The following is a 57253-nucleotide window of genomic DNA, read 5'->3' as shown; positions in this document are numbered from 1 at the left end:
GCGCCTGCGCCTCATACCGGTGCCGACCGGCCGGAAACCGGCCGACCGCGTCCGCACCCTTTCCCGATCATCCAGCGAGGCCTGACCGGCGCGCCCGAGTGCGTGCGGCTGCCTCGCATCGGAGGCAGATCATGACCAAGTCCGCCGACAAGCCCCAACTGCCCCGGCGCCTCGCCGCCGCTTCCATCCCGGCCGATGCCGACCCCTTCGACGCCTTTCTGGCCGAGCCGAACGCCTCGGAGATGATGGCAACCGCCGCCAATTCCCGCGTCACCACCCTGCTGGCGATGGCGATGCTCCAAGACGCCATGCGTCCCGCCGACCTCAAGCGCATCTCCAAGGCCGCCGGCCTCGCCGTCGTCATCGGCGTTCCCGGCCCGGACTGGGTCGACCCCGTCGCCCGCGCATTGAACAGGGTGGGGGTTTGGGGCGATTTCCTGAAGCGCAGCGGCGAGTCGCGTACTCAGGATCGACCCGATGTTGGTTGCGCCGCCGTCGCCGAGGCCCTCGGTGCCGGCCAGAACGTCGGCGGGATCAGCAACGCGCCCGAGCGTTACCTACCGTCGAACCTGATGGCCCTGGCCGACATCAGGGTTGACCTGGGGTCGCCGAGCCCGCGGGCGCTCCGGTCCACCATCCGGCTCGCGACCGGCTCGCGGCCCGGCCCGATCAAGCCCGGCATCGCGGCCGGGCTGCCGTTCGCCACGGTCGCGGGCTGCATTCGCCGGGGCAGTTCCGGCCGGGCCTGCGTGAGGCGCATCGAGAACGCATCGCGCGCCCTCTCCAGTCCGCCCCAAGGCCTCGACGACGTCCCGTTCCTGAAGGATTGCCACGGTTACGGCGACGAGGTCATGCGCTGGAGCCAGGGCCTCGTGTCGGCGATGGCCGAGGTACGCGCCGGTACGCGCCACATGAGCTCGGTGGAGGAGCGCCACATCGTGCTGGCAGGGGAGGCCGGTGTAGGGAAGACGTCCTTTGCCCGGAGTCTGGCTAAGTCCCTCGGCGTGCCGTTGCATGCGACCAGCGTCTCGGCATGGTTCGCATCGACCGGCGGGTACCTGAACGAGATCGTCAAGCAGGTCGACATGGTGTTCTGCCACGCCGTCGCCTCTGGTCCCGCCGTCCTGCTGCTCGACGAGATCGACGCCCTCCCGAACAGGGCGACCGTCGACAGCCGGCACCGGGACTACTGGGTGCCCATCGTCTCGCACATCCTGACGGCCCTCGACTCCGCGGTATCCGGGGCGAGCTCGTCCCTCATCGTCATCGGGACCACCAACTTTCCGGAGAGGTTGGACGAGGCGCTGGTCCGGCCCGGCCGATTGAACCGGGTGATCCGCATCGAACGTCCTGATATTCCGGCCATCGCCGGCATCTTGCGCCATCACCTCGGGGACGACCTGAGGAACGTCGACCTCGGGCCTGTCGCCGCCATCGGCGCCGGTGCGACCGGCGCGGAGGTCGCGGGCTGGGCGAAGCGGGCCCGCGTCTCGGCCAGGGCCGCGCGACGGCCCATGGCCCTTGCCGACCTCGTCGCGCAGGTGGCCCCCGCCGAGACCCGCGACTACGAGGAGGTCCTGGCCGTGGCGCGGCACGAGGCCGGGCATTGCGTGGTCGGGCACATGGTCGGAAGCATCGAGGTCCAGGCCGTCTCGACCGTGCCGACCGGACCGTATGCCGGGGTCACGCGAAGCCGGGTCCGCGTCCGCTCCAGCGTCACCCGTCGCGATCTGGACGACTACGTGACGACCCTTCTCGCCGGACGGGCCGCCGACGCCCTCTGGGGCAGCGTCCACAGCGGGGCGGCCGGGCAGCAAGGCTCGGACCTCGCCACCGCGACCCGGCTCGTCGCAGCGGCCCATGCCAGTTACGGTCTCGGCGGGAGCCTGGCGTGGCTCGGGTCCGAGGACGAGGCGATGCAGATGGTCCGGCTCGACCCCAATTTCAGGCATCGGGTCGAGGCCGACCTGACGGCGTTGCAGAAGCGCGCCGACGCCCTTGTCGCCGAGCATGCGGTCGTCATCGATGCGGTCGCCCGGAGGCTCGCGACGCAGCGGGTCATGGCCGGGGAGGAGGTCCGGCAGATCATCGCCGCCATGACCGTCCGCGGCGCGTCCGACCTCGTGGCGCCTCGCGACACGTGAACGCCGGCGCCGCACCGGCCGCGGGTGCATCGATCTCTCCGCTTTCCGTTCAGCTCCCGGAAGCCATCCCGCCAAGCTTGGCTTGCGGGGCGCCGGGCATCGTGGTCAGCTGCATCATCATGACGAGCATACGCATAGCCATAACCGCGCGCGACGCGGTGCGGGCGGACCGTCGCCCCGGCTAGCCGTCCCGGTCTCCCCAGACCGAGGGCCGGCATCGCCGGCCGACATGATCACCCGAGCCACGAACGCATCGTGCCCAGGCCGCGCGCCCGGGCGGCATCCGTGGAGCTCGGAATGACCTGCGTCCCCCGATAGCGAACCGTCCCATAGCCTGACCGGCATCCGGTCCGGCCCGCGACCTCGCTCGCCCCGATCCCGCTCCGTCTCCTTCACCGCTGCCGTTTGCAGCGTTCGGCGGAGCCGTGCCTTCCACCCCGCAAGGATATCCCGCCATGACGAAGAACCGTCTCGCGATAGCCGGTGCCGAACGCGCCGCCGGCATCGCCATCCCCGCGACCCTGGCAGCCCCGTTCGGTCCCGCCGGTCAGACGCACGGTCCGCGCGTCGCCGGCCCGCCCATCCGTGTCCCCCGCCCGACGTGCCGAGTGCCGACGGGCGCGACCGTGGGAGGCCGACCATGGCCACCGTCACCTGCGCGCCGCTCGTGGTGCGAACGAACGAGCGCCCAAACGACAGCAACAGCCGCCTCGCCCATCACGGGTGGTTCCAATACTGGCGGGCCAGGGACCCCATCGCCTATCGCGGCATGCTGGCCTTCGACTTCCTCGTCCTGGCGGCCGTGCATCCGGACGTGGTGGACATCAGGCAGCATGCCCGTCCGATCCAGTGGTGGAACGGACGCCAGTGGGAGGAGTACCGCCCCCGCTACGAGCTCACGCTGGCCGACCGCCCGACAAAGACCGAGCGCCGGGTCGACGTCGAGGTGCTGTCGAGCGTCGACCTGGCGCAGCAGCGCTTGAAGTACGGCCGCATCTCCCGGGAATGCCGCGAGGAGGGCCGTCGCTTCCTGGTCTTCACCGAGAAGAGCCTGCGGGCCGAGCCGAGGCAGACGAACGCCCGGCTCGTGCTCGCCCAGGCCGGCGAGGGGCTGGTGTCGGACCACGACCTCGAACTCGTCCGGGGCGCCGTCGACCAAGGGGTAAGCCTGACCCTTAACGACATGGTCGCATCGGGCGTGCTCCCATACCCCCGGGCCTACGCGGCGGCCCTCAACCTGGTCGCGCGCGGGGAGCTCTCGTTCCGGCCCTCGCGCCTGTTCGACGGCGACACCTGCCTCGCGGGGAGGGCGTGACCATGGACCTGCTCGCACCGGTCGCCGCGGAAGTCCCGCGCTACCACGACGACGTCTACCTGCGCACGGGCGACGCCATCGAGCTCCACGGCAAGCTCCTCGTCGTCGAGAGCCGCTGCCGCAAGCCGCTGGGCTACGTCTTCAGCGAGGTCGACGTCCCCCAGGTCGAGCACCCCATCGCGTCCGCAGACATCAAGGCGTGGCACGAGGCCGGCAAGCTCACCTTCGTCTCCAAGACCGAGTTCGGCCTGCCCATCGGCGTCAGGCAGAACCTGAGACGGTCCCTTCGGGCCTTCACGAGGGTCGAGCGCCGCGAGATCGTCCGGCGCCTCCGCTACTGCCGCGCGCTCGACGACCTGGGCCGGGACTTTTCGCGCTCGGACGTTTCGTTGCAGCCGGTCTGCGACCGCATCGCGGCCGAACGCGACGACACCGGGCCGCACGACTGGAGCTCCGTCTACCGGTGGTGGCGGAATTGGACCCGGGCCGGCAGGGACCCGCGCGCGCTGTGCTCGAACGCCGCCAAGCGCGGCAACCGCGACCGCAGGTTCGAGCCGTACCAGATCAAGGCGATGCGGGAGGCCATCGAGAGCGACTACCTCCGTCGGCACCGGCCCAACGCCACGACCGCCCACAAGGCGTGCGTCTCGAACATCATCAAGGCCCTCGGCGGGCCCGACAAGGCCAGCGCCGTGGTGGCCGAGATGGCGACGAACAAGGACCCGGCGAAGCGCTCGCCGTTTCCCTCGCTTAAGGCGTTCCGCGCCGAGTGCAAGCGGGTCTCGCGCGTGATCCGGACCGATAGGCGCCGGGGCCCGGACGCGGCGCGGCAGGAGATCTCCCCGGTGGGGGCGGGTCCGCAGGTGAATTTCGCCTTCGAACGGGTCGAGGCGGACTTCAAGTACCTGCGCCTGTTCGTGGTCGACGAGGAGCACGACATGCCGTTGGGCACGCCCTTCCTCATGGCGGCCGTCGACTGTTACTCGGGCTGCGTCGCCGGCTGGGACATCGGCTTCGACCCGCCGTCCTACGTGTCGGCGGCGCGCTGCCTGAAGCACGTCATCGGTTACAAGGATACGGCGGCGCTCGGCACCGACGAGGACGGCCAGCCCCGCGTGCGCAACGCCTACCCCGTGAACGGGGTGCCGTTCCACTTCTTCGTCGACAACGACCAGGTCTTCCACTCGGCCTCGTTCGTGCACACGGGCTCGGCGCTCGGATGCCACGTCGATTACGTCCCGCCGTCGCAGTCCTGGAAGAAGGGCCGGATCGAGCGGTTCTGGGGCACGGTCCAGGAATGCTTCCTGGACATGTTCCCCGGCAAGGTCCTGCGCTACGGCGACGACCCGGGCCGGGACTACAAGCCCGACGACGACGCCGTCATCTCGCTCGCCCAACTGCGCCTGTTCGTCACGAAGGCCATCGTCGACGTCTACAACCAGGAAGTGGACCCGCAATCCGGCGAGCGCCGGATCGACCGCTGGTGCGCCTCCGCCGAGCTTCGCCCCCCGCGGCGTGTGAGGGCCCATGACGACCTCATCGAGTTGGTCGGTGCCTACGAGCAGCGCAAGGCCGAGCGCAGGGGCCTGCGTCTGTTCGGGCTGCGCTACAACAGCCCCGAGCTCGCACGGTACCGGGCAGGATTCGAGAAGGATCCCCGCGTCGAGGTCCGGTACGACCCGCAGGAGCTCGGCCACGTCACCCTCGTCGACCACGACAAGGGGTTCACGCTCCGCGTGCCGTGCACCCGGCCGGACTATGCAGAGGGCCTCACACTCCACCAGCACAGGGTGATCAGGCGGCGCGCCACGGACGCGAGCCCCAAGGGGCGCATCCGGATGGGCGCGCTGCTGATGGCCAAGGCGGAGCTTTTCGAGCTCGGCAAGGCGATGATCAAGGCCCGCAGGGGCCGCCGCAAGCTGACCAAGGTCGCCCAGTTCCTCGGGTTGGGGCGGGAGGTCATCGACCTGATGGCCCGCCGCCGGGTGGACAAGCAGGAAAGCGACGCTCCGCTCGAACTGACGGAACCCGACGTTCACGACGCCGTCCACGACGCGGAGGACAACCGCCGCGCGGTCGCCGACGAAAGCCTCGTCGAGACCTACCGGAGCGAGTTGCAGGCCAAGCCCGGGCCGAAGCCGCGGACGCCGCGCAACAAGGCGCGTCCCAAGACACCCTCCGAACCGCAAAAGCCCATCGCTCCCACGGAGCAGGCCCCGGTCCCGTCGCAGCCGCCGTCGCAGCAACCGCCGCGTAGCACCACACGCAAGAAGGTGTCCTATGATTGATGCCAAGACCCTGGCCGGCAAGGACGGCCTCTACCCCGACGACATCGCTGAGATCCTCGCGAACGCCGACCCCGAGAAGAGGGCCGTGCTGATGCGCATCGGGCGGGCGGTCGTCGACCACTACCGCTACGACCAAGCCATGAAGTGGCTGGACGACCTCTACCGCGAGCACGGCACGGCGAGGGAGGGCCGGGCCGGCCTGTTCTACGGCCAGCCCGGCGTCGGGAAGAGCACGATCCTGAAGCGGTTCGCGTCGATGCGCGCCGGCCCGTTCGAGACCGCGAAGGGGACCGTGCGGCCCGTCGTACTGGTGGAAGTCCCGTCGAACCCCAACGAGATCAACCTGTTCGACGCGCTCCTCACCGCGCTGGGATGTGAGCACCTGTGCGTCGGCAAGGCAGAGGAGAGAAAGCGGGCGGTCGTCGAGCAGGTCAAGGCCCAGCATGTCCACATGATCATCCTCGACGAGTTTACCCATGTCATCGAGGATAAGACCGAGAAGTTTCAGAAGAAGGCAGTCAGACATCTCAAGTCGATGCTAAGCGAAGGGGCGTGTCAGTTCGTATTCGCTGGGACAGAGGAATTGACAAGCATCCATGAGGTGTATGGGCAGATTAGGCGCCGCGATGCCGGTGATTTCTACTTGACGCCATTTAACTGGGCGGACGAAGCCGACCGTGACGAATGGTGCGCGATCCTCGCGTCCATCGCCGGAGAAGCCCTGGAAGGGGAGAAGGAAGAGGACGTGGAGGAGGGCATCCTGGCCATTCCTCCGTCGCCGCCGATTTCCGGCCTGAAGCAAGCCCACAAGCTGCACAAGGCCACCGGAGGGAACATCAGCAGCCTGATGAAGCTCCTGTTCCGCGCGACCGCCATCGCCTACGACGAGGGCGACGAGGCGCTTGTCGACGGGGTCTTCGCGGAAGCGTTCGAGTTCGCGAGGCGCGGCAGCAAGGACGATAACCCGTTCGGCCTCCCGCGCAGGAAGCCGAGGAAGCCACGTCTCTCGGAATTGCCCGAGGGCTTCGAGAACGAGCTGACCGGGGTACGCAAGGGCGAGCGGCGGGACCGCGACAGCTTCTCGAAGCGGTGACGGCCATGCGACAGGTTTCCCCGCTGCCGCGGAAGGTCGACCAACAGGAGGGCGAGCCGGCCTACGCGCTGCTGATCCGGGCGCTGGAGGCGAACGGCACCCGACGGCTCTACACGACCGTCAACCGTATCGCGGGGAATAGGTCGGAGTCGGTAGCCCAGATCGACCCGGTCGAGGTCGCCCGGATCTGCAAGGCCGATCCGGCACCGCTTGTTCACGCCACCCCCTTGGTGGGCACGTCGACCGCCACGGTGATGGGACACACGTTGTCCGCCGACCAAGTCGGCGTCAGGGCTCGTCGCTGGTGCCCGGCTTGCCTCGCCGAGAGCCGTTATTATCGGGTTTGGTGGGATCTTCAGCCGATCACGTCCTGCCCTACCCACGGGATCAAGCTGGTTTCATCATGCGGGTGTGGTGACGGGACCGTGCGATGGCGCAGCAACCGGACCATGCATTGCGCCGCGGGCCACGCGTTCTCGGCCGCCGCCCGCGAGGCGGCTACCGCCGACGTCCTCGCCTTCGACTCCTACGTCATCGGCAGGCTGCTGGGTAAGTGTGACCCGGGCTTGCCGTCCCTCGACGAGGTGCCCCTGGGCGACCTGCTGTCGCTTTGCGGACGATTGGGCAGGGCGTCCATCGACCCGGACGCCACCCTCTACGAGGTCAGGCGAGGGCACGATAACGGACGCGTGCATGCGGAGGGGTTCAGGATCCTGGGTGATATCCCTGCGAATGCAGGGCGGTTGTTCGAGGATGTCCGGACCAGGAACGTCGGCCAAGGCGGTCGGCACGGCTTGAGGTACTGCTATGGTAAGCTGTACGGTTACATCCTTCGACTGCCGGAGCACACGGTCGGCGACGCGTTGCGGCACGCGCTTCACGAGCACGCCGGGCATCACGCCCCAGTCAAGGTGGGGAAGCGGTCGGGCTCGGGCTTCCGCTCGGACACAGGTATCCCCTTGGTGGTGGCGGCGGATGCCGTCGGCATCACGTATCCGCTCTTCCGCGACCTGCTCGACCACTTGGCCATCCCACATCGCGCCCGCGAGCTAGGACAGGGGAACGGTCTACGAGGGGAGATGAGCCTCGCCGACTTCGAGGAGCTCCGGCGGAGGCTGGAAGGCTTCCAGAGGTTGGCATACGTCTCAAGCGAGCTCGGCTTGCCAGTCACGGATACGGTCGAGCTAGCTCTTGCCGGCCGGCTCGATCTCATCGCTCCGGGAAAGGGCGTGGCGAACTGGTTCTTCGGCGCCGGCGCCGCCGAGAAGTTCCTCGCCGCCCTGCGGACTGCGGCGGTCCAGGCGGGGAGCGAAGCCGGTCGCTACGTGTCGCTGCGCGTTGCGGCGAGGGATTGCGGGCTATCCATGGCCGGCGTCCTATCCCTCGTCCTGGACGGGGTCGTTCCCTCACGCATCCACGGGGCGACGCACGCCCGCAGGGGTGACCACGGTGTCCGCGCTTTCGAGGTCGATGCCGACACCCTGGCCAGTCTTGGCGCCCTCACCGGCGAGATGGACCTGACGCCGGCGAGCGCCGCACGGAGCCTCGGACTGAGCCAGTCGACCATGGAAGCCGTCGTCGAGGCCGGGCTCATTCTCACTCATGGCTCGCCCGACGGCGTTCGCGTATCGGCCGCCGAGATCGACCGCTTCCGCACCGATTTCGCGACGGCGCCCGAATTGAGGCGCGCCATGGGGGTGCGCTCGTTCATGCCGGTCGCCGCCGCGATGGCTGCCGCCGGCGTCGAGCCTGCCGCGACGGGGCCAAGACCGATGGAGATGGTCTACCACCGGCATCCGGCCATGGCTGCCTGCGTCGAGGCGGCCGCCAGATATGCTTCCCCTCCGGCACGTGGCGAGAGCCGTGTCTCCGCAGCTAGACAGCTGCGTGTATCGCCGACGATGCTGAGGCAATTGATCGATACAGGACTGCTCTCCATGCAGGACGGCTGTCGGTTCGGCAGCATCGCCGCAGATGAGGTCGCCCGCTTCAAGGCCACTTACGTATTGACCTCGGAACTGGCCGAAGCATCCGACGTCCACTCATCGCGGGCCATCGTCAGCTTGCTAACCGATTCCGGGGTACGCCCCGTGAACGGGCCACCCACCTTGCACTATCACTTGTACGACCGCCGCGAGGCCGAGGCGGCGATGCAGGCGCGCTTGGCGAAGTCGAGGGCCGGCGAGCCGCCGGTTCCTTCGAGTGGCCCCGCTCTGGGATCCGTCGAAGTGTGCGAAAGGCTCGGCACGAACAAGACAATGGTCAGCCAACTCGCGCGGGCAGGTATGCTGACGCCCGAAGGTCCTTTCAAGCGGGGCCTCGCGCTCACCGTTCCTCTTTCGGAAGTGGAACGCTTCGCCCGGACCTACGTCTTCGCCAACGAGCTCGGTCGCCTAGCGGGTCGCGACCAACTGCACGGGACGGGCAAGACTGTCACCGCAAAGCTGCTTCGGAACGGCCTTCGACCGATCTGCGCGAGGCCGGAGTTCCAGACGTTCGTTTTCGACCGTTCGGAGGCTGAAGCGCTGCTGCGCCGCCTCGATCTGGCTTAGGTCTCCCCCGCGGAGACACCTGGCGTTTCGGTTGAGAGGACTGCCCGTCGCGCACGGTAAAGGCAACGTCGGTTGTCCCGAGGCGTATGTCGGCGGTTCTTACAGGTCCGCATCCGATGCCACCTGAAGCCGAGAGGGCCCTATCGGCCGCGGCTCGACTCTGCCCGTATCGGGTAGCGGATAGCGCTACGGCGTTCCTGTAGCTTCGCCCTGTCTAACTCGCCCCACCCCGGAGCGCCTCCGACACATCGTCGTCCTTTACCGGCTGCCAAGGGACGGCTGTTCTCCGGGGCCGAATGCGCGGCACAATCGGCGTGAGTCAAGTTATGGGTAAAACTCTGCCGTCGGGCGCCATTTTATGGGGTCGGTCCGTTCGGGTTTTGGGGTGAAGCCAGTGAAAAAGATCAATCAGATCAGCGCTGAACGTGGCAAATTATGGGTCTTTGCACACCGCGACGCTGATGGGCTTCCCCGTGACGGAGGCCGAGGCGATGCCCGATCTCTCGGCCGGAAGCCTCTCCGTCGCCTTCGGCGACTTCCGCCGGGGCTACCTCGTCGTGGACCGCCTCGGCCTGCGCGTCCTGCGCGACCCTTACTCCGCCAAGCCCTACGTGCTGTTCTACACCACGAAGCGCGTCGGCGGCGGGGTGCAGGATTTCGAGGCGATCAAGCTCTTGAAGTTCGCCTGAAGGGAGGGGCGCCCGGTCCGGACCGGACGCCCCCTCGCGGTCAGTTCCCGTCGCGCATCTGCCCCGTCGGCTCCTGGACGTGGGCCTCCAGGAACCACAGCTGCTTGTCGACGGCGCGGGAGACCTCGGTGAACAGGTCGGCGGTGTCGGCGTCGCCCGCCTCGTCCACCTCGTCGATGTTCTCGCGCACGGCGTTCGCGTAGGCGGCGTAGCTGTCGATCAGCGAGGCGACGTGGTCGGCGATGGCGTAGATGCCGGTGGGGTAGGCGGGCAGCTTAGTGGCGTTCGCCACCACCTGCGCGGTTCCGAGCGCCGTCCCGCCGAGCTGCACCGCGCGTTCCGCCACCTTGTCGTTGAGATCGTCGATCTCCTTGCGGAATCCGTCGAGCATCAGGTGGACGCCGATGAACTGCGGGCCCTTCAGGTTCCAGTGCGCCTGCTTGATCGCGAGGGCGAGGTCGATGCCGTCGGAGAGTCGGGCGTTCAGGGCGTCGATCGACACCCTCTTGGCGTTGGAGTCGGTTCCGTTGCGGGTCTGGTGGGAACGCGTGGACGTGCTCTTGCCGGTGCTGGCCATTCTCAGGAATCTCCGTGAGGGGCGAGGCCCTCGGACGGAGGCGGAAGTCCCCGGGCGAGGCCGAAGTTCCTGCGGCGAAGGTTCCTGCGGCGAAGGCTCCCGCGGGCGAACGTCGTCCCGGCGGTCAGCGCCGCCGCTGGCGGGCCATCCACTCGGTGCCCTGGCGCCGGGCCGGCTGCTCGCTCACCGTGATCTGCGACAGTTCGCCGGCCCGCGAGGCGATCCAGCCCGCATGCTCGGCCACGGGCGTCACGGCGGTGAAGCCGCCGCAGGCCGTCCGCCGGGAGCCTTGCTGAAGGGCGCCGCTCGACCAGCTCACCACGCCGACGATCCGGTAGCCGCCGGGGCCGCCGGACAGGATCGGGCCGCCGGAATCGCCGAGGCAGGCGCCGGCGCCCGCCGTCTCGGCGAGGCGGCGGCGGTCCGTCACGACGGCGACCCGGTTGGCGACCTGCAGCGAGCCGATCGAGACGAGGTGCGCCTGCCGCAGCACGCGGGCGCTGCCGCGCTGGTTCTCGGCCACGACGCCGAACCCGGCGATATCCACCGCGTCGCCGGAGCTGATCGAGCCCGCGCCGCGCGGGTCGAGGGGCACGTAGTCCGCTCCGAGGGGCTGCTCCAGCTTCAGCAGGGCGAGATCCACGCCCGGTTGTTCCTCGGGCGTGGTGCCCGGCACGAAATCGGGATGCATGGTGGCGGCGATGACGTCCGTCCGCCGCTGGCGGAAGGACCGGTCGACGCCGATCACGCGGTAGCCCGCCGGGCGCATCACGCAGTGGGCGGCCGTCAGCACGAGGTCGGGGGCGATGAGCGTGCCGGAGCAGATCTCGCCGTCGGTGCTCTCCACCCGCACGACGAAGTTGCGGATGCCGTTCGGGTCGCGGGTGACCACGCCCTGGATCACGGCGCTGGCGGGGGTGGCGATCCCGGCGAGCAGGGCGATCCCGGCCGCGGCGCCCAGGACGGAGCGGCCGACGCGGGCCGTGCGGGGAAAGCGGGCGAGCATCGGTGACTCCGGGGGCTGACCAGGCAATGCGACGCGGACCGCGCTCCCCGTCACGCTAGTGTAACCAAACCGCGCGGCCAAGCTGTTGTTCCCCGTTTTCACGCCTCAGGGCGACCACCGCGCCGCCCCTCCCCACCGGCCGAGGGTGGCGTCGATCCAGCCGCGCTGCGGGCCGAGGCGGATGGCCTGCGTGAGGCCGCCGCATCGCCCCGCGATCCAGGCGGTGACGCCCAGCACTGCCCCGTCCGGCCCGGAGACGGGCCCGCCGGAATCGCCCTGACAGGCCCCGGCGGCCGCCTCGCCGCGCAGCCAGACCAGGATGCGGCTCGGGCCGTGCGGCTCCACCACCGGCAGCGCGACGCTGCGGAACGTGCCGGTCGAGCGCGGGTCGCCGGGCCGCGCGGCGCCGTAGCCCGCCAGGGTCAGCCGGTCGCCCGCCCCCGGAGCGGCGGCGCTTAGGGTCGCCGGCGGAAACCGCGCTGGCAGCGGCTCGGCCGTGCGGATCAGGGCAAGGTCGATGGAACGGCGGCGGCCCGCCACCGCCCCGGCATCGTAGCCGGGGCTCACCACCGTGGCGGCCACGTCGATGAGGACGGGCGCGCCGTCGGCCCCTCGGAAATGCACGCGCAGGGCCTGGGCGCCGGCCACGCAATGCCCGGCGGTGAGCACCGCCTCCGGCGAGAGCACGACGCCGGAACAGACCCCGCCGTTCGAGGCCAGCACCATCACCGCGCCGCCGGGCGCGGCCTCGCCGCCGCCGACGATGGCCGCCGCCGGGCCGGGCGCCGAGGCCATGGCGAGGGCGACGGCGAGAGCCGTGGGACGGGCCTGCCCGAGCCCGGATGTCAGCGAACGCATCGACCGATCCTGAAGGAGACCTGCGCGATGACCCCGATACGCGCCGACACCGCCATCGTCGAGCCGGTGAGCGTGGCGGAACTCCGCCTCTATCTCCGCCTCGATCCCGAGGACGGCGGCGTCGAGGACACCCTCCTCGCCAGCCTCCTCGCGGCCGCCCGCGCCAGCGTGGAAATCGAGGCGCGCCGGGTCCTCGTGCCCGGCCGCTGGCGCATCGCCCTCGATGATTTGCCGGCAAAACGCTGGCTGCCCCTGTCGCTGAGCCCCCTGGTGGCCGTGGTGAAGGCCGCCCGCGTCGCGGCGGACGGGACGGTGAGCGATCTCCCCGCCGGCCTCGTCGGTCTCGGACCGGATCCCGTCGAGAAGCCGGGCCTGTCGTTCGCGCCCGGCCTGCCGGACGTGCCCGGTTCGGGATTCCTCGTGGACGTCACGGCCGGCTTCGGCGGCGACGGGCCGCCGATCCCGCCCGCCCTCCGGCTCGCGATCCTGCGCCTCGCCGCCGCCCGCTACGAGCACCGGGGCGACGAACCCGACGGGGCGGGGGCGGACGCGGCCCGGGAGGCGGCGCCCTTCCGGCGCCTGCGCCTCTGAACCCATCGCTCCACCCCGATCCGAGGAGGCCGACCATGGCCCATCCCGAACGCCGCCCCTCGCTCGGCGCGCGGCGGCGCCGCTTCGTGCTCGAACGGCCCCTCGAACAGCCGGACGGTTTTGGCGGCGTGCTGCGCCGCTTCGTCCCCGGCCCGGTCCTCTGGGGTGAGATCGCCGCGCTGGGTTCCGCGGCGCGGGTGCAGGGGGGGCGGAGCGACGTCCGCGTCACGCACCGCATCACGCTGAGGCGCCGCGGCGACCTGAGCCCCGTCATGCGCCTCAGCGCCGGGCCGCGTCGCTTCGCGATCCGTGTCGTGGCCGACCCCGACGAGCGCGGACGCGACCTCGTCTGCGAGGTCGAGGAACTGATCCCGGAGGTGACCGCGTGAGCGATCCGAGCCCGCTCCTCGCCCTTCGCGCCGGGCTGATCGCCCGGTTCGCGGCCGACACCGCCCTGGTGTCGCTGCTCGGCGGCAGCGCCCGCCTCTACGACGAGCCGCCTCGGGGCGCCGCCCCGGTCTACGCCCTGTTCGGCGATGCCGAGGTGCGGGACGATTCCGTGGACGGCGCCGCCCGCCACCAGCACCGGCACGAGATCGCGGTGATCGCCAAGCCCGGCTCGGTGCGCACCGCGCTGGATGCGGCCGCGCGCATGGCGGCGCTGCTCGGTGCGGCGGACATGCCCCTCCAGAGCTGCCGCCTCGTCACCCTGCGGGTCAGCGCCCTGAAGGCCAGCCGCGATGCCCGCACGGGCGAGGCCCGCGCCACCCTGACGGTCGAGGCCGTTACCGAGACACTTTGAACGAAGGAGCAAAGGACCATGGGCGCGCAGGCGGGCAAGGATCTCCTTATCCGGGCGGGCGACGGGGCCGGGGGCTTCGTCGCCGTGGCGGGCCTCAGGGCGCGCCAGTTCACCCTCAACGCCGAGGCGGTGGACACCACCAACGCCGATTCCGCCGGCCGGTGGCGGGAGTTGCTGGCGGGCGCGGGGGTGCGGCGGGCCGCGATCTCCGGCTCCGGCGTGTTCCGCGATCAGGCGTCGGACCTGCGCCTCCGGCAGGCTTTCTTCGACGGGGCGATCCTGCCGTTCCAGGTGGTTGTCCCCGCCTTCGGGACGATGGAGGGGCCGTTCCAGATCGCGAGCCTCGAATACCGCGGCGACCATGCGGGCGAGGTGACCTTCGACATGAGCCTCGAATCCGCCGGGGCCCTCACCTTCACCGCTCTCTGAGGAGTCGCGCCATGGCGAACCGCAGGCGCGGCGAGGTGCCCCTCGCCCTCGGGGGCCGGACCTACACTCTCTGCCTCACCCTCGGGGCACTGGCCGAACTGGAGGACGCGCTCACGGCGGGCGACCTCGTGGGGTTGGCCGATCGCCTCACGACGGGGCGCCCCCGCACGGCCGACCTCGTGGCCATCCTAGGAGCCGCGCTCCGGGGCGGTGGGCACGCTCTCGACGACGACGAGGTCCGGCGCCTGCCGTTGGCGGGCGGGCTCGATGCCGTCGTGGACGCCCTCGGCGAGGTGCTGGCGGCCGCCTTCGGCGAGGCGCCCCCCGCAAACCCTCCGGCGGAGCGGGGGGCCGAGAGCCGGGTGTGAGCCCCGCCCACCCGCTCGCCTTCGCCCTCCCGTCGCCCTTCCCCTGGGAGGACTGCCTCGCCCTGGGCCTCGGCCAACTCGGCTGGCGGCCCCGGGACTTCTGGGCGGCGACGCCCCGGGAGTTCGCCGCCGCCCTCGGCCGCCGGGCCGCGCCCCCGGCGCTCAGCCGGAGCGACCTTCTCCGCCTCCTCGAGGCCCATCCCGACCCGGAGCCGTGAATGACCGACGAGACCGATCCCGACGCGAAGACGGCCGCCCGCGCCGCGCAACTCACCGACCTCGACCGGCTCGCGCAGAATTTCGGCCGCAGCCTGTCCTCGGCCCTCACGCGCAGCGCCGCCTCGGGCCGCAGCCTCGACGGCGTCCTCGGGACCATCGGCGCCAAGCTCGCCGCTGTCACCGCCCGCTTCGCCGCGAGCTCCCTGAGCACCGGCCTCACCAGCCTCCTGAACGGCCTGCTCGACGGCGGGTCGGACGGCGGCGGCGGCAGCTTCGCCAACGGTGGCGTGTTCCGCGGCGGGCGCGTCATGCCCTTCGCCGCCGGGGGCGTCGTCGCCGCGCCGAGCTACTTCCCGATGGCGGGCGGCACCGGGCTCATGGGCGAGGCCGGGCCGGAGGCGATCATGCCGCTGGCCCGCGGTCCCGACGGCAAGCTCGGCGTGGCCGCCGGGGGCGGCGGACGGCCGGTCTCGGTGACCGTCACCATCGCGACGCCCGACCCGTCCGCCTTCCGCCGCTCCGAGGCGCAGGTCTCCGCCATGCTCGCCCGCGCCGTCGCCCGGGGGCAGCGCGCCCTCTGACCGCCTTCCACCAGAAGCGGGATCCGACGATGGCCGACGCATTCCACGAGGTGCTCTTTCCCCTCGACGTGGCGCTCCGGGGCAGCGGCGGGCCGCAGCGCCTGACGGAGGTCGTCACCCTCGCCTCTGGCCGGGAGCACCGGAACGGACGCTGGGCGGATTCCCGCCGCCGGTACGATGCCGGCTTCGGCATCCGCAGCCTCGACGCGCTCCACGCGGTGATCGCCTTCTTCGAGGAGCGTCGGGGCCGCCTCTACGGCTTCCGCTACCGCGACCGGGTGGATTTCCGCTCCGGCCCGCCGGGCCGGGCGCCCGATCCCCTGGACCAGAGCCTCGGCACCGGGAACGGGACGCAAAGGGTCTTCCAGCTCGCCAAGACCTACGGGACCGGGGTGAACCCCTATCGCCGGACCATCGCCAAGCCGGTGGCCGGCAGCGTGCGGCTCGCCGTGGCGGGCGCGGAACTCGCGCCCACCGCCTTCGCCGCCGACCCGGCCACCGGTCTCGTGACCCTGTCCACGGCGCCCGCCTCGGGCGCGAGCGTCACCGCCGGCTTCAGCTTCGACGTGCCGGTCCGGTTCGACACCGACGACCTGACCATCGATCTCGCCGCCTTCACCGCCGGCGAGATCCCGAAAGTGCCCCTCGTGGAGATCGTGCCGTGAGAGACCTGCCCGCCGCCTTCGCCGCCCACCTCTCGGGCGGCGTCACCACCCTGTGCCGGTGCTGGACCCTGAGGCGGCGCGACGGCGTCACCCTCGGCTTCACCGATCACGACCGGGACCTCACCGTCGGCGGTGTCCTCCACGAGGCGCGCAGCGGCCTGGAGGCGGCCGAGGCGAGTGCGGAATCGGGCTTCGCCGTCTCGGGCGGCGACGTGGCGGGTGCGCTCAGCGCGCTGGGCCTGACCGAGGCCGACATCCTCGGCGGCCTCTACGACGGCGCCGCCATCGAGACGTGGCTGGTGGACTGGGCCGAGCCGGACACGCGGCTCCTCCTCGACCTCGGCACGATCGGCGAGGTGCGGCGCGAGGGCGATGCCTTCGTGGCCGAGGTGCGCGGCCTCGCCGCCCGCCTCGACGTCCCGATGGGCCGCAGCTACCGCGCCACCTGCGACGCCGAGTTCGGCGACCGCCGCTGCCGGGTCGCGCCCGGCCCCTGGCAGGCGGCCGGACGCGTATCCGGCCAGCCGGAGGACGCGACGCTGAGCGTGTCCCTGGCGCGGGCCGTCCCGGAGGGGCTGTTCAGCGCCGGGCGGCTCGTCTGGACCGGCGGCGCGAACGCGGGCGCCGCCGCCGATGTCCGGTTGCACATGGGCGACCTCCTGGAGTTGTGGGAGCGCCCCGCCCGGCCGGTCGCCGGGGGCGACACCTTCACGCTCACCGCCGGCTGCGACAAGCGCCTCGCCACCTGCCGGGACCGCTTCGCCAACGCGGCGAATTTCCAGGGCTTTCCGCACATGCCCGGCAACGACGCGGTGATGCGGGCGGTGCCGGGCTCCGCGCCGAACCTCGATGGCGGCAGCTATTTCCGATGAAGGGCGCGACGGAGACGTCCCCCGGGGCGCGGGCGGTCGCGGAGGCGCGGCTGTGGCTCGGCACGCCCTACCGGCATCAGGCGTCGCTCCGGGGCGTCGGCTGCGACTGCCTCGGGCTGCTGCGGGGTGTCTGGCGGGGTCTCTACGGCGCCGAGCCGGAGCCGCCGCCGCCCTACACGGCGACCTGGGCGGAATCGGCGCCCGTCGGTGCGGACCCCCTGGCCGAGGCCGCCGCGCGGCATCTCCGGCCCGTGCCCGGCCCGCTTCACGAATACCGGCCGGAGAGGGGGGATGTCCTCCTCTTCGCCTTCCGCCGGCATCTGCCCGCCCGGCACTGCGCCGTCGCCTCCGGCGAGGGCACGATGATCCACGCCCATGACGGGGCGGTGGTGGCCGAGGTGGCGCTGACCGGGTGGTGGCGGCGCCACCTCGCCGGGGCGTTCCGGTTCCCGCCGCCCTGATCTCGGCTCTCGCCCGGAGGCTCTTATGGCCACCCTCGTCCTGTCCACCGTCGGCAACGTCGTCGGCACCGCCATGGGAGGGCCGATCGGCGGGGCCATCGGTCAGGTCGTCGGGGCGGTGGCCGGCTCGTCCCTCGACCAGGCGATCAGCGGAACAGGCCAGAAGACCCGCTTCGTCCAGGGTCCCCGCCTCGCCGACGTCTCCGGCTTGTCCTCGACCGAGGGCGATCCTATCCCCCGGCTCTACGGCCGCGCCAGGATCGGCGGCAGCCTGATCTGGGCGACGCGTCCGCTGGAGGTGGCCAACACCAGCGTCCGCCGGGCGGCCGCGCCCTCGAAGGGCCTGGGCGGCGGCGGCCAGAAGACGGTTCAGACCACCTATTCCTACTTCGCCAACCTCGCCGTCGGCCTCTGCCAGGGGCCGATCGCCTTCGTCCGCCGGATCTGGGCCGACGGGCGCGAGATCGACCAGACGCAGATCACCCTGCGGGTCCATCCCGGCAGCGAGGACCAGGCGCCGGATCCGCTGATCGTCGCGAAGGAGGGGGCGGAGAGCGCCCCGGCCTATCGCGGGCTGGCCTACGTCGTCTTCGAGGGCCTGCCGCTGGCCGATTACGGCAACCGCATCCCGCAGATGACCTTCGAGGTGGTGCGCCCGGTCAACGGCCTGAGCGACCGGGTCCGCGCGGTGAACCTCATCCCCGGAGCGGGGGAGTTCATCCTCGATCCCCAAACGGTGATGGTCGATCTCGGATTCGGGCGGAGCGGCGCGGCCAACCGCAACCAGCTCCGCTCCCCGGGCGATGTCATCGCCTCCCTCGACGCGCTCCAGGCCCTGTGCCCCAACCTGCGCCGGGTGGCGGTGGTGGCGACGTGGTTCGGCGACGACCTCCGCGCGGGCCGGTGCCGCGTGGCGCCGAAGACCGAGCTCGCCGCGAAGCAGACCACCGGCGACGTCTGGCGCGTCGGCGCCTTCGTCAGGGAGACGTCCGCCGTCGTCTCGACCCTGGCGGACGGCCGGACGCCCGCCTTCGGCGGCACACCCTCCGACGGCGGCATCCGCCGCCTCGTCCTCGAACTGGTCCGGCGGGGGCTCGACGTCGTTATCTATCCCTTCGTGATGATGGACGTGCCGTCCGGCAACGGCTTGCCCGATCCGCACCGGCCGGGGTCGGAGCAGCCCGCCTACCCCTGGCGCGGCCGCATCACCTGCGATCCGGCGCCGGGGCAGCCCGGCACGCCCGACGGGACCGGCGAGGCCGACCGGCAGGTCGCCGCCTTCTTCGCCAACGGCTACCGCGACCTAGTCCTGCACTACGCCGACCTCGTGGCCGCCTGGATCCGGGGCGGGTTGCCCGTCCGGGGGCTCCTGATCGGCAGCGAGTTCGTGGGGCTGACGCGGGTCCGGGGGGCGTCGGGCTACCCGGCCGTCGCCGCGCTCCGGACGCTCGCCGCCGACGTGCGCGCCCGCGTCGGCACGGGGGTGAACCTCCTCTACGCCGCCGACTGGACGGAGTACGGCGCCCATGTCCGCGACGGCGGCGCCACGGTGCGCTTCCCCCTGGACGACCTCTTCACCGACCCCGCCATCGCCGCCGTCGGCATCGACTGGTACCCGCCGGTCAGCGACTGGCGGGACACCTCGGCCCATGCCGACCTCGCGCTCGCCGGCGACATCCACGACCGCGCCTACCTGAAGGCGCGGGGCGCCTCGGGCGAGGGCTACGACTGGTTCTATGCGGATGCCGCCGCCCGCGCCGCGCAGGTCCGCACGCCGATCACCGACGGCGCGGCGGGCAAGCCGTGGGTCTTCCGCCCGAAGGATCTCGTGAACTGGTGGTCGAACCCCCATGTGGAGCGCGACAACGGGGTCGAGACCTGCCCGACTGCCTGGGTGCCGAAGGGGAAGCCGGTCTGGCTGACCGAGGTCGGCGTGCCGGCGGTGGACAAGGGCACGAACGGCCCCAACGTCTTCCCCGACCCGAAATCCGCCGAGGACGCCTTGCCGCCGGACTCCCGCGGCCAGCGGGACGACCTTATCCAGATCCGGGGTCTGGAGGTCATCCTCGGCCGCTTCGACCCCGCCGCGCCCGGGTTCGAGGACGCCGACAACCCGGTCTCGCCGGTCTATGGCGGGCGGATGGTCGACCCTGCCTCGGCCTTCGTCTGGTGCTGGGACGCGCGGCCCTATCCCGCCTTCTCCGACATCACCGCGATCTGGGCCGACACCGCCAACTGGCGCCTCGGCCACTGGATCAACGGCCGGATCGAGGGGTGCGACCTCGACCGCCTGATCGCCCGCATCCTCGGCGATTTCGGCTTCGAGGCGCAGGTCTCCGTGGAGGCGGCGGCCTTCCTCGACGGCTACGTCGTCGACCGCCCGATGACGGCGCGGGCCGCCCTCGAGACCCTCGCACAGGTCTACGGCCTCGCCGTTTCGGCTACGGGGGGCACCCTGACGCTGCGGGCGCCCCGCCGCGACGCGCCCGCGCCCCTGCGCTGCGAGGATCTGGTCCGGCCGGGTGAGGACGGCCCCGTCCTGAAGCGGATCCGGGCGGAGGAGGGGTCGCTGCCGCGCGGCCTCACGATCGGGCTCACGGATTCCGAGAGCCTGGACTACCGGCGGGCCAGCGCCGCCGCGCTCCGGCCCGCGGGCGGACGCAAGGGCGAGGCGCGGATCGACACGGCCATCGTCACCCGCCGCGAACTGGGCGACGCCCTGGCAGAGGATGCCCTCGACCGGCTCATCGCCGCCCGCGACGGCGCGGTCTTCACCGTGAGCCCGAGGCGGCAGGACCTGGAGCCCGGCGACCTCGTGGCCGTGCCCTCGGACCCGCCCGGCACCAGCGTGCGGATGCGGATCGACCGCATCGACGACGCCCCGCGCGGGCGCCGGATCGAGGCGAGCGGCGTCCCGCCCCGGCTCGGGCCGCCCCGCGCCGTGTCGCGCACCCGCACCGACCCCGTGGCGGAGGCGCCCACCTTCCCCGGGCCGCCGCTGGCCCTGGCCCTCGACCTGCCGGTGGATCGGGGGAGCCCGAGCGTCCTGCAATACCTCGCGGTGGCGGCCGAGCCCTGGCCCCAAGCCGTGGCGGTCTGGCGGGCGGAGCCCGGCGGCGCCTTCGCCCTGCACGGCACCGTCGATTATCCGGCGAGCCTCGGGCGCACGCTGGCGGCCCTGCCGCCGGGGCCGCTCTGGCGCCTCGACCGGGGGGCCGGCCTGCCCTTCACCCTGGGCCGGAGCGAGAACCTCGGCTCCATCGGGGTGGAGGCGATGCTCGCGGGCGGCAACCTCTTCGCGGTGATCGCGCCGGAGCGGACGGTCGAGATCCTTTCGGCCTCGGGGGCGACCCTCACCGGCCGGGACAGCGTGATGCTGACCGGCCTGCTCCGGGGGCTCGCCGGCAGCGAGGCTGCCGCCGGCCGGGGCGCGCCCGCCGGCAGCCTGATCGTGCGCCTCGACGACGGCGGGGTCTCACCCCTGCTCGACCACCTCGACGAAGTGGGGCGAGCCTTCCGTTACCGGATCGGGGCGGCGGGGCTCGATCCGGGCAACCCGGCGCTCGCCGACCTCACGGCCACGGCGGGCCTGTCGGCCCTGGTGCCCCTGCGTCCGGTCCATCTCCGGGCGCGGCGGGCGGCGGGCGGCGTGCAACTCTCCTGGATCCGCCGGGCGCGGCGCTCGGCCGACGCCTGGGAGCCCGCCGACATCCCCCTCGACGAGCCGGGCGAGGTCTACGTCGTCACGGTCTACGCCCGGGGCCAGCCCGTCCGGTCGCTGACCGCCTCCGGCCCCTCGCTGACCTATCCGGCGTCGGCCGAGCAGGCCGACTTCGGCGAGGCGCAGCCGATCCTCGACGTGGCGGTGGCCCAGGTCGGCGCCGTCACCGGTCCGGGCCCCGCCACCCGCGCCCGCATCCCCGTCCGTTCCGCCTGACCCCGAAGGACGCCCCATGCCCGACGTCACGCCCCATCTCGGCCTGCCGCTGATCGCGGCCGGTCAAGCCCAGAAGCACGTCACCCACAACGAGGCGCTGGCGCAGCTCGACGCCCTCGTCCAGCTCGCCTGCCTCGACAAGGACCTCGCCGCGCCGCCCGCCAACCCCGCCGAGGGCGACCGCTACCTCGTCCTCGCCAACGCCCCGACTGGGGCCTGGACCGGGCTGGCGGGGCAGGTGGTCCGCTTCACGGACGGCGTCTGGGTCGGCACGGTGCCCACCGCCGGCTGGCGCGCCTACCTCGTGGACGAGAAGGCGCTCTACGCCTTCGACGGGCAGGTCTGGACCAGCGTGAGTGCGGGCGCCTCCGACCGGCTCGGCGTCAACGCGAGCGCCGACGCCACCAACCGCCTGACCGTGAAATCCAACGCGGCCCTCTTCACCTGGGACGACGCCACGCCCGGCACCGGCGACATGCGGATCACGCTCAACAAGAAGACGTCGCAGCGGGATGCGGGCTTCGTCCTCCAGACGGGCTATGCCAGCCGGGCCCTGTTCGGGCTCTTCGGCGGCGACGACGTCATGCTGAAGACGTCCGCCGACGGAGCGACCTTCGTCACCGCGCTGACCGCCGCCTCCGCCACCGGCGTCGTAACCTTCGATGCCGCCCCCCGGGCGCCGACCCCGAGTGCTGCGGACAACTCCACCCGCCTCGCCACCACGGCCTACGTGGACCGGGCGGTCTCGGCCGCGTCCCCCCAGCCCAGCGGGCGGACCGTGGTGGCGGATGCGAACGCCACCCTCTCGGCCTCCGACCGCACGGTCGCGATGACGGCGCTCACGGCCGCCCGCACCCTGACCCTGCCCTCGGCCTCGGCCTTTCCGCCGGGCACGGCCCTGACGATCGTGGACGAGAGCGGGGCCTGCTCGGCCGTCCGCACGATCTCCGTGGCCCGCGCCGGTACCGACACGATCAACGGCCTCGCGAGCGCGACCCTCGCGACGGCTTTCGGCTTCCTCTCGCTCCTGAGCAACGGGCGCGACCGGTGGACCGTCTCGAACCGCGCCGCGATCCAGAACCGCGCGACCTTCACGCACGTGACGGCGACCAACCTGAATCAGTCCGTCGCGGCCGCCTTCGACCGGATCAGGTTCTCGCGGATCGACAACGATGTCGGCGGCAACTGGGATTCCGCGAACAACTGGTACGTCGTCCCCCGGGCGGGAATCTACCAGGTCACGGGCTCCATCCGCGTGGGCGACGGCACTGCGGCGGGCTCGCAATACGGGATCAGCGTCCACACCGCCGAGGAGGACAACTCCGCCTTCCTTTGGAGCGCGGTCGGCCCGTCTCCCTCCACCCGGTCGAGCTATGCCTATGCCCGGATGATCGCGATGGCCGGCGGTGAGCGTCTCCGGATGTTCTCCTACGCCGACTCGAAGGTGACGATCATCGCGGCCGTTCTTCAGATCTGCCTGGTCGCGGAAGCGGCCTGATCTTCCTCCGCCCAGCCTTGGAGAGTGCCATGACACGACCGCCTCCGGCGGGCGTGCGCGACGCCGCGCGCGCCGACGCCTTCGCCCTGCGCTGCGCCCGCCTCGGCCCCGAACTGATGCGCGACCTCTCGCTGACCGATGTCCAGGCGGCGGGCCTGCTCGGCAACCTCGGCCACGAGACCGGCGGCTTCCGCTTCCTGCAGGAGATCACCCCCGTCGTTCCGGGCTCGCGGGGCGGCTGGGGGATCGCGCAATGGACCGGTCCCCGCCGCATCGCGATGGAGCGATGGTGCCGGGAGCGGGGGCTCGACCCCGCCTCCGACGCCGCCAACGAAGGCTTCCTGCGCGTCGAACTCACCACCACGGAGGCTCCGGCCCTCGAGGCCCTGCGGCGGGCCGCGACCCTCGAGGAGGCCACGGAGGCGGTCTGCCGCCGATTCGAGAGGCCCGGCCGCGTCGCCCTGCCCTCGCGCCTCGCCTTCGCGCGCCGCGCCCTCGCGGCGATCCGCTCCGCGCCCTCATCCGCGCCCGCCCTTCCGGCGGCCGGCCCCCCTTTCACCCGAGCATGGAGGCTCATCATGACACGCGTGTTCCTGGCTTTGGCGGCCCTCGCCGTGACGATCATCGCCGCGTCGGCCTCGCCGGTCTGGGCGGCCGACGCGGCGGCCGCCCAGACTCCGTGGGGTGCGTGGCTGACCACGGCCCTGCAGGCGGTCGAGGCGTCCCTGGTTCCCATGGCGGCGGCGGCGCTCACCGCCGCCATCGCGAAGGTGGCTCCCTGGGCGGCCACGCTGCTCAGCCGGCAGTGGATCGAGGGCGCTATCCGGGCCGGGATCGAGTACGGCCTGAACGCGGTGGCGGGCGCCGTCAGGGGCCGCACCCTCAGCGCCGATCTCGGCCCGGCGGTGGTGGCGGCGGCCACGCAGCACGTGGTGGCGACGAGCCCCGCCGCCATCGTGCGCAAGGCCGGCGGCGTCCAGGGCGTGGCGGCGCGGATCTTCCAGGCCCTGCCCCTCGAGGCGGCGGCCAGCGCCGAGACCGTCCTGAAGCCAGCGCTGCAACTCCTCGACGGCGATCGGCCCCGCCGGTCCTGACCGGGGGGCGGCAAACCGGAACACCGGGGACGGGAGACCTTTCGGATGGACGCCGACGGACACCCGCCCCCGGGCGATGCCGGAACCCCGGCGAGGGACGGCCACGACCCCGCCGAGGGGCCTGCGACCCTAGGCGGCCCGGCCCGCACCGTTCGCTTTCCGCCCTTCTGGCAGGCGTGGTTCGGCCGACAGACCGAGGCACGCCTCGCCATCCTCGACGAACTCGTCGAGGAGCGCGTCGAGCGGCGGGTGCTCCGGGGGATCGTCCACCGGGTGAAGCAGGGCGTGGTCCTTGCCTTCCTCGTCTCCGCCGCCGCGGCCCATTGGTTCGCGGATCAACTGGCCTGGATCGCGGAGCGACTCCCGGTCCTGAAGCTCGCCTGGCATCTCGTCACCGGAGGCCGACCATGACGTTCACGCGCATTGATCGGGTGCTCACCCGGCTCTGGCTTGGCCTCGCCGCCTGCCTTGCCCTCGCCGGCGGGATGCAACTCGGCGCCGCCGTGGGGCACCGGGGAGCGACGCGAGGGGGCGATGTCCGCTGCGCGCAGATGGCCTTCGCCGGCGCCGTCGCGCGACCGGGCGAGCCGGTCATCCACCGCGATCCGGCCGAGGCCGGGAACCTGAGGCGGGCTCGTCCTTTATGGCCTGCCACCTCCGATTTGCCATGAGACGCGCCTCCGCACCCCGTCCCGACGCCGATCCCCGCCGGCAGCCCGCGTCGCGGGCCGGGAACATTCAGGGCCTATTCAGTGCCCCGAACCCAATGCTCGGTCCAATGCGCCACGCCATCGCCCTCGTCGCCATCTGCCTGACCGCCGCGGCCTTCGTCGCCGGCGGCGAAGGCTCCATGGCCGAGGATGCCGCGGGGACGCAGACCGCCCAGGCCGCCCTGTCGCCGGTCCCGCGGGTCGAGAACTGCCTGTCGCCCGCCGACATGCGCGAGGAGGTGGGCGAGCGCCGGGTCATCGAGCCGATCGCCGCGATTCGCGCCGCCCGCACCGTGATCCCCCGGGCCGAGATCCAGCGCGCCAGCCTGTGCAGGAACGAGGACGGCCTTGTCTATATGCTGACGGCCTTGCGCCGGGACGGTCATTTCGTGCACGTCATCGTCGATGCGCGCACCGGCAAGGTCGCGGGCCAATATTGACGGGTCGTCGCCCGACCGGAATGGAGTGAGACGTGCGCCTGCTCGTCGTCGAGGATGACCGGGACATCAACCGGCAGGTCGTCGCCGCCCTGGAAGAGGCCGGCTACGTGGCCGACAAGGCCTATGACGGCGAGGAGGGCGGCTATCTCGGCGAGAGCGAGCCCTACGACGCGATCATCCTCGACATGGGCCTGCCCAAGGCGGACGGGGTCAGCGTGCTCCAGAAGTGGCGTCGCGCGGGCGTGAAGACGCCGGTCATCATCCTCACCGCCCGCGACCGCTGGTCCGACAAGGTCGACGGCTTCGATGCCGGGGCCGACGACTACGTCACCAAGCCCTTCCACATGGAGGAGCTGATGGCCCGCGTCCGCGCCCTCCTGCGCCGGGCGGCGGGCCACGCCAGCAGCCAGATCACCTGCGGACCCGTCACCCTCGACACCCGCTCCGGCAAGGTCTTCGTGGACGGCGCCCAGGTGAAGCTCACGAGCCACGAATACCGGCTGCTCTCCTACCTGATGCACCATACCGGCCGGGTGGTCTCCCGCGCGGAGCTGACCGAGCACCTGTACGATCAGGATTTCGACCGCGATTCCAACACCATCGAGGTGTTCGTCGGGCGCCTGCGCAAGAAGCTCGCCGTCGATCTGATCCAGACCGTGCGCGGCCTCGGCTATCTCGTCGATCCGAATCAGCCCGCGGCGCGGGTGTGACGACCTGGGCGAACCTCCTGCTCGTGCGGCAACCGTGAGCGAGCCCGTCGCCGACGCGCCGGTGCGTCGCCTCGTCCGGCTCCTGTCCCTGCGGCGGCGGTCGATCGCCGTGCGGCTTGCCGTGTCGGCCTTCCTCTCGAGCTCGGCGATCCTGCTGATCGCCGCCTGGATCCTCACCACGCTCTACCGCGAGAACACCGAGCGCGCCTTCGACAGCCGCCTGCTCGTGTTCACCAACAACCTTGCCACCGACCTCGTCACGCCCAACGATCCCGAGAGCCGGACCTTCTCGCTGGGCGACCCGCGCTTCGACCTGCCCCTGTCCGGCTGGTACTGGCAGGTGGGCAAGCCGGATGCGAAACCGCGCGACATCCGCACGTCCCGCTCCCTCGTGGGCGTGCCGCTGCCGCCCGCCAAGGACGCCGACGGCAAGGCCGGCGTCGGGCAGATCCGCCAGGGCTACGGCAAGGGGCAGGACGGCCGCCTGCTCCGCATCATGGAGCGCGACGTCGATCTCGGCGAGGAGGGCCGCTACACGGTGCGCGTGGCCGGGCCGGCGGACGAGATCGTCAACGACGTCGAGCGGTTCCGCAACAGCCTCTACATGACCTTCGCCCTTCTCGGTGGGTCGCTGGCGCTGACCACCCTGCTCCAGATCCGCTTCGGCCTCGCGCCGCTCAAGAAGATGCGGGCGGCTCTGGGCACGATCCGCCGGGGCGAGGCCGACCGGATCACCGGCACCTACCCCCGGGACATCGCCCCGCTGACCGGCGAGGTGAACCTCCTCATCGAGACCAACCGGGAGATCCTGGAGCGCGCCCGCACCCAGGTCGGCAATCTCGCCCACGCCCTGAAGACCCCCCTCTCGATCATCGTCAACGAGGTCGGCAGTTCCGACGCGCCGGAGGATCTCGCCCAGAAGATCCGCGAACAGGCGGCGGTGATGCGCGATCAGGTGAACTACCACCTCGACCGCGCGCGGGCGGCGGCGCTGGCGGGAACGCTGGGCACCTCGACGGAGGTCGAGCCGGCGCTCGCCGGCCTCGTGCGGACCTTCGGCAAGATCTATCGGGACAAGGATATCGCCTACGAGGTCCACGTCCCGCCGGGCCTGCGTTTCCGGGGCGAGCGCCAGGATTTCGAGGAGATGGTCGGCAACCTCGTCGACAACGCCTCGAAATGGGCGCACGGCCGGGTGGCGATCCGGGCCGAGATCATCGCACGCGACGGTTATCCCCACCTCGTGGTGGCGATCGAGGACGACGGCCCCGGCCTGCCGCCCGAGGCCCGGCAGGCGGTACTCGGACGCGGGCGGCGGCTCGATGAATCGAAGCCGGGCTCCGGCCTCGGCCTCTCCATCGTCGCCGACCTCGCCGCCCTGTACCGGGGCCGTTTCAGCCTGGACGAGGCCGCCCTCGGCGGCCTCAAGGCCGTGCTGGAGGTCCCCGGCGACGCGGCCACCGGCGGGCCGACCCTGTGACCGGAGGAGCCGCCGGTGGACGACGCGACCTCCCCCGCGCGGCCTCAGGGGCGGCGAGGGGCGCCGGAACATGGGTTGTCAGCCGGCCCTCGTTGGGTGACACCGTGACGCCCGTTCCCGGCGTCGCGTCTGGTCGGAGCCGCCTCCATATGACGACCGGACCGGTCCGGTCCGAACGCGGGATCCGATGACGGCGATCTGGTTCATTCTGGCGGGCATGACCGCCCTGGCCGTGCTCGGCCTGCTCTGGCCCATGTCGCGGCGGGCCTTCGACCCGTCGCGCGAGGGGCCGGATGTCGGCGTCGCCACCGAGACGGCCTTCTACGAGGACCAACTCGCCGAGATCGACCGCGATCTCGAACGCGGCCTCATCGCCCCCGAGGAGGCCGAAGCCGCCCGTGCGGAGGCCGCCCGGCGGCTTCTCCGGGCCAGCAAGGACGCCGACAAGACGGCCGTCGAGGATTTCCGCCTCGCGGAGCCGCGCCTGCGCCGCCGCAGGGCCGCCTCGGCCTTCGCCCTGTCCACCATCCCCCTGGTGGCCCTCATCGCCTACGGGCTCTACGGCTCGCCTGAGCTTCCCGCCCAGACGGACGCGGACCGCACGGCCGCCCGGGGCGGCAACGACGAACTCATGAAGGCCGTGGGGCAGATCGAGTCGCGCCTTGCCCGCAACCCGGACGATCTGCGCGGCTGGCAGGTGCTCGCACCGGTCTATATGCGCACCGGTCGCTTCGACGACGCGGCCCGCGCCTACGGACAGGTGGTCCGCCTCAACGGCGGCAGCGCCGAGGCCCTGTCCGACCAGGCCGAGGCCCTGACGGCGGCGGGCGACGGGACGGTCACGCCCCAGGCCAAGGCCCTGTTCGAGCAGGCGCTGGCCAAGGACCCCAAGGCGCCCAAGCCGCGCTTCTACGTTGCCCGCGCCGCCGAACAGGCCGGCGACACGGCGGAGGCGATCAGCCAGTTGACCCAGCTCGAATCCTCGAGCCCGCCCGATGCCCCCTGGCTCGGCGCCGTCCGGTCGGCCATGGCGCGCCTGAAGGGCGAGCCGCCGCCGCCCGCCCAGGCCCCGGCGTCCCGCGCCATCCCCGCCGAGCAGCAGGCCGCGATCCGCGGCATGGTGGACGGCCTCGACGCGCGATTGAAGTCCGGCAGCGGCACGCCCGACGAATGGGTCCGGCTGATCCGGTCCCGCACGGTGCTGGGCGAGCGCGACGAGGCGCAGGCGGCCCTCGCCCGGGCCCGCACCGCACTCGCGGGCGATCCCCAGGGATTGGCCCATGTGGAGGCCAGCGCCCGGGAGCTCGGCCTCGGCCAAACCTCCGGCCAAACTTCCGGCCAAGCCCCCGCTCAGGGTGGCGGGCCGCGGGCGGGCGCGTCCGTGCCGTCCGTTCCGCCGGCGGACGGCCAGAGCCCGGAGGGCCGCGCCGAGACGGAAGCCGCCATGGCCGCGATGCGGGCCATGCCTCCGGCGGAGCGGGATGCGGCCATCCGGGGCATGGTCGAGGCCCTGGACCGGCGCCTCATGGCCAAGGGTGGCAGCCCGGACGAATGGATGCGCCTGATCCGATCCTACAGCGCGCTGGGCGAGCGGGAGAAGGCGGCCCAGGCCGTGGAGCGCGCCCGCATGGCGCTGGCGGCCAACACCGAGGCCGTCGCCCGGATCGCGGATTTCGCCAAGGAGCTCGACCTTCCGTCGCCTGTCGCCAAAGGTCGCCCCTGACGCCGCGGGGCCTCCCCCGCCCTTGACCGGCGGGCCGCGCGGACCGACACCCGTTGATAACCGACATCCAGGGATCGAGGCCCGACGGCCTCGGGGGGGAATGGTAGCCGTGACGCGCAAGAAGCGCCGCCTGATCCTGATCACCGTGTGCGGAAGCGTGCTCGCGCTCGCCGTGGGCCTGATCCTGTTCGCGATGAGCGGGTCGATCGTGTTCTTCCGCTCGCCCTCCGAGATCGAGGCGCAGGCCATTCCCGTGGGCACGCGCCTGCGCCTCGGCGGCCTCGTTCAGGACGGCTCCCTGAAGCGGGGGCCCGGTCAGACGGTGAACTTCGCCGTGACGGATCACGGCGCGACAATCGCCGTCCAGTACACCGGCCTTCTCCCGGACTTGTTCCGAGAGGGTCAGGGCGTCGTCACCGAGGGCGTGCTGGAGCCGGGCAACCACTTCAAGGCCGACACGGTGCTCGCCAAGCACGACGAATCCTACATGCCACGCGAGGTCGCCGACGCCCTCAAGAAGCAGGGTCGCTGGCAGGAGGGCGGGGCGCAGGGGGCGCCGGCCCTCGCTTCCGCCAAGGCGGCTCCGGTCAAGGCCGATTCCAGCTCGGCCGACGCCACCCCGGCGGCCGGCGGCGCACTCGGGCCGCGCAGCGAACGGTGAGGCGGACGTGATCGTTGAGACCGGACATTTCGCCCTCGCTTTGGCGCTGGCCCTCTCCCTCGTCCAGATGGTGATGCCCGTCTGGGCGGCGCGCTCCAGCGACCCGGCCCTGCGGCAGACCACCTCGCAGGCGGCGCTCGGCGCCTTCGCCTGCGTGCTCTTCGCCTTCGCCGCCCTGACCTGGGCGCACGTCTCGTCGGACTTCTCGGTCCAGAACGTGGTGGAGAATTCGCACACCCAGAAGCCCTTGATCTACAAGATCTCCGGCGTCTGGGGGAACCACGAGGGCTCCATGCTCCTCTGGGTGCTGATCCTCACGCTGTTCGGCGCCTGCGTCGCCGGGGCGCGCAATTCCGTGCCACCGCGCCTGCGGGCCAACACGCTGGGCGTGCAGGGCCTCATCACCTTCGTGTTCGTGCTGTTCATCATCACGACGTCGAACCCCTTCACGCGCGTCGTGCCGGCGCCGCTGGAGGGCCGGGACCTCAACCCGTTGTTGCAGGATCCCGGCCTCGCGATCCACCCGCCGCTCCTCTACCTCGGCTATGTCGGATTCTCGATCACCTTCGCCTTCGCCGCCGCCGCGCTGATCGAGGGGCGGATCGATGCCGTCTGGGCGCGGGCCGTGCGCCCCTGGACGCTCGCCGCCTGGGTGTTCCTCACGCTCGGCATCGCGATGGGCTCGTACTGGGCCTATTACGAACTCGGCTGGGGCGGATGGTGGTTCTGGGATCCGGTCGAGAATGCCTCGCTGATGCCCTGGATCGCCGGGACGGCACTCTTGCACTCCACGGTGGTGATGGAGAAGCGCGATGCGCTGAAGGTCTGGACGGTGCTGCTTGCCATCCTGTCCTTCTCCCTGTCGCTCGTCGGCACCTTCATCGTCCGTTCCGGCGTGCTGACCTCGGTGCATTCGTTCGCCACGGACCCGACGCGCGGCGTCTTCATCCTGGCGATCCTCGTTCTGTTCATCGGCGGATCGCTCACGCTGTTCGCGTGGCGGGCGCCGCTCCTGCGCCAGGGCGGATTGTTCGCGCCGATCTCGCGGGAGGGCTCGCTCGTCCTCAACAACCTGTTCCTCGTGGCCGCCTGCGCGACGGTGTTCGTGGGCACCCTCTACCCGCTGCTGCTGGAGATGCTGACGGGCGACAAGATCACGGTGGGGCCGCCCTTCTTCAACGCGACCTTCGTGCCGCTGGCCATTCCGCTCCTGCTGATCGTCCCTTTCGGGCAGACGCTGGCCTGGAAGCGGGGCGACATGCTCGCCGCCTCGCAGCGCCTGTTCGTGGCCCTCGGCGTCGCCCTCGTGGTCGGCCTCGCGGTGCTGGCGATGACCTGGGGCGGGCCGATGATGGCGCCCGTGGGCGTGGGTCTCGGCGCCTACCTCCTGATCGGCTCGGCCCTCGAGATCGTGAGCCGTGCCCGGGGCTACGGCGTCCGGCGGACGCGCTCCCTGGGCGTGATCGCGCAGCGGGCCGTGGGCCTGCCGCGGTCCGCCTGGGGCACGGCGCTCGCCCATGCCGGCGTCGGCGTCGTGGTGATCGGCATCGCCGCCCAGGGCTGGGCGAGCGAGGGGCTGGCGAGCCTCAACCCCGGCCAGAGCCTGACCGTCGGCCCCTATGTGGCGACGCTCGACCGGGTCGCCCCGAAGAAGGGCCCGAACTACGAGGAGGCGGGCGCCTTCGTCACCATCCGCGACAGGGACGGGCACGCCATCGGCGAGGTCGAGACCGGCCGCCGATTCTACCCGAGCCGTCAGATGACCGTGACGGAGTCCGGCCTGCTCACCCGGGGCTTCAGCCAGGTCTATGCGAGCCTCGGTGAAGTCGGGAAGGACGGCTCCATCGGCCTGCGCCTGTACTACAAGCCCCTCGTCCTCCTGATCTGGCTCGGGGCGGTGGTCATGGCGCTGGGCGGGGCACTCTCGCTGACGGACCGGCGGATGCGGGTCGGCGCCCCGGCTAAGGCGAAGGGCCGGGCGGTCGCCCGCGGCGCGGTGCCGGCGGAATGAGCGCCGTCCGGCCTATCACGGGCGGGCGGAGGTGGTCCGGGCTGGTTCTGGCCGTGCTCCTTCTTGCGCCGCTCCCGGCCCAAGCCGTCCAGCCGAGCGAGGTGCTGAAGGACCCCGCCCTGGAGCACCGGGCGCGGGAAATCTCCGAGGAATTGCGCTGCCTCGTCTGCCAGAACCAATCCATCGACGATTCCGACGCGCCGCTGGCCAAGGACCTGCGCCTGCTGGTGCGGGACCGCCTGGAAAAGGGTGACAGCGACGCGGCGGTGAAGAGCTACATCGTCGCCCGGTACGGCGAGTTCGTGCTCCTGCGACCGGTCTTCGCCGCCCACACCCTGATCTTGTGGTTGACTCCGGCGCTCGCCGTGCTGCTCGGCGCCCTCGGGATCTGGCGGTTGGCCCGCCGCCGTCGGCCCGCCGCCGCGCAGCACCTGTCGGCGTCCGAGGAGGCGGAGGTCGCGGCGCTGCTGCGCCGGGAGTAGGCTTCCGGCACGCCAGCCCGATTCGCCGGCCGACGCGCGGCACGGGATTTGGATCAGGAGGCCGGATCGGTGCCATGCCGGAGGGGACGATGAACGCCACGACCCTGACCATCTCCAGCCGTAATTATTCCTCGTGGTCGCTGCGGGGCTGGCTCGTCTGCCGCATGGCCGGGCTCGACTTCTCGACGGAGGTGCTGTCGGGCACCGACTCGACGAGCCGGGCCGAATTGCTGCACCTCTCGCCCTCCTTCCTCGTCCCGCGGTTGCGGCACGGGGACGTGGTGGTGTGGGACACCTTCGCGATCGCCGCCTACCTCAGCGAAACCTTTCCCGAGGCGGGCCTGCTGCCCCGGGACCGGGCCGAGCGGGCGCATTGCTATTCCATTGCCGGAGAGATGCATTCCGGCTTCGTGAACCTGCGCTCGGCCCTGCCGATGAACCTGAAGGCGTTCCATCCGGGCTTCCGGCTGTTCAACGGCGCGAAGGCGGATATCGAGCGCATCATCACGATCTTCGACGATTGCCTGGACCGCTACGAGGGGCCTTACCTGTTCGGATCGCAACCCTGCCTTGCAGATGCGATGTTCGCGCCGGTCTGCACCCGCTTCCGGACCTACGACGTGAAACTGCCGCCCGCCGCCGCCGCGTACCGCGACACGATCCTGCATTGGCCGCTCATGGTCGAGTGGGCCGAGGAGGCGGCGCAGGAACCGGAGGAGATCGAAGAACTCGATATGGAGTTCTAAAAGCTGCACTTTTGTTCATGGCGTCGTCGGGAGTTCGACGGGTTTCCCCTGTCGAATCGCATCGGATGCCGGTCGCCCATGATACCGGCGGTACAGCGTTAACGAATGCCGCGGGCGGACAAGTGCCCCAATAAGACGTCCGCATGGTAACAGTCTGACAGAGGATCTTTGTCAGGCGACCGGACTGCGCGATTGATGCGCACCTGCAATTCTGTTCCTCTTCGAGCTTAGAAAAGGAACAGACTGGGCAGGAAAGTTTCATGCTGCGTCACGAGCCCTGGAGCGCCGAGCGGGCCTCGGGCATCATCGCCGACCACGTCCACCTCGAGGGGGCAACGCTGCCGATCCTGCATGCGTTGCAGGAAACCTTCGGCTACGTAGATTCCGGCGCCATCCCGCTGATCGCTGATGCCCTGAACATCTCGAACGCCGAGGTGTTCGGGTGCGTCAGCTTCTACCACGACTTCCGCAAGGCGCCGGCCACCGGCCGCCACGAGGTGAAGCTGTGCCGCGCCGAGGCCTGCCAGGCCATGGGCTCGGACGCCCTGCACCGGGAGATCCTGGGCCGTCTCGGTTGTGACTGGCACGGGACGGCCAAGGACGGCTCGGCCCATGTCGAGCCGGTCTATTGCCTCGGCCTCTGCGCCAACGGTCCGGCCGCGCTCGTCGACGGCGAGCCCGTCGCGCATCTCACCGCCGACGCCCTCGAAGCCGCCCTGACGGAGGTTCGCCAGTGAGCGTCACCCTGTACATCCCCCGCGATGCCGTGGCCCTGGGTCTCGGCGCCAACAAGGTCGCCCGCGCGCTGTTCGCGGGCGCCGAGCGGCGCGGGCTCGACGTCACCATCGTGCGCACCGGCTCCCGCGGCCTGTTCTGGCTGGAGCCGATGGTCGAGGTCGCCACGAAAGAGGGGCGCGTCGCCTACGGGCCCGTGACCCTGAAGGACGTGGATGACCTCCTCGATGCCGGGCTGACCACGGGCGGCGACCACGCTCTCCGCTTGGGTGATCCCGAAACAATTCCCTTCCTCGCCAAGCAGCAGCGCCTCACCTTCCACCGCTGCGGCGTGATCGATCCGGTCTCCGTCGAGGATTACCGGGCGCATGGCGGCTATCGCGGCCTGGAAAACGCGCTGAAGCTCGATGCCGAGGGCATCGTCGCGGCGGTGCGCGAGTCGGGCCTGCGCGGGCGCGGTGGCGCCGGCTTCCCGGCGGGCATCAAGTGGAACACGGTGATGCTCGCCAAGAGCGAGCAGAAATACGTCGTCTGCAACGCCGACGAGGGCGATTCCGGCACCTTCGCCGACCGGATGATGATGGAGGGCGACCCCTTCAACCTCATCGAGGGCATGACCATCGCCGCCGTCGCGACGGGGGCCACTCGGGGGTACATCTACCTGCGCTCCGAATATCCCCAGGCGTTCGAAACCCTGAAGGAGGCCATCGTCAACGGCGTGAAGGCCGGGGTGCTGGGCGAGAACATCCTCGGCTCCGGCAAGACCTTCCATCTGGAGGTTCGCCTCGGCGCCGGTGCCTATATCTGCGGCGAGGAGACCTCGCTGCTGGAGAGCCTCGAGGGCAAGCGCGGCATCGTGCGGGCGAAGCCCCCGATCCCGGCCCTGAAGGGGTTCCTGGGGAAGCCGACGCTCGTCAACAACGTCATGACGTTCACGGCCGTGCCGTGGATTCTGGAGAACGGCGCCAAGGCCTACGCCGACTACGGCATGGGCAGGTCGCTCGGCACCCTGCCGATCCAGCTCGCGGGCAACATCAAGCATGGCGGCCTGATCGAGCTGGCCTTCGGCATCACGCTCCGCGAGGTGATCGAGGAGTATGGCGGCGGCACCCGCTCGGGCCGTCCGGTCCGGGCCGTGCAGGTCGGCGGGCCGCTTGGCGCCTACTTCCCCGATCACCTGCTCGACACGCCCCTCGATTACGAGGCGATGGCGGCCCAAAAGGGCCTCGTCGGCCACGGCGGCATCGTCGTGTTCGACGACACCGTCGACATGGCGGCCCAGGCCCGCTTCGCCTTCGAGTTCTGCGCCACCGAATCGTGCGGCAAGTGCACGCCCTGCCGCATCGGCGCGACGCGCGGCGTCGAGACCATGGACAAGGTGATCGCCGGCATCCGGCCGGAGGCGAACCTGAAGCTCGTCGAGGACCTCTGCGAGGTCATGACCGACGGCTCGCTCTGCGCCATGGGCGGCCTGACGCCGATGCCCGTGATGAGCGCCATCACCCATTTCCCCGAGGATTTCAGGCGCGCCGGGGATCTCCCGGCTGCGGCTGAGTGAGGAGGCTCCGATGGCCCTCATCAAAGAGATCGACTACGGCACCCCGATCCGGGTCGCCGAGCAGACCGTCACCCTGACCATCGACGGCATGGAGGTCACGGTCCCGGCCGGCACCTCCGTCATGGCCGCGTCCACGATGGCCGGGACGCAGATCCCCAAGCTCTGCGCCACCGATTCCCTCGAGCCCTTCGGCTCGTGCCGCCTCTGCCTCGTGGAGATCGAGGGACGCCGCGGCACCCCGGCCTCCTGCACCACGCCCGCCGAGAACGGCATGGTCGTGCGCACGCAGACCAACAAGCTCGCCAAGCTCCGCAAGGGCGTGATGGAGCTGTACATCTCCGATCACCCGCTGACCTGCCTGACCTGCGCCGCCAACGGCGACTGCGAGTTGCAGGACATGGCCGGCGTCGTTGGCCTGCGCGACGTGCGCTACGGCTACGACGGCGACAACCACGTGGAGCCGACCGCCGAGAAGTACCTGCCGAAGGACGAGTCGAACCCGTACTTCACCTACGACCCGTCGAAGTGCATCGTCTGCAACCGCTGCGTGCGCGCCTGCGAGGAGGTGCAGGGCACCTTCGCCTTGACCATCGAAGGCCGGGGCTTCGACAGCCGCGTTGCCGCCGGGCCGACAAACTTCATGGAATCCGAGTGCGTGTCCTGCGGCGCCTGCGTTCAGGCCTGCCCGACCGCGACGCTCCAGGAAAAGACGATCCACGAGTTCGGCCAGCCCGAGCACGCGGAGGTCACCACCTGCGCCTATTGCGGCGTCGGCTGCTCGTTCAAGGCGGAGATGCAGGGCACCCGCGTGGTGCGCATGGTCCCCTACAAGGGCGGCAAGGCCAATGAGGGCCATTCCTGCGTGAAGGGCCGTTTCGCCTACGGCTACGCCACCCACAAGGACCGCATCACCAAGCCGATGATCCGCGAGAAGATCACGGATCCGTGGCGTGAAGTGTCCTGGGAGGAGGCGATCAATCGCGCCGCCTCCGAGTTCAAGCGCATCCAGGCCAAGTACGGCAAGGACTCCGTCGGCGGCATCACCTCATCCCGCTGCACGAACGAGGAGGCCTATCTCGTCCAGAAGCTGGTCCGTGCCGCCTTCGGCAACAACAACGTCGACACCTGCGCCCGGGTCTGCCACTCGCCGACCGGCTACGGCCTGATGTCCACGCTCGGCACCTCGGCCGGCACGCAGGACTTCAAGTCCGTCGAGGATTCGGACGTGATCCTCGTGATCGGCGCCAACCCGACCGACGGCCACCCGGTCTTCGGCTCGCGGATGAAGAAGCGCCTGCGCCAGGGCGCCAAGCTCATCGTGGCCGATCCCCGCAAGATCGACCTCGTGAAGTCGCCCCACATCAAGGCGGATTTCCACCTGCCGTTGAAGCCGGGCTCCAACGTCGCCTTCATCAACTCGATGGCCCACGTCATCGTCACGGAAGGGCTGATCGACGAGGCGTATGTGCGCGAGCGCTGCGACCTGCCGGAGTTCGAATCCTGGGCGCGCTTCGTCGCCGAAGAGCGACACTCCCCGGAGAACCAGCAGCAGTTCACCGGCCTCGACCCCGAGGCCGTGCGCGGCGCGGCGCGGCTCTACGCCAAGGGCGGCGCGGCCGGCATCTACTACGGGCTTGGCGTCACCGAGCACAGCCAGGGCTCGACCATGGTGATGGGCATGGCCAACATCGCCATGGCCACCGGTAACATCGGCAAGCTCGGCGCGGGCGTGAACCCGCTCCGTGGCCAGAACAACGTTCAGGGCTCCTGCGACATGGGCTCGTTCCCGCACGAGCTCACCGGCTACCGCCACGTCTCGGACGATGCCACCCGCGAGAGCTTCGAGGCCCTGTGGGGCGCCAAGCTCGACAACGCGCCGGGCCTTCGCATCACCAACATGCTGGACGAGGCCGTCGATGGCTCGTTCAAGGGCATGTACATTCAGGGCGAGGACATCGCCCAGTCCGACCCCGATACGCACCACGTGACGGCGGGTCTGATGGCGATGGAGTGCATCGTCATTCAGGACATCTTCCTGAACGAGACGGCGAAATACGCCCACGTCTTCCTGCCGGGCGCCTCGTTCCTCGAAAAGGACGGGACCTTCACCAATGCAGAGCGGCGCATCAGCCGCGTGCGCAAGGTGATGCCGCCGATGGGGGGCTACGGCGATTGGGAGGGCACCATCCTTCTCGCCAAGGCGCTCGGCTACGAGATGAACTACAGCCACCCGTCCGAGATCATGGCTGAGATCGCGAGCCTCACCCCGAGCTTCACCGGCGTGTCCTACGCCAAGCTCGACGAACTCGGCTCGATCCAGTGGCCGTGCAACGAGAAGGCGCCGCTCGGCACCCCGATGATGCACGTCGACCGGTTCGTGCGCGGCAAGGGCCGGTTCATGATTACCGAGTTCGTGCCGACCGAGGAGCGGACGGGGGCGAAGTTCCCGCTCATCCTCACCACGGGCCGCATCCTGTCCCAGTACAATGTCGGCGCGCAGACCCGGCGGACCGAGAACTCGCGCTGGCACGAGGAGGACGTGCTGGAGATCCACCCCTTCGATGCCGAACTGCGCGGCATCGTGGACGGCGATCTCGTCTCGCTGGAGAGCCGTTCGGGCGACATCGCCTTGAAGGCCCATGTCTCCGAGCGGATGCAGCCGGGGGTGGTCTACACGACCTTCCACCACGCCAAGACCGGCGCCAACGTCATCACCACCGACTATTCGGACTGGGCGACCAACTGCCCCGAGTACAAGGTGACGGCGGTGCAGGTGCGGCGGACTAACCGGCCCTCCGACTGGCAGGCGAAGTTCTACGAGGAGGATTTCTCCCTCACCCGGATCGCGCAAGGTGCGGCCAAGGAAGCGGCGGAGTAAGCGCGATGGCGGCGGCGACCCAGGAAGACAAGCTCCTGCGGATGGCGAACCAGATCGCCTCCTTCTTCCGGTCCTACCCGGAGGAGGAGGCGGTGGCCGGCATCCACAAGCACATCGAGGCGTTCTGGACGCCGAAGATGGTCCACAGGCTCGAGGCGGCCCTGCCGGGTTTCGGCGACAAGGCGGACATCCTTGTCCGCCGGGCCCTACATACGGACGAGCCGGCGGCCGAAAGCCCGGTCCGTCCGGCGACCCGCGACCCGCAGAAGCTCGGTGAGGGCGCCAGCGACGCCGGTTGAACGAGGATGCCGCCAAGCATCGCCTGGTGGCATCCGTGAAAAAATCGGACGGTTCTCAGGGATTAATCTGAGGGTCGGCTCGCCTCAGCTAGCCGCGCCCGCGCCTCCGCGCTAAGTGTATTTCGCATTACGGCCCGATCAACGAGGCCGTTGCGGGAGGTTGCGGATGAGTGCTGGGCTTGCGGGCGCGGTCGTGCCCGGTGTGTCGCATGGCTTCCTGACGCGAGAGCGCACGATCGCCAAGCCCGGTTTCAACCGTTGGCTCGTTCCCCCCGCCGCCCTCGCCATCCACCTCTGCATCGGCATGGCCTACGGCCTGTCGGTCTTCTGGCTGCCGCTGAGCCGGGCACTCTCGGTCGGCCAGCCCGCGCCGGCGGCCTGCCCCGACATGGGCGTGATGACCGCCCTCGTCACCACCACCTGCGATTGGCGCGTCAGCGACCTCGTCACGGTGTTCTCCATCGGCATCGTCGTGCTCGGCCTGTCGGCGGCGCTGTTCGGCGGTTGGCTGGAGCGGGCGGGTCCGCGTAAGGCCGGGCTCGTGGCGGCCCTGTGCTGGGGCGGCGGCTTCCTGATCGGCGCCCTCGGTGTCTACATCCACCAGCTCTGGCTGGTTTGGCTCGGGATGGGGCTCGTCGGCGGCATCGGCCTGGGTCTCGGCTACATCTCTCCGGTCTCGACCCTGATCAAATGGTTTCCCGACCGGCGCGGCATGGCCACCGGCATGGCGATCATGGGCTTCGGCGGCGGGGCGATGATCGGCTCGCCGCTGGCCGACAGCCTGATCAAGTCCTTCCGCACGGCGGATTCCGCGGGTGTCTGGCCGACGCTCGCGGTGATGGGCATCGGCTACCTGCTGTTCATGACGGCCGGGGCGCTCGGCTACCGGGTTCCCCCCGCCGGCTGGAAGCCGGAGGGTTGGACGCAGCCGACCTCCTCCAGCGCGATGATCGCGGCGGGGCACGTCCACCTCCGGGACGCGCACAAGACCTTCCCGTTCTGGATGCTGTGGCTGGTGCTCTGCCTCAACGTCTCGGCGGGCATCGGCGTCCTGGCGCTCGCCTCGCCGATGCTGCAGGAGATCTTCGGCGGCGCGCTGATCGGCCAGCCGGGCACGGCGCTCTCGGCCCTCGACGGCGGGCAGAAGGCGCAGGTCGCCGCCATCGCGGCGGGCTTCGTCGGCCTGCTCTCGCTCTTCAACATCCTCGGGCGATTCTTCTGGGCCTCCCTCTCGGACCGGATCGGGCGCAAGGCCACCTACGCCACCTTCTTCCTCCTCGGCGGGCTGCTCTACGCCGCCGCCCCGAGCGCGGCGAATGCGGGGGCGCAGGCGCTGTTCGTGGGCATCTTCTGCGTGATCCTGTCGATGTACGGCGGCGGCTTCGCCACCATTCCCGCCTACCTCGCGGACATCTTCGGCACCCAGTTCGTGGGCGCCATCCACGGGCGGCTGCTCACCGCGTGGTCCACGGCCGGCATCGTCGGTCCCTTCGTGGTCACCAAGATCCGGGAGATCCAGGCGGCGGCCGGGGTGCAGGGGGCCGACCTCTACGGCCGGACGATGTACATCCTGGCGGGCTTCCTGGCGGCGGGCTTCGTCTGCAACCTGCTGGTCCGGCCGCTCGCCAAGCGCTGGTTCATGCCGGACGCGGAGGTTGCCGCCCTCGCCGCAGGGGAGGGCGTTCGCCCGGCGAGCTCGGGCTCCTTCGGCATCGGCCGGGGCGGGTTCAGCCTCGGGGCGCTGCTGGCCTGGGCGGTGGTGGGCATCCCCATCCTCTGGGGCATCGGCATCACCCTGTCGAAGGCGCTGATCCTGTTCCGGTGACAGGACGGAGGCCCCCCGGATTGTCCCGGCCTCCTCGCACGCTTACGTCAGGCCGATCGACAGGCCGGGACTGACCGCGTGATCGACAAGCTCGACTTCCTGCTCGCGCTGGCCCGCGAGCAGCATTTCGGCCATGCCGCCGAAGCCTGCGGGGTGACGCAGCAGACGCTCTCGGCCGGCGTGAAGCAGCTCGAGAATCGCTTCGGCGTGCAACTCGTCCTGCGCGGCTCGCGCTTCCAGGGCTTCACCCCGGAGGGCGAGCGGGTGCTGGCCTGGGCCCGGCGCATCGTCGCCGATACGCGCGCCATGCACGAGGAGGTGACGGGCCTGCGCCGGGGCCTCACCGGCCACCTGCGCATCGCCGCCGTCCCCACCGCCCTGCCGATGGTCGCCCGGCTGACGACGCCCTACCGCGAGCGGCACCCGGACGTGCGGCTGTCCATCGAGTCGGCAACTTCCGCCGACATCTTCTCCCTGATCGAGAACCTGGAGGCCGATGCCGGCCTCACCTACCTCGACAACGAACCCCTCGGCCGGGTGGTCTCGGTGCCGCTCTACCAAGAGCGCTACCGGTTCGTGACGGCGGCGGGCGGCCCCTTCGACGGACGGGACTCCATCACCTGGGCCGAAACCGGCCGCGTCCCCCTCTGCCTGCTCACGCCCAACATGCAGAACCGCCGCATCATCGATCAGCAGATCCGGGCGGCGGGCGGCGAGCCGGCGGCCACCCTCGAATCGAATTCGATGATCGTGCTGGTCAGCCACGTGCGGACGCTCCGCTGGGCCTCGATCATGCCGGAGGTGCTGGTCGATGCCCTGGGCACCATCGAGGGCCTGCACGCCATCCCGATCACGGCGCCGGACCTTGTCCACACGATCGGCCTCGTGGCGCCCCGGCGGGATCCCTCGACGCCGATGGTCACGGCCCTGGTCTCAACCGCCCGGATCCTGGCGCAGGCCATGGCGGCGGAGGGCTTGGCGCCTCCCGCGTAGCGGCCGCGCTATCGTGGATCCTCATCGCTCGCGACGACCGGGCGCCAAAATAAAAAAGGCCGCCGGTATGGCGGCCTTTCAAAACACACGATCGATCGATCTTACTTGATCTTGCTTTCCTTGAACTCGACGTGCTTGCGCACGACCGGATCGTACTTGCGCGCGGTCAGCTTCTCGGTCTGCGTGCGGGAGTTCTTCTTGGTGACGTAGAAGTAGCCCGTGTCGGCGGTGGAGACGAGCTTGATCTTGACGGTGACGGCCTTGGCCATGGCGGTTGCTCCTGAGCGGCTGGCATTCCGCCGCGCAAGCGAAACGCAAAAGGGCCGGGAAGACCCGGCCGAATGAGGCGGGTGGGATGCCCGATCGGGGCGGGAAGGTCAAGGGGAGAGGCGCCCGGCCCCTCGCCCACGGCTCGCCAGGATCGCCGCCGCGTAGGCAAGGAACAGCAGGAGCAGGGCGTAGGCGAACCCGTCAGGCGGGATCAGGTCGAGCCCGCCGCCGATCACCGGCGGCCCGAGGATCAGCCCGACATTGTAGAGCACCACGAAGGCGGCATTCGCCCCGGCGAGGTCGCCCTGCGGCACCCGCGCGCCCAGGGTCGCCAGCCCGACCGTGTAGAGCGTGCCCGCCAGCCCGCCCCACAGGAACAGAATCGTGCCGAGGCCCAGCGCCGAGCCCGAGGCGACGGGGATCAGGGCGGAGCCCACCGCGCAGGCCAGCGTCGTGCCGAGGAGGACGGAGACCCGGTCGATCCGGTCGGCGAGCCATCCGAAGGGGATCTGGAACAGCACGTTGCCCAGCGCGATCAGGCTCACGAGGCTCGCCGCGCCTTGCGCGTCGTAGCCGATCCGCAGGCCGTAGAGGGGCAGGATCGCGAAGATGCCCGTCTCGACCGCGCCGTAGGTCAGCGCCGCCAGCAGCGCGGCGGGGGCGAGGCGGACATAGCCGAGGAGGCCCCGCCCGGCCCCGCCCTCCACCGCCGGGGAGAGGCCCCGGGCGAGGAGCACCGGCAGGAGGCCCGCCAGAACCAGGGCGGCCCCGAGGAAGTAGGGCCAGGGTCCCTCCGTCCCGACGAGGGCGATCAGCACCGGGCCGACGCCGAAGCCGAGGGCCAGCACCGTCGTGTAGACGCCGAGGATCAAGCCCCGCCGCTCGGGCGGCGCGGCCGCGTTGATCCAGTACTCGGACAGGACGAACAGGACGCCGAGCCCCGCCGAGAAGACGAAGCGTAGGGGAAACCACGGCCACAGGCCGGGTGTGAGCGGAAAGGCGATCAGGCTCACGGTCGAGATCACGAGCGAGGCCGTGAGCAGGGGAATGACGCCGAAGCGCGCGGCCATCCTCGGCACGAAGGGCAGGATGCAGATGCTGCTGATCCCGGCCATCGCCGTGTTGAGGCCGATCAGGGTGCTCGACGCCCCCCGGCGCTCCATCTCGATCGACAGGAGCGGGATCGACAGGCTGAGGCCGATGCCCACCACCGCGACGCAGACGATGGCCGCCGCGATGGCCGCGACCCGCTCCCGGTCGCTCGGAGCCCACCCTGCCTCGACGGCCGAACTCGATTCCTGAACGCGTGTCACAAAAAGTCCCGCTCTCGGCGACCGTATCGCTCGAAGTGGAAGGGGATCGGCCGGTGCGGCGCGAAGTCGGCGGCGATCTGGATGTCCAGTTCGTCGAGGATCGTGCGGGTGATGAAGGGCAGGTCGAGGTCGCGCGCCTTCTCGAGGCGAACCCAGGCCAACTCGGTGAACTCGCAATCCTCCCCGACCCGGGCCGGTTCCTCCGTCGCGACGGCGCTGCGGTCGACGGTGAAGAACCGGGTGTCGAAGCGCCGCACGCGCTTGGGTGGGGTGATGGCGCGGGCGACGAGATGCAGCGCCTCGAGATCGGGCAGCACGCCGTGGCGGTGGAACGCCTCCCAGCCGGCGGGCACGGTCTCGGGCGGGCCGTACTCGGCGGTGCCGAGCAGGAGGCCGGTCTCCTCGTAGGTCTCGCGGATCGCGGCGAGCGCCAGCGCCCGGCCGAGGTGGTGCGGCGGACGGCTGAGCCGCCGGGCCAGGGCCGCCTCGGCATAGTCCGGCAGGGCGTTCGCCACCGGCATCGCCCGATCACCGAGTTCGATCCGCCCGCCGGGAAACACGAACTTGCCCGGCATGAAGGCGAGGCGCGGGCTGCGGCGGCCCATCAGCACCTTCGGACCGCCACGTCCGCGCCGGTCCAGGATGATCATGGTCGCGGCGTCCCGGGGACGGAGGCTGGCGGCCGGACGTGCCGAGTCAGGTGCGGCCTGAGGGGCCACCGGGTCCGGCTGGGGCAAGGCTGATCTCCTCCGGCCCCGGAGCGGGGCGGGCCCGCGGTAGCGCGGCGAAGCCGTGCATGCCAAGGGCGTATTGCAGCCCCACGACCGCCCCCTTCACGGGCTGGAGCAGCCCGAGGGCGAGCAGCAGGGTAAAGACCGGCCACACCCCCATTTCGACCCACAGTGGTACGTCGTAGGCGCTTTCGGTCTCCAGAATCAGGTAGCCGACGAGGTGGGCCACGATGAAGATCACCACGTAGGGCGGCAGGTCGTCGGCACGATGGTGGTGCAGTTCGAGGCCGCAGGCTTCGCAGTCCGGCCGCACCTTCAGGAACCGGCCGAACAGCTTGCCCTGCCCGCAATGGGGGCAGCGGCCGATGAAGCCCCGGGCCATCGCGCGAATGAGACCGGTGCGAGTGGGTGCGGGCGTCGTGGGCATCCTTGGCACTCCCTTTCCGTCAGTGCGAGCGCATCAACGCCATCCAGGGACGCGGGTCGCTTCCGAATGTGGTGTATCCCTGGATTGCTTCGCTGACGCTCGCAATGACGAAAGCGCTCACCGCCGCGAGCCGCGATGGCGCGACCCGGTGTTGCGGATTCCGGGGGGGCGTCCGGCCGGCGCCGCCTTGAACGGCCGTCCGGGGCTCTTCTTCGGCCCGCCACCGCCGCGGGTGCCCTTCCGCCCTTCGCTCAGCAACTCGAAGCGCAGCGCGCCCGCCACGGGGGCCGCCTCCACGAGGCGCACCTCCACTTGGTCACCCAGCCGGAACGTCTCGCCGGTGCGCTCGCCGACAAGGGCGTGGCGGCCCTCCTCGTGGCGGAAATAGTCGGCGCCGAGTTGCGAGATCGGCACGAACCCGTCCGCTCCGGTCTCCGCCAGCTTGATGAACAGGCCGGCGCGGGTCACGCCGGAGATCTGCCCGGCGAAGGTCGCGCCGATCCGGTCGGCGAGGTGGCCGGCGATCAGCCGGTCGATCGTGTCGCGCTCGGCCGCCATCGCCCGGCGTTCGGTGGAGGAGATGCCCTCGCCGATGGCGGCGAGGTCGCCCACCGAGACGCCGGTCGGCAGGCCGCCCGACCCGAGCTGGCAGGCGGTGATGAGCGCCCGGTGGACGATGAGGTCGGCGTAGCGCCGGATCGGCGAGGTGAAATGCGCGTAGCGGCGCAGGTTCAGGCCGAAATGGCCGAGGTTTTCCGGCGAGTAGACCGCCTGCGCCTGGCTGCGCAGGACGACCTCGTTGATGAAGATCGCGTGCTCGGTCTCGGCCACGGAGCGCAGGACCCGGTTGAACAGGTCGGGCCGCAGCGCCCCCTCCTTGGGCAGCTTGACGCCGATGGAGGCCAGAACCTCCCCGAGGACCCGCATCTTCTCCAGGGCCGGTTCGTCGTGGACGCGGTAGATCAGCGGCTGCTTGGCCGCCTCCAGGGTCTCGGCGGCGGCGACGTTCGCCTGGATCATGAACTCCTCGATCAGCCGGTGGGCGTCGAGGCGCTCCGGCACGATCACCCGATCGACGCCGCCCTCGGCCGTCAGCAGCACCTTGCGCTCGGGCAGGTCGAGGGCCAGCGGCCCGCGCCGGTCCCGGGCGGTGCGCAGGGCGGCGTAGGCCGTCCAGAGGGGCCTCAACGCGGTGTCGAGGAGCGGCGCGGTCTTCTCGTCGGCATGGCCGTCGATGGCCGCCTGGGCCTGGGCGTAGGAGAGCTTGGCCGCCGAGCGCATCATCACCCGGTGGAAGGTATGCCGGCGCTTGGTGCCGTCCGCGGCGATGACCATGCGCACGGCGAGCGCAGGCCGGTCCTCGCCCTCCCGCAGGGAACAGAGATCGTTCGAGATCCGCTCCGGCAGCATGGGGACGACGCGGTCGGGGAAGTAGACCGAGTTGCCCCGCTCCAGCGCCTCGCGGTCCAGGCTGGTGCCGGGGCGGACATAAGCGGCGACGTCCGCGATGGCCACGGTGACGACGAAACCGCCCGCATTGGCCGGGTCCCCGTCGGGTTCGGCCATCACCGCGTCGTCGTGGTCCTTGGCGTCCGGCGGATCGATGGTCAGCAGCGGGCGGTCGCGCCAATCCTCGCGGCCCTTGAGGGTCGCGGGCTTCACCGCGTCGGCCTCGGCCAGCGTCGCGTCGGCGAAGACGTGCGGGATGCCGTGCAGGTGGAGCGCGATCAGGCTCACCGCCTTCTCGGAGCCCAGCGAACCCAGCCGCTCCTTCACCCGTCCCTTCGGCAGGCCGAAGCGGGTCTCGCGTTCCAGCGCGACGCTCACGAGGTCGCCGTCCCGGGCTTCGCCCTCCTCGCCCGGCGGGATCAGGATCTCCTTGCCCTGGCCCTTCTTGTCGACTGGCACGATCCGGCCGCCCTGGGCGCCTGCCCGGTAGACGCCGATGATCTCGGCCTTGTTCTTGCCGATGACCTTGATCACCCGGCCGGAATACCCGCCCTCGGCGTCGCGCTCGACGCGGATCAGCGCCCGGTCGCCGATGCCCGGCGCCGGGCGTTTGGCACCGCGCCCGCCCCGCACTGGCATCAGCACGATGGACGGCGGCTTGCCCTCGCCGGACCATTCGGCGGGGACGGCGAGGAAATCACCGTGCCGGTCGCGGGAGCGGATGTCGGCCAGCACCACCGGCGGCAGGCGACCGGACGCCGCGAGGCCGCCGCGCCCGCGATCCAGGGCTCCATCCTGCTCGATCTCCTTGAGGAGCGCCTTCAACTCGATCTTGGCCGCGCCCCCCTTCACACCGAAGGCCTTGGCGATTTCGCGCTTGCCGACGCGCTCCTTCGATTCGGCGACGAAGGCGAGGATCTGCTCGCGCGTGGGGAGCGTCGGAGGAAGGGCGGGGTCCGCCTTCGCGCGGGTGCGGGGTGCCAACGATCCGTGCCGTGTCTGGAGAAAGGGCGGCGCCGTCATGGAGGTCGCCAGCCTCTAAAGTGGTGGCGCGGGCGGCCCACGGCAACGACCCGACCGCGTTCGTCAACAGATGCCGCAGGTTGGCACGGGTCAAGGGGCGGCGGGTTCTCTAGCCCGCACCCGCCCTTCATTGCCCGGCTCGCAAAGACGGAGAGGGCCTGATGACCCGCCGAATGATCCTCTACCCCGTCGAAGCCGACTTGCGGATCTGATCCACCGCCCCGTCGATGTCGAAGTCCGGGGCCAGCATCGCCGCCAACGTGAACGGGCTCTGCCGGGGAAGTGTGAGACTCACCTGCCCCTCGTAGGGTGCCAGCTCCGGCGTCTCGGCCGCCTGAACGGCAAGTGTCCAGGCGCCCTCCATCTTCACCTGGGCGGGGTCCGGCGGGTCCGCCGCGAGCGCCTTCAGTCTCGCGGCGGCGGCCTCCCGGCAGGCGAGGCTCTTCGCGTCGTCCGAGAGAAGCGCCGCCTTGATCAGCTCGGCCAGGGCATCCCTGACCCGTTGGACATCCGCGTTCATGCCTCTCCTCGTGTTTCGCCGTTGCGACGCCCTGGCAAGGCTGGTGCCGGCGGCTGCGGCTTTCCTTGGCGGTGGCCGGGTGTAGAACGCGGGGCATGATCCCGGTTCTCACCCGCACCGCCGACGCGGTCCCGCTGTACGAGGCCGCCTGCGCCGAGCTGATGGCCCGGGGCTTCGAGGGCGACCTGTCCCTCACGGCGGCCGACCGGACCGTCTTCGCCACCGACAACTCGATCTATCAGGTCGAGCCCGGCGCCGTGGCCTTCCCGAGGACCCGCGACGACCTCGTGCGCATCGCCCGCCTGCTCGACGACCCGCGCTTCCGAGAGATCGTCATCCGCCCGCGCGGCGGCGCCACCGGCACCAACGGTCAGTCGCTGGGGCACGGCCTCGTGGTCGACACCTCCCGGCACATGACCCGCATCCTGGAGATCGACGTCGCGCGCCGGACGGTCCGCGTCGAGCCCGGCGTGGTGAAGGACCAGTTGAACCGGGAACTCGCCAAGCACGGCCTGTTCTTCGCCCCCGAACTCTCGACCTCCAACCGCGCCACCATCGGCGGGATGATCTCCACCGATGCCTGCGGCCAGGGTTCCTGCCTCTATGGCAAGACCCGCGACCATGTACTGGCGCTGACCTGCGTGCTCACCGACGGGACGGTCTGGACCGCCGAACCCCTCGATGCGGCGGGCCTCGCCGCCGCGAAGGCCACGCCCGGTCGGGTCGGCGAGATCCACCGGGCGGTGGACGAGGCCATCACCGCGAATGCGGGCCTGATCGCCGCGCGCTTCCCGAAGCTCAACCGCTGCCTCACCGGCTACGACCTCGCCCATGTCCGGGACGATCGGGGCCGGTTCGACCTGAAGAGCCTGATCTGCGGCGCGGAGGGGACGCTCGCCCTCATCGCCGAGGCGCGCCTCAACGTGCTGCCGATCCCGAAGGCGGCGGCCCTGGTGGCCCTGTCCTACGTCGATTTCGACGCGGCGCTGCGGGATGCGCAGGCGCTGATGCCCTTCGGCGCGGCCTCCGTCGAGACCATCGATTCCACTGTCCTCGGCCTCGCCCGGCAGGATCCGATCTGGGCCGAGGTCCGCGCTTTCTTCCCCGACGACCCGGCGGGCCGCACGGTCGAAGGCATCAACCTCGTGGAGTTCGTGGGCGACGAGGAGGGCGCCGTGGAGTCGGCCCTGAGCCGGCTCACCGACGCCCTCGACGCCGAGCGCGGGAGCCACGGCAAGCGTGTCGGCTACACCATCGCCCGGGGCGCGGCGATTGAGCGGCTGTGGACCATGCGCAAGAAGGCGGTGGGCCTGCTCGGCGCGGCGAAGGGCGATGCCCGGCCGATTCCCTTCGTGGAGGACACGGCGGTGCCCCCGGAGGTGCTGGCCGACTACATCGCCGAGTTCCGCGCCCTCCTCGATGCCAAGGGCCTGCGCTACGGCATGTTCGGGCATGTCGATGCCGGGGTGCTGCATGTCCGCCCGGCCATCGACCTGAAGGACGCCGCCCAGGCTCCGCTGATCCGCGAGGTGACGGAGGGCGTCGTGGCCCTCACCCGGCGCTACGGCGGGCTGCTCTGGGGCGAGCACGGCAAGGGCTTCCGCTCCGAATTCGTGCCGGAGACCTTCGGCCCCCTGGTGCCCGTGCTGGAGACGGTGAAGCGCGCCTTCGACCCCGGCGACCGGATGAACCCCGGCAAGATCGCCTCCGCCGCCGGCCATCCCCTGACGCGGATCGACGGCGTGCCCCGCCGGGGCGAGGCCGACCGGACCATTCCCCTCGCCAACCGCGACGAGTTCGACGCGGCGCTCCACTGCAACGGCAACGGCGCCTGCTTCTCCTTCGACACGGACGAGGCCATGTGCCCGTCCTGGAAGGCCACCCGCGAGCGGCGCCACTCGCCGAAGGGCCGCGCCTCGCTGATGCGCGAGTGGCTGCGGCTGGCCGCCGCCGCCGGGGCGGACCCCGCCGCCGCGCTGAGGGCCGAGCGGCCGAACTGGCTCGGCGACCTGCTCCGCAGCCTGCGCCCCGCGGGCAAGGGGGACGACTTCTCCCACGCGGTGAAGGAGGCGATGGACGGCTGCCTCGCCTGCAAGTCCTGCACGGGCTCGTGCCCGATCAAGGTGGACGTGCCGAGCTTCCGGGCGAAGTTTTTGGCCCTCTACCACCAGCGCTACCCGCGCCCCCTCAAGGACCACCTCATCGCCGCCCTCGAACCGCTCCTGCCGCTGGCGGCGCGGGCGCCCCGGCTCGGCAACATCCTGACGGCGAACCCCCTCGCCCGCGCGGTGTTGGCCCGGCTCGGGCTGGTGGCGATCCCCGCCCTCTCGACCTTCGACCTCGCGGGCGCGCTGGCGGGTCTCGGCGTCGCCACCGCGACCCCGGCGGCCCTGCGTGGCCTCGACCCGGCGGAGCGCCAGCGGTCCGTGGTGATCGTGCAGGACGCCTTCACCACGCATTTCGAGGCGGACCTCGTCGCCGACCTCTGCGCCCTGCTGGTCGAACTCGGCTTCCGGCCCTGGCTCGCGCCCTACCGGCCGAACGGCAAGCCGCTGCATGTCCACGGTTTCCTCGCCCGGTTCGGCCGGGCCGCCGCCGACGGCGCGGCGGCCCTGCGCGTGCTGGCGGCGGAGGGCGTGCCCCTCGTCGGGATCGACCCCTCGATGACGCTCACCTACCGCTCGGAATACGCCGCCGCGCTCCCCGCCGGTTCCGTGCCGCCGGTGCAGATGGTGCAGGAATGGCTCTCCGGCCGCCTCGGGGATGTCGCCCCGCGCGAGGGCGGGGGCCGCTTCCGCCTGCTGCCCCATTGCACCGAGCGCACCAACGCCCCCGGCGCGGTGAAGGACTGGCAGGCGGTCTTTCGCCATCTCGGCCTCGCCCTCGATGTCCCGGCCTCGGGCTGCTGCGGCATGGCCGGGACCTACGGCCACGAACTCCGCAACAGGGCGACCTCCGAGACGATCTACCGGCAGAGCTGGGCACGCCACGTCGAGGCTTCGGCCGCCGACCTCCTGGCGGACGGCTATTCCTGCCGGTCCCAGGTGAAGATCGTGGACGGCATCCGCCTGCGCCATCCGGTGAGGGCGCTCCTCGACCATGTGCGGACGAGCGCGGTCGCGACACGGGAGACCTTGGCCGCATGACCCATTCGCAATCGCCGCGCGTCGCCGTGATGGGGGCCGGGGCCGTCGGCTGCTACTACGGCGCGGTGCTGGCGAAGGCCGGGCACGCCGTCACCCTCGTCGGCCGCCCGGCCCTGGTCGAGGCGGTCGGCGCGGACGGCCTGATCCTGGAGACGGCCGCGGGGCGCGAGGCGATCCGGCTCGGTGCCGTCGCCGGACCCGAGGGCGTGGCGGGGGCCGATCTCGTCCTCGTCTGCGTGAAGTCGGGGGACACCGAGGCCGCCGGGCAGTCCATGATCCCGCACCTCGCACCGGGAGCCTCGGTCCTGAGCCTGCAGAACGGCGTCGACAACGGCGAGCGGCTGGCGGCGGTGATCGGGCGGCCGGTCGTGCCGGTGGCCGTCTACGTCGCGACCGAGATGGCCGGGCCGGGCCACGTCCGCCATCACGGCCGGGGCGACCTCATCGTCGGCACGGGCGGCGAGGACGCGGCGGAGGTCCTGATCGCCGCCGGCGTGCCGGTCACGGTCTCGGAACGGGTCCGCGACGCCCTCTGGACGAAGCTCACGGTGAACTGCGCCTGGAACGCCCTCTCCGCGCTGAGCGGCCGGCCCTACGGCCGTCTCTTTGCCGGCGAAGGAATCGAAGTGGTGCTCGCGGATGCCGTGGCCGAGTGCCAAGCGGTCGCCGCCGCCAGCGGCGTGCGCCTGCCGGAGGACATCCTCACCCAGGTCCGCGCCATCGCGCAGACCATGGCCGAGCAGCGCTCCTCCACCGCCCAGGACCTCGCCCGGGGCAAGCGCACCGAGATCGACCATCTCAACGGCTACGTCGTCCGCGAGGGCGAGCGACTCGGTGTGCCGACTCCGGTGAACCGGGTGCTGCACGCGTTGGTGAAGCTGGTGGAATGAGATGACCCCTGCGCCAAGCCGTCATTGCGAGCGGTAGCGAAGCAATCCAGGGAGCCGCCTTGTTCTGGAGCGTCCCGCTGCCCTGGATTGCTTCGCTTCGCTCGCAATGACAGTTCAGCACGTCACCCCGCCTTCGCGGCGTTGGCCTTCCGCGTGGCCGCGGCCTTCTTGGCGGAGGCCGAGCGGTCCGCCGCGCTGCGTTGGGATGAGGCCGCGCCGCCCGCCTTGCCGCCCTTGTGGGCCGCCGGATGGCCGGTGCTCTTGGCCCGACCCGAGCCACCGGGATGCTTGCCGCCGCCGTCGTCCTTGTTGACCGTCGCCCAGGCGCGAGCCTCGGCCTCCTTCTCGGGGACGCCGCGGCTCTCGTAGGAGTCGGCGATGTGCTCCGCCTTGCGCTTCTGCTTGTCCGTGTACTTCGACTTGTCGCCCTGGGACATGGTGCGATCCTCCGGCCGAACCGACCCCCTCACGCGACTCCGGTCGCGCCGTCGAGGGTCACCCGGATCCGCCGGATCAGTTCGGTCCGGCGGTAGGGCTTGTTCAGGATGTCGAATTCCGAACCCCCGACATCGGTTCGCTCCAGGCTCGCCTCCGCGTAGCCGGTGGCGAGCAGGACCTTCAGGCGCGGCTGGCGGCGCCGCGCCTCGCGGGCCAGCACGACGCCGTTCATGCCGCCGGGCATGATCATGTCGGTGAAGAGCAGGTCGATCTTCTCGCTGGCTTCGAGGATCTCCAGGGCTTCCTTGCCGCTGCTCGCCATCAGGACAGTGTAGCCGAAGTCCCGCAGGATGGTCCGGGCGAGTTCCGCCACGTCCTGGCGGTCGTCCACCACGAGGATCGTCTCGGTGCCGGGCCGTTCCACGAAGCGCACGGGGGCCTTGGCCGGGGCCGGCTGGTCGCCCTCCACGGCGGGGAAGGACAGGGCGACGGTCGTGCCCTGGCCGACCGCCGACTCGATCTGCGCCGCGCCGCCGGATTGCTTGGCGAAGCCGTAGACCATCGACAGGCCGAGTCCCGTGCCCTTGCCCTCCTCCTTGGTGGTGAAGAAGGGGTCCATCACCCGCGCCAGCACGGCCGGGGGGATGCCCGTGCCCGAATCGGTGATCGCGATGGAGGCGTAGCGCCCCTCCCGCAGGGGGCCGATCTCGTGGTCGGCGTTCACCTTCACCGTGCGGTTGGCCGTGCCGATGCGCACGGTGCCGCCGTCCGGCATCGCGTCGCGGGCGTTGATCAGGACGTTGAGGATCGCGACCTCGGCCTGGGTCGGGTCCACCCGGCAGTTCCAGAGGTCGTCCGCGAGGTCGTACTCGATCGCGATGGCCTCGCCGATGGAGCGGTCGATCATCTCCCGCATCCCCTCGACGAGGGTGTTGAGGTTGACCGAGCGCCCTTCGAGCCGCTGCTTGCGGGCGAAAGCGAGGAGCTGCTGCGTCAGGGTGGTGGCACGCTCGGCCGCCTGCCGGATGTTGTCGGTCGCCCGGCCGAGGCGGGCGCGGTCGGCATCGGGCTTCTCCAGGCCCGCGGCGAGGATGTCGACGTAGCCGACGATCACCTGGAGCAGGTTGTTGAAATCGTGGGCGATGCCGCCGGTCAGCTGGCCGAGTGCTTCCATCTTCTGCGCTTGCCCGAGCGCTTCCTCCGCGTCGCGGCGGCGGGACACGTCGAGCTGCGAGCCGAAGAAGTAGACGAGTTCGCCCGCCGTGTTGAACACGGGCGAGACGAACAGCGCGTTCCAGAAGGTCGAGCCGTTCTTGCGGTAGTTCAGGATCTCGGTGGCGAATTCTCGCCGCTCGGCGATGGCTTGCCGCACTTGATCGACCGTATCACGGTCGGTCTCCGGCCCTTGCAGGAAGCGGCAATTGTGGCCGACCAGCTCTTCGGGCGTATAGCCCGTCATCGCCAGAAAGGCGCGATTGGCGAAGATGATCGGGTTGTCCGGTTGCCGTGGATCGGTGACGATCATCGGCATCCGCGTGGTCTCGACGGCCGCGAAGAAAATCTCGCTCTTCGGATCCGAAACCTCGGCGGCCGCACCCTGATGGACGCGGGCGCGCGGTTTTTCGGGTGGTTCAGCCATCGGTTTAGGTCTCACCTGTCCCTGAAGTCTTGAGGGCCGGGGGGTATCGCGTACCGGCGGCGAGTAGTTCCCCCGAGAATGACCTCGGAGACGGGTGATCCATCGACGGCCGGCCGGAAACGGTGCCGCGCCCGGGTAAGGGGCGCGGCCCAGCCTCAGGCAATGGCACCCTGGACGACGGTGACGGGCGCGGGCCGCGCCTCGGGCAGGGCCTGCGGCGCGCGGCCGGTGCGGCTCGCGTCGAGGGCCGCCGAGAGCGCGTCGCTCAGCGAGGTGACGAGATCGTCCGCCGAGGTCGCCCGGCGCAGGCGGGCGAGGGTCGAGGGATCGCGCTCCCGCCAGAAGCCCACGAGGACGCGTACGCCGGGGATCGCCGCCCGGGCCTGTCGGACGGTGAAGCGCACCTGCGAGAGGCTGACGGGTTCGAGGTAGGAGAAGCAGACCATGGCGATGCCCGCCATGTCCTCGGGCTTCTCGCCGGACCGGATCGCGGCCATGGAGAGGGTCTGCGAGGCGAGGCCGTGGCGGGCGAGGATCTGGCTCAGCATCAACGTCGCGGCCTCGTCGAAGGGGCCACGGCTGGAGACGCAGAGCACCGGCTTGGTCCCCCGCCACGCCGGGGCGAGGTCGTCCCGGCCGAGGACGATGGCGGCCTCCTGCCGGTCGGGGCCGATGGCGTCGAGGGCGGCGGCGGTCTCGGTGTCGGCGCCCCGGCTCGCCTTGCCCTTGCGCGGGCGGCGGGCGACGGGGCTGGTGCCGAGCCGCGCGACCACGGTGCGGATCGATTCTCCGACCTCGTCCTGCCGCGACCGGACGAGGGTCCCGCGCGAGAGATCCTCCTGTGCCATGAGCAGGCCCGCCATGACCACTTGATCATAATAGGTGACCAGGGCGCGCTCCTTCAGGAACTGGCGTCCCTGCTCGATCGCTTCGGCGGGGTCGTTCGCCAGCATCCGCTGGTAGAAAATCTCCGGCGGATCCAGGGCCGGCCGGTCGCCGAGCAGCACGTCGAGGTACCAGAGCCGTTCGACGTGGCGGCCGAGCACCACGAGGCAGACGGTGAGCGGCGTCGCCAGCACGAGGCCGATCGGCCCCCAGAGGAAGGTCCAGATCGTCGCCGAGAGGATCACCGCCACGGGCGAGATGCCGGTGGAATGGCCGTAGAGCAACGGCTCGATCACGTGGCCGCACAGGGGCTCCACCACGAGGAAGAGCGCCACCGTCGCGATCACCATGCTCCAGCCGGGATCGACCGCCGCCGCCAGCACCACGGGCAGGAGGGCGCTGATCGCCGCGCCGATATACGGCACGAAGCGCAGGATCGCGGCGAGCACGCCGAACAGGGTCGGGCTCGGCACGCCGATCAGGCCGAGGCCGACGCCGATCACCACGCCGAAGGCGATGTTGAGGGCGAGCTGCGCCAGGAAGAACTTCGAGAGGCGGCTCGTGGCGTCGTCGATCGCGGCGGTGGTGCGGCGCAGGTCGCCGGGGCCGACGAGCCGGATCGCCCGGTTCCGCAGGTCCTCCCGCTGCATCAGGATGAAGATCGTGAAGATCAGGATCAGGCCCGTGGTGGCCAGCGGGTGCAGGACGGGCCCGGCGAAGGTCTGGAGCGTGTCGAGGACGCTGGTCCGCGCCGGGCTCAACTCCACCGTCAGCGGGTGGGTCGGTGTGCCGGGATCGCCCTTGTACTCCGCCGCCGGGGGCGGCTGGATCGCCGCGCCGAGGTCCTGCACCATGTCCACGAGGCGCGAGAGGGAGCCCGCCCCGTTCGTGGCCCCGCGCAGGTCGCGGATCTTGTCGCGCATGGTGATCGTGTAGCGAGGCAGGTCCGAGGCGAGCTGCGATGCCTCGCTGGCGATCAGGCTGCCGATCCCGAACAGGGCGCCGAAAACCACCACCACCACGAGCATCACCGCCGGGGCCCGCGGCACGCGGATCCGCCGGAGGGCGCGGACGAAGGGCGCCAGCACGAAGCTCAGCAGGATCGCGAGCGTGACGGGCACGAGGATCTCGCGCCCGAAATACAGGGCCGCCATCACGCCGACGACGAGGAGGAACGAGGCGAGCGCCACGATCACCGGCAAACCCTGCCGGAGCCGCTGGGCCGTGACGGGATCCTCGCTCACTGGTTCACTCCACTCGACCCTTCACCGGGGGCGCGGCGGCGCGCCGCCCCCCGTCGTCCACCGCGCGTCGCCCTCAACCCGCTTGCGCCGTCTCGCCCAGGGCGGCGCTGATCTGGCTGAGCAGTTTCGAGAAATCGACGGGCTTCGGGTGGTAGTCGTCGCAACCCGCCTGGATCGCCTTGTCGCGGTCGCCGGACATGGCGTGGGCGGTCAGCGCGATGATCGGAATCGCCCGCGTATCCGCCCCGGCCTTCAGCGCGCGCGCCGCAGACCACCCGTCGAGAACCGGAAGGTTCATGTCGAGGAGGATCACGTCCGGCCGCCCTGCCCGGGCCTGCTGGACTCCGGCTTCGCCATCGTGGGCCAGGATCACTTCATAACCGCGGCGCTTCAGTCGCCTGGACAGAAAATCCCAAATCTCCTCGTGGTCCTCGACTAGAAGTATCTTCGCCATCTCCACCCCCATCGCCCGCATACGGCTCTGCGCCATCGCGCGGCGATGCACAATGCTCCGACGACCTTCAACGCGTGCCGGACGATTCCGGTCCCCTCCCGAGTGACGGTTGGACGGGCATGACGTGCTGATTCCCGCGTCACGCGGGCGGTCGATCAGTCCGCCCAGGCGCCGGTCGCGGCGATCTGGGGGGCCGGCTGCGGCGGACTCCAGCGGAAGGGCAGGGCGGCCGGGCGGCGCCAGCCGCGTGCGACGTGGAACCGCCAGGACCGCTCCGCTCCGGCGAAGCGTGCCGCGTCGCGCCCGGTCCAATCCACCTCCGCCTCGCCCTGGAGGACGAGGAGGTCGCCGATGCCGAAGTCGGGCACGAGCAGGGCTGCCCGCGGCTCGCCCAGCAAGTTGCCGAAGGTGTTGAAGAACCGGTTTCCGGAAAAGTCCGGCACGCGCAGGCTATCGCCCTCGACCGCCACGAAGCCCGGCCGCCCGCCCCGGTGCGAGAGGTCGGCGCCGCCGGACAGGCCGGCGCGGGCGCGGCTTCCGACGAACACCGTGTCGGCGGCGGTGATCGCGGCCCTGGCGGCCGGATCCAGCCGGGCGAGCGGTTCCGCCCGCCCCGGCGGCCTGGCCAGCGGCTCGGCCTCCCGGACCTGGATATATTTCGGGCAGTTGCCGAAGCTCTCCGCGATCCGCACCGTGAATCCCGCCGCGTCCCGGCCCTCGACCGTGCCGTTGGCGCGGTTGCGGCGGCGGTTCGACAGGTCGATCCCGAGGAGCCCGACCGCGCGTCCCGCGACGAGATGGGGTGCGGCGGGGTCGTCCTCCGCCAGCCTCGCCGCGACCGACAGGCGGGTCGGGTCGGGCGAGGCGACGAAGCCCGGCGGGCCGCTCGCCACCGTGGCGATGGGCCAGCCCTCCCCGTTGATTGCGCCGACGAAGAGGTAGCGGAGGCCGGCGAAGAAGGTCCGGTGCTGGTCCGGCATGAACGGGCGGATCGCCGGGATGTCGCCGAGCACGTGGCCGGCCAGCGCCTGCGCCGCGCGCTCGTCCTCGTGGAAGCTGGCCATGGCTCAGGCTCCTTCCGGGATGGGCGAGGACGGCATGGCGAGGAAATCCGGCAGGGCCTCGATCCGGGCGATCCAGGCCCGGATGGCCGGGTAGGGCGCGAGGCCGATGCCGCCCTCCGGCGCGTGGGCGACGTAGGAGTAGCAGGCGATGTCGGCGAGCGTCGGGTGCGCGGCCGCGAGGAAGCTCCGGTCCGCCAGGTGCCGGTCCATGAAGCCGAGGATCCGCGCCGTCCGCGCCTCGACCCGGCCACGGTCGGCCTGCGCGCCGAACACCACCATCAGCCGGGCCAGCGCCGGGCCGAAGCGCACGTCCCCCGCCGCGATCGAGAGCCAGCGCTGTACGGCGGCGGCGCCCGGCGGATCGGCGGGCATCCAGCCGCCGTCCGGGGCGTAGCGGGCGGCGAGATAGACGAGGATCGCGTTCGAATCGGGGATCACGGACCCGCCGTCGATCAGCACCGGGATCTGGC

General features: G+C 71.1%; 51 protein-coding genes and 1 pseudogene (1 of these 52 only partly in view). 37 read left to right on the top strand and 15 right to left on the bottom strand.

Features of this window, described 5'->3' with window-relative positions:
- Window positions 1-131: 131 nt before the first annotated feature.
- The 6 genes and pseudogenes from MFF06_RS01785 to MFF06_RS01760 form a co-directional block, all read left to right on the top strand.
- On the top strand, window positions 132-2144 hold the full coding sequence (locus tag MFF06_RS01785; protein WP_238201266.1) for an AAA family ATPase: 2013 nt from the start codon (window positions 132-134) through the stop codon (window positions 2142-2144).
- Window positions 2145-2784: 640 nt separating this feature from the next.
- Complete coding sequence (locus tag MFF06_RS01780; protein ID WP_238201265.1) at window positions 2785-3459, top strand: hypothetical protein; 675 nt, start codon at window positions 2785-2787, stop codon at window positions 3457-3459.
- A 2-nt stretch (window positions 3460-3461) separates the two neighbouring features.
- Window positions 3462-5747, top strand: a complete 2286-nt coding sequence (locus MFF06_RS01775; protein ID WP_238201264.1) for a TnsB C-terminal domain-containing protein — start codon at window positions 3462-3464, stop codon at window positions 5745-5747.
- The gene (locus MFF06_RS01770; RefSeq protein ID WP_238201263.1) at window positions 5740-6840 is read left to right on the top strand and encodes a TniB family NTP-binding protein; all 1101 of its coding nucleotides are present in this window, start codon (window positions 5740-5742) and stop codon (window positions 6838-6840) included. The genes MFF06_RS01775 and MFF06_RS01770 overlap by 8 nt, the downstream gene beginning before the upstream one ends.
- A gap of 5 nt (window positions 6841-6845) precedes the next feature.
- Window positions 6846-9392, top strand: coding sequence for a TniQ family protein (locus tag MFF06_RS01765; protein ID WP_238201262.1), 2547 nt, complete (start codon window positions 6846-6848; stop codon window positions 9390-9392).
- 452 nt (window positions 9393-9844) lie between these two features.
- Window positions 9845-10081 (top strand): annotated as a pseudogene (locus MFF06_RS01760) (phage major capsid protein); the annotation flags it as partial.
- A gap of 40 nt (window positions 10082-10121) precedes the next feature.
- Here MFF06_RS01760 and dps read toward each other — a convergent pair.
- From dps to MFF06_RS01745, 3 genes are all read right to left on the bottom strand, one after another.
- Window positions 10122-10658 carry a DNA starvation/stationary phase protection protein Dps gene (gene dps, locus MFF06_RS01755; RefSeq protein ID WP_238201261.1) on the bottom strand — a complete coding sequence of 179 codons (537 nt, stop codon included), beginning with the start codon at window positions 10656-10658 and terminating at the stop codon, window positions 10122-10124.
- Window positions 10659-10782: 124 nt separating this feature from the next.
- Entirely contained in the window at window positions 10783-11664 is an 882-nt protein-coding gene (locus MFF06_RS01750) for a S1 family peptidase (protein ID WP_238201260.1), read from the bottom strand.
- Window positions 11665-11769: 105 nt separating this feature from the next.
- On the bottom strand, window positions 11770-12522 hold the full coding sequence (locus MFF06_RS01745) for a S1 family peptidase (protein ID WP_370876533.1): 753 nt from the start codon (window positions 12520-12522) through the stop codon (window positions 11770-11772).
- Between the two features lie 27 nt (window positions 12523-12549).
- Here MFF06_RS01745 and MFF06_RS01740 point away from each other — a divergent pair, with 27 nt between their 5' ends.
- The 29 genes from MFF06_RS01740 to MFF06_RS01600 all read left to right on the top strand — a co-directional run bounded on the left by MFF06_RS01740 (window position 12550) and on the right by MFF06_RS01600 (window position 41290).
- Window positions 12550-13113 (top strand): head-tail connector protein, encoded by a 564-nt coding sequence (locus tag MFF06_RS01740; protein ID WP_238201259.1) that lies wholly within the window; start codon window positions 12550-12552, stop codon window positions 13111-13113.
- A 35-nt stretch (window positions 13114-13148) separates the two neighbouring features.
- Window positions 13149-13502 (top strand): head-tail adaptor protein, encoded by a 354-nt coding sequence (locus MFF06_RS01735; protein WP_238201258.1) that lies wholly within the window; start codon window positions 13149-13151, stop codon window positions 13500-13502.
- Complete coding sequence (locus MFF06_RS01730; RefSeq protein WP_238201257.1) at window positions 13499-13915, top strand: DUF3168 domain-containing protein; 417 nt, start codon at window positions 13499-13501, stop codon at window positions 13913-13915. Before MFF06_RS01735 ends, MFF06_RS01730 begins: the two co-directional genes overlap by 4 nt.
- 18 nt (window positions 13916-13933) lie before the next feature.
- Window positions 13934-14344 (top strand): phage major tail protein, TP901-1 family, encoded by a 411-nt coding sequence (locus MFF06_RS01725; RefSeq protein WP_238201256.1) that lies wholly within the window; start codon window positions 13934-13936, stop codon window positions 14342-14344.
- An 11-nt stretch (window positions 14345-14355) separates the two neighbouring features.
- Window positions 14356-14712, top strand: coding sequence for a gene transfer agent family protein (locus MFF06_RS01720; RefSeq protein ID WP_238201255.1), 357 nt, complete (start codon window positions 14356-14358; stop codon window positions 14710-14712).
- Window positions 14709-14930 (top strand): phage tail assembly chaperone, encoded by a 222-nt coding sequence (locus tag MFF06_RS01715; RefSeq protein ID WP_238201254.1) that lies wholly within the window; start codon window positions 14709-14711, stop codon window positions 14928-14930. The genes MFF06_RS01720 and MFF06_RS01715 overlap by 4 nt, the downstream gene beginning before the upstream one ends.
- On the top strand, window positions 14931-15512 hold the full coding sequence (locus MFF06_RS01710) for a phage tail tape measure protein (protein WP_238201253.1): 582 nt from the start codon (window positions 14931-14933) through the stop codon (window positions 15510-15512).
- 29 nt (window positions 15513-15541) lie between these two features.
- A complete protein-coding gene (locus tag MFF06_RS01705; protein ID WP_238201252.1) occupies window positions 15542-16177 on the top strand; it encodes a DUF2460 domain-containing protein in 636 nt (211 codons plus the stop codon).
- The gene (locus MFF06_RS01700; RefSeq protein WP_238201251.1) at window positions 16174-17049 is read left to right on the top strand and encodes a phage/gene transfer agent baseplate hub protein; all 876 of its coding nucleotides are present in this window, start codon (window positions 16174-16176) and stop codon (window positions 17047-17049) included. Before MFF06_RS01705 ends, MFF06_RS01700 begins: the two co-directional genes overlap by 4 nt.
- Window positions 17046-17510 carry an NlpC/P60 family protein gene (locus MFF06_RS01695; RefSeq protein ID WP_238201250.1) on the top strand — a complete coding sequence of 155 codons (465 nt, stop codon included), beginning with the start codon at window positions 17046-17048 and terminating at the stop codon, window positions 17508-17510. The genes MFF06_RS01700 and MFF06_RS01695 overlap by 4 nt, the downstream gene beginning before the upstream one ends.
- A gap of 25 nt (window positions 17511-17535) precedes the next feature.
- A complete protein-coding gene (locus tag MFF06_RS01690) occupies window positions 17536-21447 on the top strand; it encodes a baseplate multidomain protein megatron (RefSeq protein WP_238201249.1) in 3912 nt (1303 codons plus the stop codon).
- 16 nt (window positions 21448-21463) lie between these two features.
- Window positions 21464-22945, top strand: a complete 1482-nt coding sequence (locus tag MFF06_RS01685; RefSeq protein WP_238201248.1) for a DUF2793 domain-containing protein — start codon at window positions 21464-21466, stop codon at window positions 22943-22945.
- A gap of 29 nt (window positions 22946-22974) precedes the next feature.
- The gene (locus MFF06_RS01680) at window positions 22975-24039 is read left to right on the top strand and encodes a phage tail tip lysozyme (protein ID WP_238201247.1); all 1065 of its coding nucleotides are present in this window, start codon (window positions 22975-22977) and stop codon (window positions 24037-24039) included.
- A gap of 45 nt (window positions 24040-24084) precedes the next feature.
- Entirely contained in the window at window positions 24085-24450 is a 366-nt protein-coding gene (locus tag MFF06_RS01675; RefSeq protein WP_238201246.1) for a hypothetical protein, read from the top strand.
- On the top strand, window positions 24447-24710 hold the full coding sequence (locus MFF06_RS01670) for a hypothetical protein (RefSeq protein WP_238201245.1): 264 nt from the start codon (window positions 24447-24449) through the stop codon (window positions 24708-24710). Before MFF06_RS01675 ends, MFF06_RS01670 begins: the two co-directional genes overlap by 4 nt.
- A gap of 107 nt (window positions 24711-24817) precedes the next feature.
- Window positions 24818-25189, top strand: coding sequence for a PepSY domain-containing protein (locus tag MFF06_RS01665; RefSeq protein ID WP_238201300.1), 372 nt, complete (start codon window positions 24818-24820; stop codon window positions 25187-25189).
- A gap of 32 nt (window positions 25190-25221) precedes the next feature.
- On the top strand, window positions 25222-25899 hold the full coding sequence (locus MFF06_RS01660; RefSeq protein WP_238201244.1) for a response regulator transcription factor: 678 nt from the start codon (window positions 25222-25224) through the stop codon (window positions 25897-25899).
- Between the two features lie 34 nt (window positions 25900-25933).
- Complete coding sequence (locus MFF06_RS01655) at window positions 25934-27379, top strand: sensor histidine kinase (RefSeq protein WP_370876535.1); 1446 nt, start codon at window positions 25934-25936, stop codon at window positions 27377-27379.
- Between the two features lie 187 nt (window positions 27380-27566).
- Complete coding sequence (gene ccmI / locus MFF06_RS01650; protein WP_238201243.1) at window positions 27567-29102, top strand: c-type cytochrome biogenesis protein CcmI; 1536 nt, start codon at window positions 27567-27569, stop codon at window positions 29100-29102.
- A 109-nt stretch (window positions 29103-29211) separates the two neighbouring features.
- A complete protein-coding gene (gene ccmE, locus MFF06_RS01645; RefSeq protein WP_238201242.1) occupies window positions 29212-29763 on the top strand; it encodes a cytochrome c maturation protein CcmE in 552 nt (183 codons plus the stop codon).
- A 7-nt stretch (window positions 29764-29770) separates the two neighbouring features.
- A complete protein-coding gene (locus MFF06_RS01640; RefSeq protein ID WP_238201241.1) occupies window positions 29771-31774 on the top strand; it encodes a heme lyase CcmF/NrfE family subunit in 2004 nt (667 codons plus the stop codon).
- Window positions 31771-32256: a cytochrome c-type biogenesis protein gene (locus tag MFF06_RS01635; RefSeq protein ID WP_238201240.1), complete on the top strand. Its 486-nt coding sequence runs from the start codon at window positions 31771-31773 to the stop codon at window positions 32254-32256. The genes MFF06_RS01640 and MFF06_RS01635 overlap by 4 nt, the downstream gene beginning before the upstream one ends.
- An 89-nt stretch (window positions 32257-32345) precedes the next feature.
- The gene (locus MFF06_RS01630) at window positions 32346-33002 is read left to right on the top strand and encodes a glutathione S-transferase family protein (protein ID WP_238201239.1); all 657 of its coding nucleotides are present in this window, start codon (window positions 32346-32348) and stop codon (window positions 33000-33002) included.
- Window positions 33003-33262: 260 nt separating this feature from the next.
- Window positions 33263-33739 carry a formate dehydrogenase subunit gamma gene (locus tag MFF06_RS01625; protein ID WP_238201238.1) on the top strand — a complete coding sequence of 159 codons (477 nt, stop codon included), beginning with the start codon at window positions 33263-33265 and terminating at the stop codon, window positions 33737-33739.
- The gene (locus MFF06_RS01620; RefSeq protein WP_238201237.1) at window positions 33736-35295 is read left to right on the top strand and encodes a formate dehydrogenase beta subunit; all 1560 of its coding nucleotides are present in this window, start codon (window positions 33736-33738) and stop codon (window positions 35293-35295) included. The genes MFF06_RS01625 and MFF06_RS01620 overlap by 4 nt, the downstream gene beginning before the upstream one ends.
- A gap of 10 nt (window positions 35296-35305) precedes the next feature.
- Window positions 35306-38173: a formate dehydrogenase subunit alpha gene (fdhF, locus tag MFF06_RS01615; RefSeq protein ID WP_238201236.1), complete on the top strand. Its 2868-nt coding sequence runs from the start codon at window positions 35306-35308 to the stop codon at window positions 38171-38173.
- Window positions 38174-38178: 5 nt separating this feature from the next.
- Window positions 38179-38472 (top strand): formate dehydrogenase subunit delta, encoded by a 294-nt coding sequence (locus tag MFF06_RS01610; protein WP_238201235.1) that lies wholly within the window; start codon window positions 38179-38181, stop codon window positions 38470-38472.
- A gap of 166 nt (window positions 38473-38638) precedes the next feature.
- Window positions 38639-40297: an OFA family MFS transporter gene (locus MFF06_RS01605; RefSeq protein WP_238201234.1), complete on the top strand. Its 1659-nt coding sequence runs from the start codon at window positions 38639-38641 to the stop codon at window positions 40295-40297.
- A 78-nt stretch (window positions 40298-40375) separates the two neighbouring features.
- On the top strand, window positions 40376-41290 hold the full coding sequence (locus MFF06_RS01600) for a LysR family transcriptional regulator (RefSeq protein ID WP_238201233.1): 915 nt from the start codon (window positions 40376-40378) through the stop codon (window positions 41288-41290).
- Between the two features lie 101 nt (window positions 41291-41391).
- On the opposite strand, the gene rpmG is transcribed toward MFF06_RS01600, so the two are convergent.
- The 6 genes from rpmG to MFF06_RS01570 form a co-directional block, all read right to left on the bottom strand.
- Window positions 41392-41559 carry a 50S ribosomal protein L33 gene (rpmG, locus tag MFF06_RS01595; RefSeq protein WP_238201232.1) on the bottom strand — a complete coding sequence of 56 codons (168 nt, stop codon included), beginning with the start codon at window positions 41557-41559 and terminating at the stop codon, window positions 41392-41394.
- Between the two features lie 108 nt (window positions 41560-41667).
- On the bottom strand, window positions 41668-42873 hold the full coding sequence (locus MFF06_RS01590) for an MFS transporter (protein ID WP_238201231.1): 1206 nt from the start codon (window positions 42871-42873) through the stop codon (window positions 41668-41670).
- Window positions 42870-43592: an NUDIX hydrolase gene (locus MFF06_RS01585; protein ID WP_238201298.1), complete on the bottom strand. Its 723-nt coding sequence runs from the start codon at window positions 43590-43592 to the stop codon at window positions 42870-42872. Before MFF06_RS01585 ends, MFF06_RS01590 begins: the two co-directional genes overlap by 4 nt.
- Window positions 43570-44031, bottom strand: a complete 462-nt coding sequence (locus MFF06_RS01580; protein ID WP_238201230.1) for a DUF983 domain-containing protein — start codon at window positions 44029-44031, stop codon at window positions 43570-43572. The genes MFF06_RS01585 and MFF06_RS01580 overlap by 23 nt, the downstream gene beginning before the upstream one ends.
- Window positions 44032-44148: 117 nt before the next feature.
- Window positions 44149-46464, bottom strand: coding sequence for a ribonuclease R (gene rnr / locus MFF06_RS01575; protein WP_238201229.1), 2316 nt, complete (start codon window positions 46462-46464; stop codon window positions 44149-44151).
- A 220-nt stretch (window positions 46465-46684) separates the two neighbouring features.
- Window positions 46685-47023 (bottom strand): hypothetical protein, encoded by a 339-nt coding sequence (locus MFF06_RS01570; RefSeq protein ID WP_238201228.1) that lies wholly within the window; start codon window positions 47021-47023, stop codon window positions 46685-46687.
- Window positions 47024-47118: 95 nt separating this feature from the next.
- Here MFF06_RS01570 and ydiJ point away from each other — a divergent pair, with 95 nt between their 5' ends.
- Window positions 47119-50169, top strand: a complete 3051-nt coding sequence (gene ydiJ / locus MFF06_RS01565; protein ID WP_238201227.1) for a D-2-hydroxyglutarate dehydrogenase YdiJ — start codon at window positions 47119-47121, stop codon at window positions 50167-50169.
- Window positions 50166-51059 (top strand): ketopantoate reductase family protein, encoded by an 894-nt coding sequence (locus MFF06_RS01560; protein ID WP_238201226.1) that lies wholly within the window; start codon window positions 50166-50168, stop codon window positions 51057-51059. The genes ydiJ and MFF06_RS01560 overlap by 4 nt, the downstream gene beginning before the upstream one ends.
- Window positions 51060-51181: 122 nt before the next feature.
- Here the strand turns inward: MFF06_RS01560 and MFF06_RS01555 are convergent, their stop codons facing one another.
- The 6 genes from MFF06_RS01555 to MFF06_RS01530 form a co-directional block, all read right to left on the bottom strand.
- Window positions 51182-51496 (bottom strand): plasmid stabilization protein, encoded by a 315-nt coding sequence (locus tag MFF06_RS01555; protein WP_238201225.1) that lies wholly within the window; start codon window positions 51494-51496, stop codon window positions 51182-51184.
- Window positions 51497-51525: 29 nt separating this feature from the next.
- Window positions 51526-53136, bottom strand: coding sequence for a hybrid sensor histidine kinase/response regulator (locus tag MFF06_RS01550; RefSeq protein ID WP_238201224.1), 1611 nt, complete (start codon window positions 53134-53136; stop codon window positions 51526-51528).
- A gap of 155 nt (window positions 53137-53291) precedes the next feature.
- Window positions 53292-55265: an AI-2E family transporter gene (locus tag MFF06_RS01545; RefSeq protein ID WP_238201223.1), complete on the bottom strand. Its 1974-nt coding sequence runs from the start codon at window positions 55263-55265 to the stop codon at window positions 53292-53294.
- 73 nt (window positions 55266-55338) lie between these two features.
- Window positions 55339-55719 carry a response regulator gene (locus MFF06_RS01540; RefSeq protein ID WP_238201297.1) on the bottom strand — a complete coding sequence of 127 codons (381 nt, stop codon included), beginning with the start codon at window positions 55717-55719 and terminating at the stop codon, window positions 55339-55341.
- A 155-nt stretch (window positions 55720-55874) separates the two neighbouring features.
- Entirely contained in the window at window positions 55875-56783 is a 909-nt protein-coding gene (locus tag MFF06_RS01535) for a pyridoxamine 5'-phosphate oxidase family protein (protein ID WP_238201222.1), read from the bottom strand.
- A 3-nt stretch (window positions 56784-56786) separates the two neighbouring features.
- Window positions 56787-57253, bottom strand: partial view of a glutathione S-transferase family protein gene (locus MFF06_RS01530; protein WP_238201221.1) — the 3' portion only. It continues 148 nt past the right edge of the window; 467 of the gene's 615 nt are visible here — the last part of the coding sequence; its start codon lies beyond the right edge, outside the window — the gene reads right to left on this strand; the stop codon is at window positions 56787-56789.

The sequence above is a fragment of the Methylobacterium aerolatum genome (assembly GCF_022179085.1).
Lineage (GTDB): Bacteria > Pseudomonadota > Alphaproteobacteria > Rhizobiales > Beijerinckiaceae > Methylobacterium > Methylobacterium aerolatum.
Note: the sequence above shows the minus strand (reverse complement) of the source record. Positions and strands in the feature narration are given on the sequence as shown.

Bases quoted from the DNA above. Each gene is read 5' to 3' on its own strand.
- MFF06_RS01785 (WP_238201266.1), top strand. From the start codon at position 132: ATGACCAAGTCCGCCGACAAGCCCCAACTGCCCCGGCGCCTCGCCGCC.
- MFF06_RS01780 (WP_238201265.1), top strand. From the start codon at position 2,785: ATGGCCACCGTCACCTGCGCGCCGCTCGTGGTGCGAACGAACGAGCGC.
- MFF06_RS01775 (WP_238201264.1), top strand. From the start codon at position 3,462: ATGGACCTGCTCGCACCGGTCGCCGCGGAAGTCCCGCGCTACCACGAC.
- MFF06_RS01770 (WP_238201263.1), top strand. From the start codon at position 5,740: ATGATTGATGCCAAGACCCTGGCCGGCAAGGACGGCCTCTACCCCGAC.
- MFF06_RS01765 (WP_238201262.1), top strand. From the start codon at position 6,846: ATGCGACAGGTTTCCCCGCTGCCGCGGAAGGTCGACCAACAGGAGGGC.
- dps (WP_238201261.1), bottom strand. From the start codon at position 10,658: ATGGCCAGCACCGGCAAGAGCACGTCCACGCGTTCCCACCAGACCCGC.
- MFF06_RS01750 (WP_238201260.1), bottom strand. From the start codon at position 11,664: ATGCTCGCCCGCTTTCCCCGCACGGCCCGCGTCGGCCGCTCCGTCCTG.
- MFF06_RS01745 (WP_370876533.1), bottom strand. From the start codon at position 12,522: ATGCGTTCGCTGACATCCGGGCTCGGGCAGGCCCGTCCCACGGCTCTC.
- MFF06_RS01740 (WP_238201259.1), top strand. From the start codon at position 12,550: ATGACCCCGATACGCGCCGACACCGCCATCGTCGAGCCGGTGAGCGTG.
- MFF06_RS01735 (WP_238201258.1), top strand. From the start codon at position 13,149: ATGGCCCATCCCGAACGCCGCCCCTCGCTCGGCGCGCGGCGGCGCCGC.
- MFF06_RS01725 (WP_238201256.1), top strand. From the start codon at position 13,934: ATGGGCGCGCAGGCGGGCAAGGATCTCCTTATCCGGGCGGGCGACGGG.
- MFF06_RS01720 (WP_238201255.1), top strand. From the start codon at position 14,356: ATGGCGAACCGCAGGCGCGGCGAGGTGCCCCTCGCCCTCGGGGGCCGG.
- MFF06_RS01710 (WP_238201253.1), top strand. From the start codon at position 14,931: ATGACCGACGAGACCGATCCCGACGCGAAGACGGCCGCCCGCGCCGCG.
- MFF06_RS01705 (WP_238201252.1), top strand. From the start codon at position 15,542: ATGGCCGACGCATTCCACGAGGTGCTCTTTCCCCTCGACGTGGCGCTC.
- MFF06_RS01695 (WP_238201250.1), top strand. From the start codon at position 17,046: ATGAAGGGCGCGACGGAGACGTCCCCCGGGGCGCGGGCGGTCGCGGAG.
- MFF06_RS01690 (WP_238201249.1), top strand. From the start codon at position 17,536: ATGGCCACCCTCGTCCTGTCCACCGTCGGCAACGTCGTCGGCACCGCC.
- MFF06_RS01685 (WP_238201248.1), top strand. From the start codon at position 21,464: ATGCCCGACGTCACGCCCCATCTCGGCCTGCCGCTGATCGCGGCCGGT.
- MFF06_RS01680 (WP_238201247.1), top strand. From the start codon at position 22,975: ATGACACGACCGCCTCCGGCGGGCGTGCGCGACGCCGCGCGCGCCGAC.
- MFF06_RS01675 (WP_238201246.1), top strand. From the start codon at position 24,085: ATGGACGCCGACGGACACCCGCCCCCGGGCGATGCCGGAACCCCGGCG.
- MFF06_RS01670 (WP_238201245.1), top strand. From the start codon at position 24,447: ATGACGTTCACGCGCATTGATCGGGTGCTCACCCGGCTCTGGCTTGGC.
- MFF06_RS01665 (WP_238201300.1), top strand. From the start codon at position 24,818: ATGCGCCACGCCATCGCCCTCGTCGCCATCTGCCTGACCGCCGCGGCC.
- ccmI (WP_238201243.1), top strand. From the start codon at position 27,567: ATGACGGCGATCTGGTTCATTCTGGCGGGCATGACCGCCCTGGCCGTG.
- MFF06_RS01635 (WP_238201240.1), top strand. From the start codon at position 31,771: ATGAGCGCCGTCCGGCCTATCACGGGCGGGCGGAGGTGGTCCGGGCTG.
- MFF06_RS01630 (WP_238201239.1), top strand. From the start codon at position 32,346: ATGAACGCCACGACCCTGACCATCTCCAGCCGTAATTATTCCTCGTGG.
- MFF06_RS01625 (WP_238201238.1), top strand. From the start codon at position 33,263: ATGCTGCGTCACGAGCCCTGGAGCGCCGAGCGGGCCTCGGGCATCATC.
- fdhF (WP_238201236.1), top strand. From the start codon at position 35,306: ATGGCCCTCATCAAAGAGATCGACTACGGCACCCCGATCCGGGTCGCC.
- MFF06_RS01610 (WP_238201235.1), top strand. From the start codon at position 38,179: ATGGCGGCGGCGACCCAGGAAGACAAGCTCCTGCGGATGGCGAACCAG.
- MFF06_RS01605 (WP_238201234.1), top strand. From the start codon at position 38,639: ATGAGTGCTGGGCTTGCGGGCGCGGTCGTGCCCGGTGTGTCGCATGGC.
- rpmG (WP_238201232.1), bottom strand. From the start codon at position 41,559: ATGGCCAAGGCCGTCACCGTCAAGATCAAGCTCGTCTCCACCGCCGAC.
- MFF06_RS01580 (WP_238201230.1), bottom strand. From the start codon at position 44,031: ATGCCCACGACGCCCGCACCCACTCGCACCGGTCTCATTCGCGCGATG.
- MFF06_RS01570 (WP_238201228.1), bottom strand. From the start codon at position 47,023: ATGAACGCGGATGTCCAACGGGTCAGGGATGCCCTGGCCGAGCTGATC.
- ydiJ (WP_238201227.1), top strand. From the start codon at position 47,119: ATGATCCCGGTTCTCACCCGCACCGCCGACGCGGTCCCGCTGTACGAG.
- MFF06_RS01560 (WP_238201226.1), top strand. From the start codon at position 50,166: ATGACCCATTCGCAATCGCCGCGCGTCGCCGTGATGGGGGCCGGGGCC.
- MFF06_RS01555 (WP_238201225.1), bottom strand. From the start codon at position 51,496: ATGTCCCAGGGCGACAAGTCGAAGTACACGGACAAGCAGAAGCGCAAG.
- MFF06_RS01550 (WP_238201224.1), bottom strand. From the start codon at position 53,136: ATGGCTGAACCACCCGAAAAACCGCGCGCCCGCGTCCATCAGGGTGCG.
- MFF06_RS01540 (WP_238201297.1), bottom strand. From the start codon at position 55,719: ATGGCGAAGATACTTCTAGTCGAGGACCACGAGGAGATTTGGGATTTT.
- MFF06_RS01535 (WP_238201222.1), bottom strand. From the start codon at position 56,783: ATGGCCAGCTTCCACGAGGACGAGCGCGCGGCGCAGGCGCTGGCCGGC.